Origin of the sequence: Pseudomonas sp. SWI7 (genome assembly GCF_006351945.1) — a bacterium.
In the GTDB taxonomy this organism is placed as follows: Bacteria; Pseudomonadota; Gammaproteobacteria; order Pseudomonadales; family Pseudomonadaceae; genus Aquipseudomonas; species Aquipseudomonas fulva.
Genome location: NZ_CP040930.1, coordinates 629,108 through 686,778, shown reverse-complemented (window position 1 = coordinate 686,778; position 57,671 = coordinate 629,108). Strand labels below are relative to the sequence as shown.

The 57,671-nt window shown below is 63.1% G+C and carries 49 protein-coding genes and 2 pseudogenes (2 of these 51 running past the window's edge); 28 read left to right on the top strand and 23 right to left on the bottom strand.

What is annotated here, in order from left to right:
* From nuoC to FH041_RS02995, 12 genes are all read left to right on the top strand, one after another.
* Positions 1-841, top strand: the 3' portion of a protein-coding gene (gene nuoC, locus FH041_RS03050) for an NADH-quinone oxidoreductase subunit C/D (RefSeq protein ID WP_023534867.1). It extends 941 nt beyond the left edge of the window; the window shows 841 of its 1,782 coding nt (coding positions 942-1,782); the start codon falls outside the window, past its left edge; it ends in the stop codon at positions 839-841.
* A 2-nt stretch (positions 842-843) separates the two neighbouring features.
* Positions 844-1,341 carry an NADH-quinone oxidoreductase subunit NuoE gene (gene nuoE / locus FH041_RS03045; RefSeq protein WP_027916252.1) on the top strand — a complete coding sequence of 166 codons (498 nt, stop codon included), beginning with the start codon at positions 844-846 and terminating at the stop codon, positions 1,339-1,341.
* Complete coding sequence (nuoF, locus tag FH041_RS03040) at positions 1,338-2,717, top strand: NADH-quinone oxidoreductase subunit NuoF (RefSeq protein WP_023534745.1); 1,380 nt, start codon at positions 1,338-1,340, stop codon at positions 2,715-2,717. Before nuoE ends, nuoF begins: the two co-directional genes overlap by 4 nt.
* A 133-nt stretch (positions 2,718-2,850) precedes the next feature.
* On the top strand, positions 2,851-5,565 hold the full coding sequence (gene nuoG, locus FH041_RS03035; protein ID WP_140174165.1) for an NADH-quinone oxidoreductase subunit NuoG: 2,715 nt from the start codon (positions 2,851-2,853) through the stop codon (positions 5,563-5,565).
* Complete coding sequence (nuoH, locus tag FH041_RS03030; RefSeq protein WP_027916254.1) at positions 5,562-6,569, top strand: NADH-quinone oxidoreductase subunit NuoH; 1,008 nt, start codon at positions 5,562-5,564, stop codon at positions 6,567-6,569. The genes nuoG and nuoH overlap by 4 nt, the downstream gene beginning before the upstream one ends.
* A gap of 11 nt (positions 6,570-6,580) precedes the next feature.
* Positions 6,581-7,129 (top strand): NADH-quinone oxidoreductase subunit NuoI, encoded by a 549-nt coding sequence (gene nuoI, locus FH041_RS03025; protein ID WP_023534793.1) that lies wholly within the window; start codon positions 6,581-6,583, stop codon positions 7,127-7,129.
* A 10-nt stretch (positions 7,130-7,139) separates the two neighbouring features.
* Complete coding sequence (gene nuoJ / locus FH041_RS03020; protein ID WP_023534783.1) at positions 7,140-7,640, top strand: NADH-quinone oxidoreductase subunit J; 501 nt, start codon at positions 7,140-7,142, stop codon at positions 7,638-7,640.
* Positions 7,641-7,643: 3 nt separating this feature from the next.
* Positions 7,644-7,952, top strand: a complete 309-nt coding sequence (gene nuoK / locus FH041_RS03015) for an NADH-quinone oxidoreductase subunit NuoK (RefSeq protein ID WP_003251446.1) — start codon at positions 7,644-7,646, stop codon at positions 7,950-7,952.
* Positions 7,949-9,802: an NADH-quinone oxidoreductase subunit L gene (gene nuoL, locus FH041_RS03010; RefSeq protein WP_027916255.1), complete on the top strand. Its 1,854-nt coding sequence runs from the start codon at positions 7,949-7,951 to the stop codon at positions 9,800-9,802. The genes nuoK and nuoL overlap by 4 nt, the downstream gene beginning before the upstream one ends.
* A 49-nt stretch (positions 9,803-9,851) precedes the next feature.
* A complete protein-coding gene (gene nuoM / locus FH041_RS03005; protein ID WP_023534786.1) occupies positions 9,852-11,384 on the top strand; it encodes an NADH-quinone oxidoreductase subunit M in 1,533 nt (510 codons plus the stop codon).
* Positions 11,385-11,391: 7 nt separating this feature from the next.
* Positions 11,392-12,861, top strand: a complete 1,470-nt coding sequence (gene nuoN, locus FH041_RS03000; protein ID WP_023534778.1) for an NADH-quinone oxidoreductase subunit NuoN — start codon at positions 11,392-11,394, stop codon at positions 12,859-12,861.
* A 217-nt stretch (positions 12,862-13,078) separates the two neighbouring features.
* Complete coding sequence (locus FH041_RS02995) at positions 13,079-15,151, top strand: TonB-dependent receptor domain-containing protein (protein ID WP_088523604.1); 2,073 nt, start codon at positions 13,079-13,081, stop codon at positions 15,149-15,151.
* A gap of 82 nt (positions 15,152-15,233) precedes the next feature.
* Here FH041_RS02995 and FH041_RS02990 read toward each other — a convergent pair whose 3' ends face one another.
* Positions 15,234-15,794 (bottom strand): NADPH-dependent FMN reductase, encoded by a 561-nt coding sequence (locus FH041_RS02990; RefSeq protein ID WP_023534853.1) that lies wholly within the window; start codon positions 15,792-15,794, stop codon positions 15,234-15,236.
* A 155-nt stretch (positions 15,795-15,949) separates the two neighbouring features.
* Here FH041_RS02990 and FH041_RS02985 point away from each other — a divergent pair, with 155 nt between their 5' ends.
* The gene (locus FH041_RS02985; protein WP_027916257.1) at positions 15,950-16,168 is read left to right on the top strand and encodes a hypothetical protein; all 219 of its coding nucleotides are present in this window, start codon (positions 15,950-15,952) and stop codon (positions 16,166-16,168) included.
* A gap of 84 nt (positions 16,169-16,252) precedes the next feature.
* Here the strand turns inward: FH041_RS02985 and dnaQ are convergent, their stop codons facing one another.
* The 3 genes from dnaQ to FH041_RS22630 form a co-directional block, all read right to left on the bottom strand.
* A complete protein-coding gene (dnaQ, locus tag FH041_RS02980) occupies positions 16,253-16,957 on the bottom strand; it encodes a DNA polymerase III subunit epsilon (RefSeq protein WP_371259685.1) in 705 nt (234 codons plus the stop codon).
* Between the two features lie 150 nt (positions 16,958-17,107).
* Positions 17,108-17,554 (bottom strand): ribonuclease HI, encoded by a 447-nt coding sequence (gene rnhA, locus FH041_RS02975; RefSeq protein WP_023534768.1) that lies wholly within the window; start codon positions 17,552-17,554, stop codon positions 17,108-17,110.
* Positions 17,555-17,567: 13 nt separating this feature from the next.
* The gene (locus FH041_RS22630) at positions 17,568-18,341 is read right to left on the bottom strand and encodes a class I SAM-dependent methyltransferase (RefSeq protein ID WP_088523605.1); all 774 of its coding nucleotides are present in this window, start codon (positions 18,339-18,341) and stop codon (positions 17,568-17,570) included.
* Between the two features lie 86 nt (positions 18,342-18,427).
* On the opposite strand from FH041_RS22630, the gene gloB reads away from it, so the two are divergent.
* The 7 genes from gloB (at position 18,428) to FH041_RS02930 (ending at position 28,234) form a co-directional block, all read left to right on the top strand.
* Positions 18,428-19,207, top strand: a complete 780-nt coding sequence (gene gloB / locus FH041_RS02960; protein ID WP_088523606.1) for a hydroxyacylglutathione hydrolase — start codon at positions 18,428-18,430, stop codon at positions 19,205-19,207.
* A gap of 100 nt (positions 19,208-19,307) precedes the next feature.
* The gene (locus FH041_RS02955) at positions 19,308-20,738 is read left to right on the top strand and encodes a lytic transglycosylase domain-containing protein (protein ID WP_027916261.1); all 1,431 of its coding nucleotides are present in this window, start codon (positions 19,308-19,310) and stop codon (positions 20,736-20,738) included.
* A 129-nt stretch (positions 20,739-20,867) separates the two neighbouring features.
* The gene (locus FH041_RS02950) at positions 20,868-22,697 is read left to right on the top strand and encodes an extracellular solute-binding protein (RefSeq protein ID WP_081783924.1); all 1,830 of its coding nucleotides are present in this window, start codon (positions 20,868-20,870) and stop codon (positions 22,695-22,697) included.
* A complete protein-coding gene (locus FH041_RS02945) occupies positions 22,694-24,529 on the top strand; it encodes an extracellular solute-binding protein (protein ID WP_028686578.1) in 1,836 nt (611 codons plus the stop codon). The genes FH041_RS02950 and FH041_RS02945 overlap by 4 nt, the downstream gene beginning before the upstream one ends.
* 1 nt (position 24,530) lies before the next feature.
* Positions 24,531-25,604, top strand: a complete 1,074-nt coding sequence (locus FH041_RS02940; protein ID WP_028686579.1) for a microcin C ABC transporter permease YejB — start codon at positions 24,531-24,533, stop codon at positions 25,602-25,604.
* A gap of 1 nt (position 25,605) precedes the next feature.
* Positions 25,606-26,625 (top strand): ABC transporter permease, encoded by a 1,020-nt coding sequence (locus FH041_RS02935; RefSeq protein ID WP_023534824.1) that lies wholly within the window; start codon positions 25,606-25,608, stop codon positions 26,623-26,625.
* Position 26,626: 1 nt separating this feature from the next.
* A complete protein-coding gene (locus tag FH041_RS02930) occupies positions 26,627-28,234 on the top strand; it encodes an ABC transporter ATP-binding protein (RefSeq protein WP_049695687.1) in 1,608 nt (535 codons plus the stop codon).
* 70 nt (positions 28,235-28,304) lie between these two features.
* Here FH041_RS02930 and FH041_RS02925 read toward each other — a convergent pair whose 3' ends face one another.
* Positions 28,305-28,736: a hypothetical protein gene (locus FH041_RS02925; RefSeq protein ID WP_027916266.1), complete on the bottom strand. Its 432-nt coding sequence runs from the start codon at positions 28,734-28,736 to the stop codon at positions 28,305-28,307.
* A gap of 87 nt (positions 28,737-28,823) precedes the next feature.
* Here FH041_RS02925 and FH041_RS02920 point away from each other — a divergent pair, with 87 nt between their 5' ends.
* Positions 28,824-29,204 carry a MerR family DNA-binding protein gene (locus tag FH041_RS02920; protein ID WP_027916267.1) on the top strand — a complete coding sequence of 127 codons (381 nt, stop codon included), beginning with the start codon at positions 28,824-28,826 and terminating at the stop codon, positions 29,202-29,204.
* On the opposite strand, the pseudogene FH041_RS23150 reads toward FH041_RS02920, so the two are convergent.
* Together FH041_RS23150 and FH041_RS23145 are read right to left on the bottom strand one after the other, a co-directional pair.
* Positions 29,185-29,616: pseudogene (locus tag FH041_RS23150) on the bottom strand (methyl-accepting chemotaxis protein); the annotation flags it as partial. The gene FH041_RS02920 and the pseudogene FH041_RS23150 sit on opposite strands and share 20 nt — an antisense overlap.
* Before the next feature lie 153 nt (positions 29,617-29,769).
* Positions 29,770-30,297 (bottom strand): annotated as a pseudogene (locus FH041_RS23145) (PAS domain S-box protein); the annotation flags it as partial.
* A 411-nt stretch (positions 30,298-30,708) separates the two neighbouring features.
* Between FH041_RS23145 and FH041_RS02910 the strand changes: the two are divergent.
* Entirely contained in the window at positions 30,709-33,636 is a 2,928-nt protein-coding gene (locus FH041_RS02910; RefSeq protein ID WP_059184148.1) for an aminotransferase, read from the top strand.
* Positions 33,637-33,794: 158 nt separating this feature from the next.
* On the opposite strand, the gene FH041_RS22880 is transcribed toward FH041_RS02910, so the two are convergent.
* Complete coding sequence (locus FH041_RS22880) at positions 33,795-33,992, bottom strand: hypothetical protein (protein ID WP_257225287.1); 198 nt, start codon at positions 33,990-33,992, stop codon at positions 33,795-33,797.
* A gap of 822 nt (positions 33,993-34,814) precedes the next feature.
* Between FH041_RS22880 and FH041_RS02900 the strand changes: the two genes are divergently transcribed.
* On the top strand, positions 34,815-35,720 hold the full coding sequence (locus tag FH041_RS02900; protein WP_027916270.1) for a LysR family transcriptional regulator: 906 nt from the start codon (positions 34,815-34,817) through the stop codon (positions 35,718-35,720).
* A 10-nt stretch (positions 35,721-35,730) separates the two neighbouring features.
* Here FH041_RS02900 and FH041_RS02895 read toward each other — a convergent pair whose 3' ends face one another.
* The 14 genes from FH041_RS02895 to FH041_RS02830 all read right to left on the bottom strand — a co-directional run bounded on the left by FH041_RS02895 (position 35,731) and on the right by FH041_RS02830 (position 49,738).
* Positions 35,731-36,426 (bottom strand): response regulator, encoded by a 696-nt coding sequence (locus FH041_RS02895; protein ID WP_088523622.1) that lies wholly within the window; start codon positions 36,424-36,426, stop codon positions 35,731-35,733.
* Positions 36,423-39,077 (bottom strand): sensor histidine kinase KdpD, encoded by a 2,655-nt coding sequence (locus FH041_RS02890; protein ID WP_140174164.1) that lies wholly within the window; start codon positions 39,075-39,077, stop codon positions 36,423-36,425. The genes FH041_RS02895 and FH041_RS02890 overlap by 4 nt, the downstream gene beginning before the upstream one ends.
* Positions 39,078-39,099: 22 nt before the next feature.
* Complete coding sequence (gene kdpC / locus FH041_RS02885) at positions 39,100-39,666, bottom strand: potassium-transporting ATPase subunit KdpC (protein WP_140174163.1); 567 nt, start codon at positions 39,664-39,666, stop codon at positions 39,100-39,102.
* Positions 39,667-39,676: 10 nt separating this feature from the next.
* A complete protein-coding gene (gene kdpB, locus FH041_RS02880) occupies positions 39,677-41,731 on the bottom strand; it encodes a potassium-transporting ATPase subunit KdpB (protein WP_104926370.1) in 2,055 nt (684 codons plus the stop codon).
* 9 nt (positions 41,732-41,740) lie between these two features.
* Positions 41,741-43,435 carry a potassium-transporting ATPase subunit KdpA gene (gene kdpA / locus FH041_RS02875; RefSeq protein ID WP_059183792.1) on the bottom strand — a complete coding sequence of 565 codons (1,695 nt, stop codon included), beginning with the start codon at positions 43,433-43,435 and terminating at the stop codon, positions 41,741-41,743.
* Positions 43,436-43,445: 10 nt separating this feature from the next.
* A complete protein-coding gene (gene kdpF, locus FH041_RS02870) occupies positions 43,446-43,535 on the bottom strand; it encodes a K(+)-transporting ATPase subunit F (protein WP_033695165.1) in 90 nt (29 codons plus the stop codon).
* A 134-nt stretch (positions 43,536-43,669) separates the two neighbouring features.
* A complete protein-coding gene (locus FH041_RS02865; RefSeq protein ID WP_027916276.1) occupies positions 43,670-44,719 on the bottom strand; it encodes an AI-2E family transporter in 1,050 nt (349 codons plus the stop codon).
* A gap of 11 nt (positions 44,720-44,730) precedes the next feature.
* Positions 44,731-45,525 carry a DUF4892 domain-containing protein gene (locus FH041_RS02860; RefSeq protein WP_140174162.1) on the bottom strand — a complete coding sequence of 265 codons (795 nt, stop codon included), beginning with the start codon at positions 45,523-45,525 and terminating at the stop codon, positions 44,731-44,733.
* A 109-nt stretch (positions 45,526-45,634) separates the two neighbouring features.
* Positions 45,635-46,489, bottom strand: a complete 855-nt coding sequence (locus tag FH041_RS02855; protein WP_027916278.1) for an alpha/beta hydrolase — start codon at positions 46,487-46,489, stop codon at positions 45,635-45,637.
* The gene (locus FH041_RS02850; protein WP_027916279.1) at positions 46,486-47,274 is read right to left on the bottom strand and encodes an alpha/beta fold hydrolase; all 789 of its coding nucleotides are present in this window, start codon (positions 47,272-47,274) and stop codon (positions 46,486-46,488) included. The genes FH041_RS02855 and FH041_RS02850 overlap by 4 nt, the downstream gene beginning before the upstream one ends.
* Before the next feature lie 91 nt (positions 47,275-47,365).
* Positions 47,366-47,752 carry a hypothetical protein gene (locus tag FH041_RS02845; protein ID WP_225806653.1) on the bottom strand — a complete coding sequence of 129 codons (387 nt, stop codon included), beginning with the start codon at positions 47,750-47,752 and terminating at the stop codon, positions 47,366-47,368.
* A 120-nt stretch (positions 47,753-47,872) separates the two neighbouring features.
* Positions 47,873-48,331: a phosphohistidine phosphatase SixA gene (sixA, locus tag FH041_RS02840; protein ID WP_027916281.1), complete on the bottom strand. Its 459-nt coding sequence runs from the start codon at positions 48,329-48,331 to the stop codon at positions 47,873-47,875.
* Positions 48,328-48,675 carry a DUF4389 domain-containing protein gene (locus FH041_RS02835; protein WP_027916282.1) on the bottom strand — a complete coding sequence of 116 codons (348 nt, stop codon included), beginning with the start codon at positions 48,673-48,675 and terminating at the stop codon, positions 48,328-48,330. The genes sixA and FH041_RS02835 overlap by 4 nt, the downstream gene beginning before the upstream one ends.
* 37 nt (positions 48,676-48,712) lie before the next feature.
* Positions 48,713-49,738 (bottom strand): NAD(P)H-dependent glycerol-3-phosphate dehydrogenase, encoded by a 1,026-nt coding sequence (locus FH041_RS02830; RefSeq protein ID WP_027916283.1) that lies wholly within the window; start codon positions 49,736-49,738, stop codon positions 48,713-48,715.
* Between the two features lie 201 nt (positions 49,739-49,939).
* Here FH041_RS02830 and FH041_RS02825 point away from each other — a divergent pair, with 201 nt between their 5' ends.
* From FH041_RS02825 to fabB, 5 genes are all read left to right on the top strand, one after another.
* On the top strand, positions 49,940-52,054 hold the full coding sequence (locus tag FH041_RS02825) for a TonB-dependent siderophore receptor (protein ID WP_140174161.1): 2,115 nt from the start codon (positions 49,940-49,942) through the stop codon (positions 52,052-52,054).
* A complete protein-coding gene (locus tag FH041_RS02820; RefSeq protein WP_028686591.1) occupies positions 52,054-52,944 on the top strand; it encodes an ABC transporter substrate-binding protein in 891 nt (296 codons plus the stop codon). The genes FH041_RS02825 and FH041_RS02820 overlap by 1 nt, the downstream gene beginning before the upstream one ends.
* Positions 52,941-54,872 carry an ATP-binding protein gene (locus tag FH041_RS02815; RefSeq protein ID WP_140174160.1) on the top strand — a complete coding sequence of 644 codons (1,932 nt, stop codon included), beginning with the start codon at positions 52,941-52,943 and terminating at the stop codon, positions 54,870-54,872. The genes FH041_RS02820 and FH041_RS02815 overlap by 4 nt, the downstream gene beginning before the upstream one ends.
* Before the next feature lie 207 nt (positions 54,873-55,079).
* Entirely contained in the window at positions 55,080-55,595 is a 516-nt protein-coding gene (fabA, locus tag FH041_RS02810; RefSeq protein WP_023533607.1) for a 3-hydroxyacyl-[acyl-carrier-protein] dehydratase FabA, read from the top strand.
* Between the two features lie 11 nt (positions 55,596-55,606).
* Entirely contained in the window at positions 55,607-56,827 is a 1,221-nt protein-coding gene (gene fabB / locus FH041_RS02805; protein WP_027916287.1) for a beta-ketoacyl-ACP synthase I, read from the top strand.
* Positions 56,828-56,923: 96 nt separating this feature from the next.
* Here the strand turns inward: fabB and FH041_RS02800 are convergent, their stop codons facing one another.
* Positions 56,924-57,671 carry the 3' portion of an amidohydrolase family protein gene (locus tag FH041_RS02800; RefSeq protein ID WP_028686593.1) on the bottom strand. 257 nt of this gene lie beyond the right edge of the window, so 748 of the gene's 1,005 nt are visible here — the last part of the coding sequence; the start codon falls outside the window, past its right edge; the stop codon is at positions 56,924-56,926.

Here is a 57,671-nt window from a genome sequence, read left to right as displayed (position 1 = left end):
GCTGTTCCTGGGCACCTACATCCAGGACGTGGGCGCCATGACCCCGGTGTTCTTCACCTTCACCGACCGCCAGCGCGCGTACACGGTGATCGAGGCGATCACCGGTTTCCGTCTGCACCCGGCCTGGTACCGTATCGGTGGCGTCGCCCACGACCTGCCGCGTGGCTGGGACAAACTGGTCAAGGATTTCGTCGAGTGGCTGCCCAAGCGCCTGGACGAATACACCAAGGCCGCGCTGCAGAACAGCATCCTCAAGGGCCGTACCATTGGCGTGGCCGCCTACAACACGCAAGAGGCACTGGCCTGGGGCACCACCGGTGCCGGCCTGCGCTCCACCGGTTGCGACTTCGACCTGCGCAAGGCCCGCCCCTACTCCGGCTACGAAAACTTCGAATTCGAAGTACCACTGGCCCACAACGGCGATGCCTACGATCGCTGCATGGTCCGCGTCGAGGAGATGCGCCAGAGTATCCGCATCATCGACCAGTGCCTGCGCAACATGCCCGAAGGCCCGTACAAGGCGGACCATCCGCTGACCACGCCGCCACCCAAAGAGCGCACCCTGCAGCACATCGAGACCCTGATCACCCACTTCCTGCAAGTGTCGTGGGGCCCGGTCATGCCGGCCAACGAGTCGTTCCAGATGATCGAGGCGACCAAGGGCATCAACAGTTACTACCTGACGAGCGACGGCGGCACCATGAGCTACCGCACCCGGATCCGCACCCCGAGCTACCCGCACCTGCAGCAGATCCCCTCGGTGATCAAAGGCAGCATGGTCGCCGACCTCATTGCGTACCTGGGCAGTATCGACTTCGTTATGGCTGACGTGGACCGCTAAGCATGAACAGCACGCTTATCCAGACAGACCGTTTCGCCCTGAGCGAAACCGAACGCTCGGCCATCGAGCATGAAATGCACCACTACGAGGACCCGCGTGCGGCGTCCATCGAAGCCCTGAAGATCGTGCAGAAAGCCCGTGGCTGGGTGCCGGACGGCGCCATCCACGCCATCGGCGAGGTGCTGGGCATCCCGGCCAGCGACGTCGAAGGCGTCGCCACCTTCTACAGCCAGATCTTCCGCCAGCCGGTGGGCCGCCACATTATCCGCGTGTGCGACAGCATGGTGTGCTACATCGGCGGCCACGAGTCGGTGGTCAGCCAGATCCAGAGCGAGCTGGGCATCGGCCTGGGTCAAACGACTGCCGATGGCCGCTTCACCCTGCTGCCGGTCTGCTGCCTTGGCAACTGCGACAAGGCCCCGGCGCTGATGATCGACGACGACACCTTTGGCGACGTGCAGCCTGCTGGCGTCTCCAAGCTGCTGGAGGGTTACGCATGACCATCACTTCCTTCGGCCCGGCCAACCGCATCGCGCGCTCGGCTGAAACCCATCCGCTGACCTGGCGCCTGCGTGAAGACGGCGAGCCGGTCTGGCTGGCCGAGTACGAATCGAAGAACGGCTACGCCGCTGCCCGCAAGGCGCTGGCGCAGATGTCGGCTGACGAGATCGTGCAAAGCGTCAAGGACTCCGGCCTCAAGGGCCGTGGTGGCGCGGGCTTCCCCACCGGGGTGAAGTGGGGCCTGATGCCCAAGGATGAGTCCATGAACATCCGTTACCTGTTGTGTAACGCCGATGAAATGGAGCCCAACACCTGGAAGGACCGCATGCTGATGGAGCAACAGCCCCATCTGCTGATCGAAGGCATGCTGATCAGCGCCCGCGCGCTGAAGGCCTACCGCGGCTACATCTTCTTGCGCGGCGAATACACCACGGCGGCAAAAAACCTCAACCGTGCCATCGATGAAGCCAAGGCCGCTGGCCTGCTGGGCAAGAACGTCCTGGGCAGCGGCTTCGATTTCGAGCTGTTCGTGCACACCGGTGCAGGCCGCTATATCTGCGGTGAAGAAACCGCGCTGATCAACTCGCTCGAAGGTCGCCGCGCCAACCCACGCTCCAAGCCGCCCTTCCCTGCCGCCGTGGGCGTGTGGGGCAAGCCGACCTGCGTGAACAACGTCGAGACCCTGTGCAACGTGCCGGCCATCGTCGCCAATGGCAACGACTGGTACAAGTCGCTGGCCCGCGAAGGCAGCGAAGACCATGGCACCAAGCTGATGGGCTTCTCCGGCAAGGTCAAGAACCCAGGCCTGTGGGAGCTGCCGTTTGGCGTCACCGCACGCGAACTGTTCGAGGACTACGCGGGCGGCATGCGCGACGGCTTCCGGCTCAAGTGCTGGCAGCCCGGCGGGGCCGGCACCGGTTTCCTGCTGCCCGAGCACCTGGACGCGCAAATGTACGCGGGCGGTATCGCCAAAGTCGGCACCCGCATGGGGACCGGCCTTGCCATGGCGGTGGACGACAGTGTCAGCATGGTCTCGCTGCTGCGCAACATGGAGGAGTTCTTCGCCCGTGAGTCGTGCGGCTGGTGCACACCGTGCCGTGACGGCCTGCCCTGGAGCGTGAAGATGCTGCGCGCCCTGGAGAACCGCCAGGGCCGCGCCGAAGACATCGAGACCCTGCTGGGGCTGGTCAACTTCCTCGGCCCAGGCCGTACCTTCTGCGCCCACGCACCCGGTGCGGTGGAGCCGCTTGGCAGTGCCATCAAGTACTTCCGCTCGGAGTTCGAGGCCGGTGTCGCACCGGTTGTCGCTGGCGAGGCGTTGCGCCCTGACCTGGCAAGACCGCTTCAGGCCGGGCCGACCGTAGTCGGCGCATAACACGATGTTCCTGCGGGTGGTCCGTGCCACTCGCCAGCTTGCCGACAGGCCCGACCCGATCGCGGCGTGTCGCAGGCTTACCGATTTCCATTAGCCACGCCTGCTCACGCGGGCCAACGAAGAACTTTGAACAATGGCCACTATCCACGTAGACGGCAAAGCGCTCGAAGTCAACGGTGCAGACAACCTGTTACAGGCCTGTCTGTCACTTGGCCTCGACATCCCTTATTTCTGCTGGCACCCGGCGCTTGGCAGCGTCGGTGCCTGCCGCCAATGTGCGGTCAAGCAGTACACCGACGAGAACGACACGCGCGGGCGTATCGTCATGTCCTGCATGACGCCTGCATCCGACGGTACCTGGATCTCCATCGACGATGACGAGTCCAAGGCGTTTCGCGCCAGCGTCGTCGAATGGCTGATGACCAACCACCCGCACGACTGCCCGGTGTGCGAGGAAGGCGGGCACTGCCACCTGCAAGACATGACAGTGATGACCGGCCACAACGAGCGCCGCTATCGCTTCACCAAGCGCACCCACCAGAACCAGGACCTCGGCCCGTTCATCGCCCATGAGATGAACCGCTGCATCGCCTGCTACCGCTGCGTGCGTTACTACAAGGACTACGCCGGTGGCACCGACCTGGGTGTCTATGGCGCCCATGACAACGTGTATTTCGGGCGCGTCGAAGACGGTGTGCTGGAAAGCGAGTTCTCGGGCAACCTGACCGAAGTCTGCCCAACCGGCGTGTTCACCGACAAAACCCACTCCGAGCGCTACAACCGCAAGTGGGACATGCAGTTTGCCCCGAGCATCTGCCACGGTTGCTCCAGTGGCTGCAACATCAGCCCAGGCGAGCGTTACGGTGAACTGCGCCGCATCGAGAACCGTTTCAACGGCTCGGTGAACCAGTACTTCCTGTGCGACCGAGGCCGCTTCGGCTATGGCTACGTCAACCGCACGGATCGTCCACGCCAGGCGCAACTGGCCGACGGCACCAAGTTAGGCCTGGACGCGGCCCTGGACAAAGCCGCCGACCTGCTGCGCGGCCGTACCATCGTCGGTATCGGTTCGCCACGCGCCAGCCTCGAAAGCAACTATGGCCTGCGCGAACTAGTCGGTGCCGAGTATTTCTACTGCGGGATGGAAGCCGGTGAGCTGACGCGCGTGCGTCTGGCGCTAGACGTGCTGAACAACAGCCCCCTGCCCGTTCCGACCCTGCGCGACATCGAAGACCATGATGCGGTATTCGTGCTGGGTGAAGACCTGACCCAGACCGCTGCCCGCGTCGCCCTGGCCGTGCGCCAGGCCACCAAGGGCAAGGCCGAGGCCATGGCCGAGGCGATGAAGGTTCAGCCGTGGCTCGACGCTGCCGTCAAGAACATCGGTCAGCATGCGCTGTACCCCCTGTTCATCGCCAGCCTGGCCGAGACCAAGCTCGACGACGTGGCCGAAGAATGCGTGCATGCAGCCCCGGCGGACCTGGCCCGTCTCGGTTTTGCCGTGGCCCATGCCATCGACCCAAGTGCGCCAGCCGTCGCCGGCCTGGACGACGAGGCCAAGGCGCTGGCCCAGCGCATCGCCGATGCCCTGATCGCGGCCAAGCGCCCGCTGGTCATTGCCGGCACCTCGCTGGCCGATGCTTCGCTGATCGAAGCAGCCGCCAACATCGCCAAGGCCCTGAAGCTGCGCGACAAACAAGGCTCCTTGAGCCTGGTGGTGCCTGAAGCCAACAGCCTTGGCCTGGCCATGCTGGGTGGCGAGTCGGTCGACGCCGCACTGGATGCGGTCATCGACGGCAAGGCCGACGCCATCGTGGTGCTGGAAAACGACCTCTACGCCCGCGTCCCTGCAGCCAAGGTGGATGCTGCCCTGGCAGCGGCCAAGGTGGTCATCGTTGCCGACCACTCCAGAACCCCGACGGTCGAGCGCGCTCACCTGGTACTGCCGGCCGCCTCCTTCGCCGAAGGCGACGGCACCCTGGTCAGCCAGGAAGGCCGTGCCCAGCGCTTCTTCCAGGTGTTCGACCCGCAGTACCTGGACAGCAGCATCCAGGTCCACGAAGGCTGGCGCTGGATGCACGCCCTGCGTGCCACCCTGCTGGCCAAGCCCGTGGACTGGACCCAACTGGACCACGTTACCCACGCCTGCGCCCAGGCGGCCCCGCAACTGGCTGGCATCGTCGATGCCGCGCCAAGCGCCGCCTTCCGCATCAAGGGCCTGAAGCTTGCCCGTGAGCCGCTGCGCTACTCCGGGCGCACCGCCATGCGCGCCAACATCAGCGTGCACGAGCCGCGTACCCCGCAAGATCGCGATACCGCGTTCGCCTTCTCCATGGAAGGGTATTCGGGCTCGGCCGAGCCACGCCAGCAGGTCCCGTTCGCCTGGTCGCCAGGTTGGAACTCGCCCCAGGCCTGGAACAAGTTTCAGGACGAGGTGGGTGGCCACTTGCGTGCCGGCGACCCAGGCGTGCGGCTGATCGAATCCAAAGGTGATGGCCTGGCCTGGTTCACCACGGTACCTGGCGCCTTCAACCCGGCCCGCGGCACCTGGACAGCGGTACCGTTCTTCCACCTGTTCGGCAGCGAAGAAAGCTCCTCGCGTGCCGCGCCGGTGCAAACGCGCATCCCGGCTGCCTACGTGGCCCTGGCCAAGTCCGAAGCCGATCGCCTGGGCGTCAACGAAGGTGCCCTGCTGGACCTGAACGTCGCGGGTGTGGCGCTGCGCCTGCCGCTGCGTATCAATGAAGCGCTGGGCGCTGGCCTGGTCGCGCTGCCCAAGGGCTTGGCCGGCATCCCGCCTGCCGTGTTCGGGGCATCCGTCGAAGGCCTGCAGGAGGCAGCACAATGAGCTGGTTCACCCCCGAAGTGATCGACGTGATCCTCACCGTGCTAAGGGCCATCGTGGTCCTGCTGGCGGTGGTGGTCTGCGGTGCGCTGCTCAGCTTCATCGAGCGGCGCCTGCTGGGCTGGTGGCAGGACCGTTACGGTCCGAACCGCGTTGGCCCGTTCGGCATGTTCCAGATCGCTGCCGACATGTTGAAGATGTTCTTCAAGGAAGACTGGAACCCGCCCTTCGTCGACCGCGTGATCTTTACCCTGGCACCCGTCGTGGCCATGAGCGCCCTGCTGATTGCCTTCGTGGTCATTCCGATCACCCCGACCTGGGGCGTGGCCGATCTGAACATCGGCCTGCTGTTCTTCTTCGCCATGGCAGGTCTGTCGGTCTATGCCGTCCTGTTCGCCGGCTGGTCCTCGAACAACAAGTACGCCTTGCTGGGCAGCTTGCGGGCCTCGGCCCAGACCGTGTCGTACGAAGTGTTCCTGGGCCTGGCGCTGATGGGCGTGGTGGTACAGGTCGGTTCGTTCAACATGCGCGACATCGTCGAGTACCAGGCGCAGAACCTGTGGTTCATCATTCCGCAGTTCTTCGGCTTCTGCACCTTCTTCATCGCTGGCGTGGCCGTGACTCACCGTCACCCCTTCGACCAGCCGGAAGCGGAACAGGAACTGGCCGACGGCTACCACATCGAGTATGCCGGCATGAAATGGGGCATGTTCTTCGTCGGTGAGTACATCGGCATCATCCTCATCTCGGCGCTGCTGGTCACCCTGTTCTTCGGCGGATGGCACGGCCCGTTCGGCATCCTGCCGCAACTGTCGTTCCTGTGGTTCGCCCTGAAGACCGCGTTCTTCATCATGCTGTTCATCCTGCTGCGCGCCTCCATTCCGCGCCCACGCTATGACCAGGTGATGGACTTCAGCTGGAAGTTCTGCCTGCCGCTGACCCTGATCAATTTGCTGGTGACCGCTGCGATCGTGCTTTACAACACGCCAGCCGTCGCGGCCCAGTGAGGATTTGACCCATGTTCAAGTATATCGGCGACATCGTTAAGGGCACCGGCACCCAGCTGCGCAGCCTGGCCATGGTGTTCTCCCACGGGTTTCGCAAGCGCGACACCCTGCAGTACCCCGAAGAACCCGTGTACCTGCCCCCACGCTACCGTGGCCGCATCGTCCTGACGCGCGACCCTGATGGCGAAGAGCGCTGCGTGGCCTGCAACCTGTGCGCGGTGGCCTGCCCGGTGGGCTGCATCTCGCTGCAGAAGGCAGAAACCGACGACGGCCGTTGGTACCCGGAGTTCTTCCGCATCAACTTCTCGCGCTGCATCTTCTGTGGCCTGTGCGAAGAAGCGTGCCCGACCACCGCAATCCAGCTGACTCCGGATTTCGAAATGGCCGAGTTCAAGCGTCAGGACCTGGTGTACGAGAAAGAAGATCTGCTGATCTCCGGCCCCGGCAAGAACCCTGACTACAACTTCTACCGTGTTGCGGGCATGGCGATCGCTGGCAAGCCGAAAGGCGCTGCGCAGAACGAAGCCGAGCCGATCAACGTGAAGAGCTTGCTCCCATAAGGACAGAAAGATGGAATTCGCTTTCTACTTCGCATCCGGGATCGCCGTGGTGTCCACCCTTCGGGTGGTGACCGGCACAAACCCTGTGCACGCCCTGCTCTACCTGATCATCTCGCTGATTTCCGTGGCGATGATCTTCTTTTCCCTGGGTGCGCCGTTCGCGGGCGCCCTGGAAGTGATCGCCTATGCCGGCGCCATCATGGTGCTGTTCGTCTTCGTGGTGATGATGCTCAACCTGGGGCCGGCTTCGGTTGCCCAGGAGCGCGGCTGGCTCAAGCCCGGCATCTGGGCAGGGCCGGTGATCCTTGGCGCCCTGTTGCTGGTGGAGCTGCTGTACGTGCTGTTCGTCGCACCCAGCGGCGCTGCCATCAGCGGTACCACCGTGGGCCCGAAAGCAGTGGGTGTGAGCCTGTTCGGCCCCTACCTGCTGGTGGTCGAACTGGCGTCGATGCTGCTGCTCGCGGCAGCGGTCACCGCCTTCCACCTGGGCCGCAATGAGGCGAAGGAGTAAATCATGGGTGCTATCCCTCTCGAACATGGCCTGGCCGTCGCCGGCATCCTGTTCTGCTTAGGTCTGGTTGGCCTGATGGTCCGCCGCAACATCCTCTTCGTACTCATGAGCCTGGAAGTCATGATGAACGCCTCTGCCCTGGCGTTCGTCGTCGCCGGTGCCCGTTGGGTCCAACCCGATGGCCAGGTGATGTTCATTCTGGTGATCAGCCTGGCAGCAGCCGAGGCCAGCATTGGCTTGGCCATCCTGCTGCAGCTGTATCGCCGCTTCCACACTCTCGACATCGATGCTGCCAGTGAGATGCGCGGATGAACCTTCTCTTCCTGACTTTCGTCTTCCCCCTTGTGGGCTTTGTGCTGCTGTCGTTCTCGCGCGGGAGGTTCTCGGAGAACCTGTCCGCCTTGATCGGCGTCGGTTCGGTTGGCCTGTCGGCGGCCACGGCCGCCTACGTGATCTGGCAATTCAACGTCGCCCCGCCTGAAGGCGGTGCGTACAGCCAGCTGCTGTGGCAGTGGATGTCGGTGGATGGTTTTGCGCCGAACTTCACCCTGTACCTCGATGGCCTGTCGGTCACCATGCTGGGCGTAGTGACAGGTGTGGGTTTCCTGATCCACTTGTTCGCGTCCTGGTACATGCGTGGCGAGACCGGCTACTCACGGTTCTTCTCGTACACCAACCTGTTCATCGCCAGCATGCTGTTCCTGATCCTGGGCGACAACCTGCTGTTCATCTACTTCGGCTGGGAAGGCGTAGGCCTGTGTTCCTACCTGTTGATCGGTTTCTACTACAGCAACCGCAACAATGGTAACGCAGCGCTCAAGGCCTTCATCGTCACCCGTATCGGCGACGTGTTCATGGCCATCGGCCTGTTCATCCTGTTCGCCCAGCTGGGCACGCTGAACGTCCAGGAACTGCTGGTGCTGGCACCGCAGAAATTCCAGGCCGGCGATACCTGGATGGTGTTGGCAACGCTGATGCTGCTCGGCGGCGCCGTGGGCAAATCCGCGCAGCTACCGCTGCAGACCTGGTTGGCGGACGCCATGGCCGGCCCGACCCCGGTGTCGGCGCTGATCCACGCGGCGACGATGGTAACGGCCGGTGTCTACCTGATTGCCCGTACCAATGGCCTGTTCCTGCTGGCGCCGGACATCCTGCACCTGGTGGGCGTGGTGGGTGGCGTTACCCTGGTGCTGGCGGGCTTCGCTGCACTGGTGCAAACCGACATCAAGCGTATCCTGGCCTACTCGACCATGAGCCAGATCGGCTACATGTTCCTGGCACTGGGCGTCGGCGCCTGGGATGCGGCGATCTTCCACTTGATGACCCACGCCTTCTTCAAGGCGCTGCTGTTCCTGGCTTCGGGCGCCGTCATCGTGGCCTGCCACCATGAGCAGAACATCTTCAAGATGGGCGGGCTGTGGAAGAAACTGCCGCTGGCCTACGCCAGCTTCGTGGTCGGTGGCGCTGCCCTGGCGGCCTTGCCGATCGTGACCGTAGGCTTCTACTCCAAGGACGAGATCCTGTGGGAAGCCTTTGCCAGCGGCAACTCCGGCCTGCTGTACGCCGGCCTGCTCGGCGCCTTCATGACCTCGCTGTACACCTTCCGCCTGATCTTCATCGCCTTCCACGGCGAAGCGAAGACCGAAGCCCACGCCGGCCACGGCATCAGCCATTGGCTGCCACTGGGCGTGCTGATCGTGCTGTCGACCTTCGTCGGCGCATGGATCACACCGCCGTTGGCTGACGTGCTGCCTCAAAGCGCAGGCCATGCCGGCGGTGAGGCCAAGCATGCTCTGGAGATCACCTCGGGCGCCATTGCCATTGCCGGTATCCTGCTCGCCGCCTTGCTGTTCCTGGGCAAGCGCAGCTTCGTCAGCGCGGTGGCCAACAGTGGCATCGGCCGCGTGCTGTCGGCCTGGTGGTTCGCGGCCTGGGGCTTCGACTGGATCTACGACAAGCTGTTCGTCAAGCCCTACCTGCTGATCAGCCACCTGCTGCGCAAAGACCCGGTTGACCGCGGTATCGGCCTGATCCCTCGTCTGGCTCGCGGTGGCCACGTGGCCATGACCAAGACCGAGACGGGCCAGCTGCGCTGGTATACCGCCTCCATCGCCATTGGCGCAGTGCTGGTACTCGGCGCTGTGGTAGTGGCCGCGGTATGACCATGAACCTTGCGAACCTTGCGACCCTGCAAAAGGAAACCAACCCGTCATGATTTTGCCTTGGCTGATCCTGATCCCCTTCATCGGCGGCTTCCTGTGCTGGCTGGGCGAGCGCTTCGGCGCTACCCTGCCGCGCTGGATCGCGCTGCTGACCATGTCCCTGTTGCTCGGCATCGGCCTGTGGCTGTGGGCTAACGGCGACTACACCCTTGCCCCGGCTCCGGGCGCCGAGCCTGCATGGGCCCTGGAATACAAAGTCCAGTGGATCCAGCGCTTCGGCATCAGCATCCACCTGGCCCTCGACGGCCTGTCGCTGCTGATGATCCTGCTCACAGGCCTGCTGGGCGTGCTGTCGGTGCTGTGCTCCTGGAAAGAGATCCAGCGCCACGTCGGCTTCTTCCACCTGAACCTGATGTGGATCCTGGGTGGTGTGGTCGGTGTGTTCCTGGCGCTGGACCTGTTCCTGTTCTTCTTCTTCTGGGAAATGATGCTGGTGCCGATGTACTTCCTCATCGCGCTCTGGGGTCATAGCTCGGCGGACGGCAAGAAGACGCGCATCTACGCGGCGACCAAGTTCTTCATCTTCACCCAGGCCAGCGGCCTGATCATGCTGGTGGCGATCCTGGGCCTGGTACTGGTCAACTACACCAACACCGGTGTGATCACGTTCAACTACAGCGACCTGCTCAAGGCCGACCTGCCGGCCGGTACCGAATACCTGCTGATGCTGGGCTTCTTCATTGCCTTTGCCGTGAAGCTGCCGGTGGTGCCGTTCCACTCCTGGTTGCCCGACGCCCACGCCCAGGCGCCGACCGCAGGTTCCGTGGACCTGGCGGGTATCCTGCTCAAGACCGCTGCTTATGGCCTGCTGCGCTTCGCCCTGCCGCTGTTCCCCAATGCATCGGCAGAGTTCGCGCCCATCGCCATGACCCTGGGCCTGATCGGCATCTTCTACGGGGCCTTCCTGGCCTTCGCCCAGACCGACATCAAGCGCCTGATCGCCTTCTCCAGCGTCTCTCACATGGGCTTCGTGCTGATCGGCATCTATTCCGGTAGCCAGCAAGCACTGCAAGGTGCGGTCATCCAGATGCTGGCTCACGGTCTGTCGGCTGCCGCGCTGTTCATCCTGTCCGGTCAGTTGTACGAGCGCCTGCACACCCGCGACATGCGCCAGATGGGCGGGCTGTGGCACCGCATCGCCTACCTGCCTGCCATCAGCCTGTTCTTCGCTGCCGCCTCCCTGGGGCTGCCAGGCACCGGCAACTTCGTGGGTGAGTTCCTGATCCTGATCGGCAGCTTCGTGCACGTGCCGTGGATCACCGTCATCGCCACTACCGGCCTGGTATTCGGCTCGGTCTACTCGCTGATCATGATTCACCGCGCCTACTTCGGCCCGAGCAAATCGGACACCGTACTGGCCGGCATGGACACCCGCGAGCTGGTCATGGTGCTGGGCCTGGCGGTACTGCTGGTGCTGCTGGGCGTGTATCCACAGCCGTTCCTCGACACCTCTGCCGCCACCATGAGTGGTGTGCAGCAGTGGCTCGGTTCCGCTTTCACTCAACTCGCTTCGGCCCGGTAAGAGCGCTATGGAATTCACCACTCAACACTTCATCGCATTGGCGCCGATGCTGATCACCACCATCACCACGGTGGTGGTGATGCTGGCGATCGCCTGGAAGCGCAATCACTCGCAGACGTTCCTGCTGTCCACCGTGGGGCTGAACCTGGCCCTGCTTTCGATCCTGCCAGCATTGAAGGTCGCGCCACTGGCGGTCACTTCGCTGATCACCATCGACAAGTTCGCCTGCCTTTACATGGCAATCATGTTGGTCGCGACCCTGGCATGCGTAACGCTCGCCCATGCCTACCTGGGCGAAGGCGCCAAGGGTTTCCCGGGCAACCGCGAAGAGCTGTACCTGCTGCTGCTGATGTCGGCACTGGGCGGGCTGGTGCTGGTCAGCGCCAACCACCTGGCGGGCCTGTTCATTGGCCTGGAGTTGCTGTCGGTACCGGTCTACGGCCTGGTAGCGTATGCGTTCTTCAACAAGCGCTCGCTTGAAGCCGGCATCAAGTACATGGTGCTGTCGGCAGCAGGTTCTGCCTTCCTGCTGTTCGGCATGGCGCTGCTGTACGCCGACGCCGGCAGCTTGACCTTCGACCAGTTGGGCAAGGCATTGGCTGCCACCAGCATGCCGAGCCTGCTGGCTCAACTGGGTCTGGGCATGATGTTGGTCGGCCTGGCGTTCAAACTGTCGCTGGTACCGTTCCACCTGTGGACGCCCGATGTGTACGAAGGTGCTCCGGCCCCGGTCGCCGCGTTCCTCGCCACGGCCAGCAAGGTTGCGGTGTTCGCGGTGGTCATCCGCCTGTTCATGCTCTCCCCTGCCGCCAGCAGCGGTGTGCTGAGCACGGTGCTTGCCATCATCGCCGTGGCGTCGATCCTGGTCGGTAACCTGCTGGCGCTGACCCAGAGCAACCTCAAGCGCCTGCTGGGTTACTCGTCCATCGCCCACTTCGGCTACCTGCTGATCGCGCTGGTGGCCAGCAAGGGCCTGGCGCTGGAGGCCATGGGCGTCTACCTGGTCACCTACGTGCTCACAAGCCTTGGGGCATTCGGTGTCATCACCTTGATGTCCTCGCCCTACGGTGGCCGCGATGCTGACGCGCTGTACGAGTACCGCGGTCTGTTCTGGCGTCGCCCCTACCTGACCGCCGTGCTGACCGTGATGATGCTGTCGCTGGCCGGTATCCCGCTCACCGCTGGTTTCATCGGCAAGTTCTACATCATTGCCACCGGTGTCGAGTCGCAGCTGTGGTGGTTGGTGGGCGCGCTGGTCATCGGTAGTGCCATCGGTGTGTACTACTACCTGCGTGTGATGGTCACCCTGTACCTGGTCGAGCCTAACCTGCGCCGTCACGACGCACCGTTGAAGTGGGAACAGCGCACCGGTGGCGTCATGCTGCTGGCTGTCGCCCTGCTCGTCTTCGTACTGGGTGTGTACCCGCAGCCGCTGCTGGACCTGGTGCAGCATGCAGGTTTGTACCTGATCGGCTAACCCGCCTGGCAATCCCAGACACCCCGCTTACGCGGGGTGTTTTTGTTTGTGCCTGGCAAATGCTGGACTCGCCCTCAGGCCTATCGGTCGCCCGATCTGGCGTGTGGGTGAAAGCGTTGGGGCAGTGTCAGCATTTTTACCCTGCTGTGGGTGATCTGGGCGCGGGTTCGTACGTCATACCGCTGTTGCCTCACTGCTGGTCGTCTGGAGCCCTACGATGCGTCGCGTTTTGTTGCTGTCCCCCCGCCTTGGCCTGCTTGGCGCCATCATTGCGAGCCCGCCTGCCTGGTCAGCAAGCCCGATCGAACTTGGCCAGGTGCTGATCACCGACCAGGCGCAAGGGGACCTGGAGGCCGCAGCGCAGTGCCTGCGCAGTGCCCCAGGTGGCACCAACCTGGTGGACATGCAAAAGGTGGGTCAAGGCCGTGTGGCCAGCAACCAGGATGTCCTTGCCTACCAGCCGGGGGTGTTCGCCCAGTCGGCGGGCAACGACGGCATCAAGTTGTCGATTCGCGGCTCCGGCCTCAACCGGGCCCCAGGCGCGCACGGCTCAGGGGTCTACACGCAGTTCGACGGCCTGCCGCTGACCGGCCCCGGGGGCACGCCCTACGAGCTGTTCGAGCCGTTGTGGCTCAACCGCGCCGAAGTGCTGCGCGGTGCCAACGGGTTTGATCAGGGATCGCTGGCGTTGGGCGGTGCCATCAATTACGTCACCCACACCGGCTACGATGCAGCGCCCCTGCACGTGCGCTATGAAGTCGGCAGCCGTGGCTATCAGCGCCGCCACATCAGCTCCGGCCAGGTACTCGGTAACCTTGACTACTACGTTGCGCTGACCGATGCGCACTACGACGGCTACCAGCAGCACAGCAGCGGCAGCGCCAAGGGCATCGCGGCCAACGTCGGCTATCGCTTCAACCCCAACCTTGAAACACGGCTGTACCTGCGCTACCGGGAAACGGAGAACGACCTGGCCGGACGTTTGACCAAAGACCAGATCAAGCATCACCCTACCTCGGCGAACCCTGCCTACCTGGCACGTGATGACAGCCGTCCGCAGCCGGGCAGTACCTGGGTTGGCAGCAAGACCACGTTCTACCTCGACGATGATGCCCGCGTCGAAGCCGGCCTGGTCTACCACGATTACCCCATGGACCTGCGCGAGGGCCCGATGCGCCTGAAGGTGGCTTACACCGACGTCAGTGGCACGCTGAACTATCAGCGGCGCGACACGGTGTTTGGCCGTGAGAGCAAGACGACCGTGGGCTGGCGCACCACCAAGCACCTGCCCAACAGCGGCGCCTCACAATTTGCGCGCAACGGCCAGGTGATCGGCACTCGGACACGTGACTTCACCTATCAAGGCTCCGATACCGTGTTGCATCTAGGTAATGACCTGGAGCTCATACCGAACCTGTGGCTGACAACCGGGCTGGCCGCTATCTATACGCGACGCGAGAGCGACGTGACCTACCCCGCCGAAGGCGGCAAGGTGTCGATGCATGATTGGGATTATGCGCCGCGCATCGGACTGCGCTACGACGCACGCCCGGACCTGCAGGTGTACGGCAACCTCAGCCGCTCGGTGGAACCGCCCCACCCATGGTCGCTGATCTGGAGCTCGCCAAGCGTGGGCGGCAAGCAGATTCAACCGATCGAAATGCAGAACCAGACAGCCACCACGCTGGAAGTAGGTGCGCGCGGCGAGTCGGCATTCGGGCGGTGGGACCTTGCCTGGTACTACGCCCAAGTACGCCACGAACTGCTCGCGGTCGAGGTGGTGCCGAACTTCACCTCGGAATTCAATGCCAGCGCCACGGTGCACCAGGGCGTGGAGGCCGGGCTGGACAGCACGCTCTGGGAGCAGTCAGGCCTGGGTCGCCTGAGCCTGCGTCAGGCCTACACCTTCAGTGACTTCCATTACCGCGACGACGAAAGGTTCGGCGACAACCGCCTGCCGGGCATCCCCATGCACTACTATCAGGCCGAGTTGCGCTTCGACTGGCCCAGCGGCTTCTACGCCGGGATCAACACGCAGATGGCGTCCAAGGTGCAAGTGGACTATGCCAACAGCTACCATGCAGACGATTACGCCACCCTCGGCGCCCGTCTCGGTTGGGACTCGCCGCAGCGTGACTGGCAGACCTGGCTGGATCTACGCAACCTGACCAACAAGCGCTACGCAGCGACCGTAACCCCAGGCTTCAATGACGCAGGGCGGGACATTGCCCGCTCCACTCCGGGCGAAGGCGCTGCGGTCTATGCGGGAGTGTCCTACACATTCCGCTGACTGCCACGATCGGGCAGCCCTTGGCTGACAAACATTGCGCGGGCCGACTGGCCCGCACAATGTGGTGCCGCTCAGGCCACGGTCATACAGAGCGATTCAGCTTCACCCAAGACGCGAACTTGTCGATGAAGCCTTGCAAAAACGGCCGGGTCTTGTCGTTGAGTTTGCCTGACTCGTCGAACAGGCTGGCAGCGCCGCCAATGTAGGCCTCCGGCATCTGCATGCATGGCATGTCCAGGAACACCAGGGACTGGCGCACTGAATGGTTGGCACCGAAGCCGCCGATCGCACCTGGCGACACACTCGCCACGGCTGCCGGCTTGCCGCCCCACGCGCTTTGCCCGTAAGGCCTTGAACCCACATCGATGGCATTCTTCAGGCAGCCTGGCATGGTCCGGTTGTACTCCGGCGTGACGAAGAGCACCGCATCGCTGCCCTTGATGTCGTTCCGAAAGCGTGTCCAGGCAGCTGGCGGGGCATCGGTTTCCAGGTCTTCGTTGTACAGGGGTAAGTCGCCGATCTCGACGATCTTCAGTGCCAGGCTCGACGGCGCCAGCTCAGACAGCGCGCGGGCCACCTTGCGGTTATAGGAATCCTTGCGCAGGCTACCGACGACGACGGCAACCGAATAGACCTGGGTCATGGCAATCTCCAACTTCATGTTTTCAGGGACGATGTAGTTATAGATGACCGTTTTGCGCTGCTTTGGTTTTTTTTCCCGGCCGCGAAAACTTCCCCTGCCCTTGGAAGGTCTACTGCTACAGACATTTCCTACGCAATTCAGAGGGTTCCACCCAAATGGCAGCAGTAATGGTCGGCCAATTCCATGCCCGCGACGCCGAAGGCCGTATCTATCCCGTGCACGAGTTTCAGGAATCTACCCTGCAACACGACGGCAGCACGACCGGCGCACCTATCACCACCTACCGCCTTGCCATCGGCGATCGCGTCAACTACCTGGGTGAAAATCGATTCGAGCTTGCCCGCACCGGTGTCGAAATCATCCGTATCCCATGACACGAAGAGGCACTGGCCTGTTACTGCTCGATGAGGGTGAGACCGCTTGCGGTCTTGATTGACCAGCAGCAGGCCGTCGCTTTTTCAGTCCGCTGACCGCTCAGCCAGTGCCTGCCAGAGCGATGGGCCGCCAGCGGACTTGGCAATCGCTGCAAGGCGTTCGGCATGAGCTTCGAGCTCATCCGGTGCGGCCAGAATGACCCGGCCGGGCGCGCGACCGCTGATGCGACGAATGTCAGCTCCTCCGCTACCCTGCCCGTTTTCGTCCGAATCGCTGCCATGCCCTGCCAACGAGAGGCTGGTCTGCCCCCCGGTCATTGCCAGGTAGACATCCGCCAGCAGCTCGGCGTCGAGCAACGCGCCGTGCAGTTCGCGCCCCGAGTTGTCGATATCGTAGCGTTTGCACAAGGCATCCAGGCTGTTGCGTTGCCCCGGATGACGCGCCCGCGCCAGCAACAAGGTGTCGAGAATGGTGCAGTGCTGGGACAGGTCAGCACGGTCCTGCTGGCCCAGCAGCGCGAACTCGTTGTTGATGAACCCGACGTCGAATGCCGCGTTGTGGATGACCAGCGTAGCGCCCTGGATGAACGCGAAGAACTCCTCGGCGACGTCGCCGAAGCGCGGCTTGCCAATCAGGAAGGCGTCAGTGATGCCGTGGACGTTGATCGCGCCCTCGTCACTTTCGCGGTCAGGCTGCAAGTAGACGTGGAAATGCCTGCCTGTCAGGCGCCTGCCGACCACCTCGACGCAGCCAATCTCGATGATGCGGTGCCCCTCGCTGACCGGCATACCCGTGGTTTCGGTATCGAGGATAACGAACCGCTTGTCTTGCTGTTGCTCCACTTGGGGGACTCCAACTTGCATCGTTTACAAAGGTGCGCAGTATAACAGCAGGGCGAGCGCTGAGCCCCCTTCGCACCTGGCATCGGGTTCAGCGCGTCATGCCCGGGCGCGCACTTCGTCCACGCCACGGTTGGCCAGCTGGTCCGCACGCTCGTTGCCGGGGTGGCCAATGTGGCCGCGGACCCATTTCCAGGTCACCTTGTGGCGGTTGACCTGTTCGTCGAGTAACTGCCACAGGTCGGCATTCTTCACAGGTTCCTTGGCCGCGGTTTTCCAGCCACGCTTTTTCCAGTTGACCATCCATTCGTTGATGCCTTTCATCACGTACTGCGAGTCAGTCGTCAGCACGACCTCGCATTCACGCTTGAGCGCCATCAGCCCCTGGATGGCGGCCATTAACTCCATGCGGTTGTTGGTGGTCTCGCGCTCGCCCCCCCACAACTCTTTTTCAACGCCTTTGAAAATCATCAGCACACCCCAGCCGCCGGGGCCAGGGTTGCCCTTGCAGGCACCATCGGTAAACATTTCGACGCTATCGCTCATGTACCACTCGTATTCACTGCTTATCGGGATCGGGGGTCGACGAGGTGCGGTTGACCTTGGCCAATGGCAACGGCAGCAACTTGCCCATCGGCTCGCGACGCTGGGGCCGCAGCGGCCGCAGGCCCACGACCATCTTGCGCGCCACCAGCACATAGACACCGCCGCCAGCGCTTTGCCACCCGCCCGCCATGCGCTCCCACCCTTCCAGGCGCTGCTGCCAGGCAGGCGAAGCAAGCGGCGGACGATAGCACCCGAAGCGGCGTTTCTCCAAGGCAAAGCCCAGCAGGTTGAGCCAGTCACCCAGTCGCGATGGCGAGATGCAGCGGGCCTTGCGCAAAGCGCCACGGCTAAACAGGTGACGCACCCCCCAACTGCTCCACGGATTGATTCCGACGATCAGCAGATGACCGCCTGGGCGCACGGCGCTGGCGGCCTCACGCAGCAGCCCGTGGGGCGACAGGCTGAAATCCAGCCCATGTTGCAACACCACCACATCGGCCGCGTGCTCGCTCAACGGCCAGGCCTGTTCCTCGCAGACGATCTCCACCCCCGGCAGCGGCGCGCCGAGGCGCACGTTGCGCTGGACCTTCGGCGCACTGGGTGGGGCGTCGGCGCAGGGGCCATAGTGCACCAGGTAGCCACCGAAGAAGCGCCCCAGCTCTTCCTCCAGCAGCTTCTGTTCTTCGTGCAGCATCAATTGGCCGAGCGGGCCCTGAAACCACTCACGGGCCAGGCTGATCAGCTTGATCCAGTCCGGGTCGGCCTGGGCAAAGGCTTGGTCGGTCATTGTGCAATTCCTCGAAAGGTTCTCCCACCGCGCCATCGCGGCTAAGATGCCTTCATGTGCCAAGCAAGGCGAATCGGATTCCCACCATGATACAGATCGAAGCGTTGCCCGCTTTCTCGGACAATTACATCTGGTTGTTACAGGATACTGCCAAACGCCGCTGCGCGGTGGTCGACCCTGGCGATGCCGGCCCGGTGGAACGGTGGCTTGCCGCGCATCCTGGTTGGCAGCTTACCGACATGCTCATCACTCACCATCACAACGACCATGTAGGCGGTGTGGCGCGGCTCAAGGCGTTGACGGGCGCGCAAGTACACGGCCCAGCCAACGAGGATATCCCTTGCAGGGATGTGGCACTGGACGATGGCGACCAGGTCACAGTGCTGGGTGAGGTCTATGAGGTGCTTGCCGTGCCGGGCCATACACTGGGGCACATCGCGTTCTTCAACGCTGGCGCGGCCACGCCTGTACTGTTCAGTGGCGATACCCTGTTCGCAGCCGGATGCGGACGCATGTTCGAGGGCACTGCCGAGCAGATGCAACCGGCCCTGGCCCGCCTGGCAGCCCTGCCAGCCGAGACCCAGGTCTACTGCGCACATGAATACACCTTGAGCAATTTGCGTTTTGCCAAGGCCGTGGAACCTGACAATGAAGATGTAGTGAAGCGCTTCGAAACGGTCTCCCGGCTGCGTGCGCAAAACTGCATCACACTGCCCTCCACCATTGGTCTGGAACGGCTGACAAACCCCTTCCTGCGCACCGCTGAAACATCTGTTAAACAAAAAGCAGACGAATGGAAGGGACATTCCAACACCTCGCATGTCGCTGTTTTTGCTGCCTTGAGGTCTTGGAAAGACAGCTTCTGATAACCCCAAGATATATCGCAAGTGGCGGTCAAAGGTTGACCCGGTCCGGAGCGGTTCCTAGAATCGCCGAAATTTTTTGCCCGGATACCTGTGCCCGCCGATGTCTTCCCGAAGCCGCAGAACCTCTCATTCCGTCGCGCTGACGCGCCTGGCCCAGGTCAGTGCGCTCGCTCTGGCCGCCACCTTGGTGGGCTGCCAGAGCACCCATCAGCTCGACGAAGCCGATAGCGTCCGTGCGCACAGCCAGCAAGCGCGAATCAAACCAAGGCCGGCGCCATTGCTGGTCAAGCCGGTCGAGCAAGCGCCTCGGGATGTCTGGGAACGCATGCGCCAGGGCTTCGTGCTCCAGGAGTACCGCGACGTCAACCCGCGCATCGATCAACAGCGCCTGTGGTTTGCCAGCAACCCCACGTTCATCGAAAGCGCCGGGGAGCGCGGCAGCCTCTACCTGCACTACATCGTCGAACGCCTCGAGGAGCGCGGCATGCCGCTGGAGCTGGCCCTGCTGCCGGCGATCGAGAGCGCCTACAACCCCATGGCGTACTCCCGCGCCAGTGCAGCCGGCATGTGGCAGTTCATGCCAGCCACCGGTCGACACTTCAACCTGCGCCAGACCAACTTCTATGACGGCCGTCGGGATGTCACCGCCTCGACCAACGCCGCGCTCGACTACCTGACCCGCCTGCACGACATGTTCAACGGCGACTGGCTGCTGGCACTGGCGGCCTACAATGCTGGCGAAGGCACGGTCAGCCGCGCGATGGAGCGCAACGAGAAGCTGGGCTTGCCCACCGACTACTGGAACCTGCCACTGCCTCAGGAAACCCGCGACTACGTGCCCAAGCTGCTGGCCTTGTCACAGGTGGTCTCCACACCTGAAGCCTACGGCGTGAACCTGACGCCGATCGCCAATGAGCCCTACTTCGAGGCCGTCGCGATCAACGACCGGCTCGACCTGACGCGGGTGGCCGCTTTCGCCGACATCGACGAAGACGAACTCATCCAGCTGAACCCAGCCTTCAAGAAGCGCATGACGGTCGATGGCCCGAAGCAGTTGCTGGTGCCCACGGCCAAGGCGCAGTTGCTCTCGGCCAGCCTCTCCAACCTCAACCCCGAGCAGTTGGTCACCCTGCAGCCACCCAAGGCCGCTTTCGCTCGCGCCGTGGCCGAAGCCCAGGCGCCCGTGGCCGCGCGCAGCTACAAGGTCAGGCGTGGTGACAACCTAGGGACCATCGCCAAGGCCAACCGTGTATCCATTGCGGACATCAAGCGCTGGAACCGCCTGTCGGGCAGCAGCCTGCGCGCCGGCCAGGTGCTAGCCTTGCGCGGCGGCAAAGCCTCCAGTGGCGCCGCTAACCGGGTCGCCAGCTCGGCAAAACGCACAACCCAATACAAGGTGCGCAAGGGCGATTCGCTGTATCTGGTGGCCAAACGCTTCAATGTCGAGATGACCCACCTCAAGCGCTGGAATCCGCGCAGTGGCCATGCGCTCAAACCCGGCCAGACCCTGACCGTCTACGTCGGCCACTGACCCCAGGCGGCAAGCGGACACCTGTGCGTGCGCGTACCTGTGTTTTCTTGCCGTTTGGCGCTTGCTGCGCCAGTGCAAACTGTTACTGTAGCCCGATCAAAGCCCAATGCCTTTGGATCGGATGCCGACTTGATACGTCCCCTCCTTCTTACACTCAGCCTGGCCTTGAGCTTTCCCGCAGTCGCAACCGTGAGCGAAAGCCACGGTTACGCGCAGTTCGGCACGCTCAAGTACCCGGCCTCGTTCACCCATTTCGACTGGGTCAACCCGCAAGCCCCCAAAGGTGGCACGTTGCGGGCGATGGCCTTCGGTACGTTCGACACGCTCAACCCCTATACCTTCAAGGGTACGAGCCCGGTGAGCACGCCCAACTTTCAACAGTATGGGGTCAATGAACTCAACGAGACCCTCATGGTGGGTACCGGCCAGTACGACCCCTCGGGCGATGAGCCGACCTCCAGTTACGGGTTGATTGCCCGCTCGGTCGAATACAGCCAGGACCGCAGCTGGGTAGTGTTCAACCTGCGCCCGCAAGCCCGCTGGCACGATGGCAAGCCCATCACGTCGGCAGACGTGGCCTTCTCCTTCCGCACACTGCTCAAGGAAGGTCATCCGCTTTACCGGACCAACCTGCAGGAAGTGCAGCGGGTGGACATTCTCGGGCCGCTGCGTATTCGCTTCGTGTTCAAGCGAGCCGGCAACCCGTTGTTGATCCTGCGCCTTGGGGAAATGCCCGTCCTGCCCCAGCATTACTGGCGTACGCGCGACTTCAAGGCCACTACCTTCGAACCCCCGCTGGGCAGTGGGCCTTACCGGGTGACCCAGGTACAGCCAGGCCGGCGCCTGGTGTTCGAGCGCGTCAAAAACTACTGGGGCAAAGACCTGGCGGTGAATCGAGGCAAGTACAACTTCGACCGTGTCGAGTACGAGTTCTACCGCGACTCCACCGTTGCCTTCGAAGCCTTCAAGGCAGGTGAGTTCGACATCTACATCGAGCATCAGGCCAAGAACTGGGCCAACGGCTACACGTTCCCCGCCGTGCGACGCGGCGAGGTGATCAAGGCGCAGATCCCCCACCGCATCCCTACCCAGACCCAGGGCCTGTTCATGAACAGCCGTCGCGCCACCTTCAGCGATCCACGGGTGCGCCAGGCACTGGGCTTGATGTTCGATTTCGAGTGGACCAACCGTGCCCTGTTCAGCAGCGCCTACCGGCGCTCGACCAGTTATTACCCCAATAGCGAGTTCGCGGCCGCTGGCCTGCCCCAAGGCAAGGAATGGTTGTTGCTGGCCCCGTTTCGCGACCAGCTCGCGGCCAAGCTGTTCACTGAACCCTACCAGGTCAGCCGTACGGACGGGCGCGGGATTGACCGGCAGACGTTGCGCAAGGCCCTGGCTTTGCTGGCTGAGGCCGGGTGGACACTCAAGGGCCAGCGTCTGGTCGACAGCAAGGGCCAACCGCTGCGCATGGAAGTGCTACTGGTAAACCCCAACCTGGAACGCATCCTGCAGCCGTATGTCGAAAACCTCTCCAGCATCGGTGTAGACGCGCGCTTGCGAACCGTGGACCGCGCTCAGTACAAACAGCGACTGGACCAGTTTGACTTCGACATGATTCTGATGACCCTGAACCAGACCCTGAGCCCGGGCCTCGAGCAATGGCTGTACTTCCATTCAAGCCAGGCGGCCATCAAGGGCAGCAAGAACTACGCCGGGGTCGACGACCCCGTGGTCGATCACCTGCTAGACACCTTGCTGGCGGCGCGCACTCGCGATGATCAGGTCGCAGCGGCGCGAGCGCTGGACCGCGTGCTCTCATGGCAGCACTACATGATTCCCAACTGGTACCTCGACAATCACCGCCTGGCCTACCGCAATCGGTTCGGCTTCGTCACCACGCCGCCCTATACCCTCGGGCTGAACAGCTGGTGGATCAAGACTTCGGAGAAAGCCCAATGACGCCCACGCATTCCTTGCGCCGGCTGGCTGGCAGCCTGTTGCTGGCCTGCCTGAGCCTTCCCTCGCTGGCAGCGCCGCAGCACGCACTCACGCTGTACGACGAGCCGCCCAAGTACCCGGCGGATTTCAAGCACTTCGACTACGTGAACCCGGACGCCCCCAAGGGCGGCACCTTCCGCCAGTCCAGCTTTGGCGGGTTCGACAGCCTCAACCCCTTCATCAACAAAGGGGTATCTGCCGAAAACATCAGCATCATCTACGACACCTTGATGCGCCAGAGCCTGGACGAGCCTTTCACCGAATACGGCCTGGTCGCTCGACAGATCGAGAAGGCGCCTGACAACAGCTGGGTGCGCTTCTACCTGCGCCCCGAGGCGCGGTTCCACGATGGCCATCCCATGCGTGCCGAAGACGTGGTGTTCACCTTCAATGCGCTGATGAAGGACGGTGCTCCCCTGTACCGCCAATACTATGCGGACGTGGCCGAGGTGGTCGCCGAAGACCCGCTCAAGGTCGTATTCAAGTTCAAGCACAAGGGCAACCGTGAACTGCCGCTGATCCTCGGCCAGTTGCCCGTGCTGCCCAAGCATTGGTACGCCCAGCGCGACTTCAACCGCGGCAATCTGGAAATCCCACTGGGCAGCGGCCCGTACAAGGTGGCCGAGGTCAAGGCCGGGCGTTCGGTCCGTTATGAGCGGGTCAAGGACTACTGGGCCAAGGACTTGCCCATCAACCGTGGCTTCTACAATTTCGACGCCATGACCTTCGACGCCTACCGCGACACCACGGTCGCGTTGGAGGCACTGAAGGCGGGCGCCTTCGATTATGCGCTGGAAGTCAGCGCCAAGAACTGGGCCACGGCCTACAACGTGCCTGCTGTGCGCGACGGCCGCCTGATCAAGGAGGAGCTGCCCAATGGCAACCCCACAGGCATGCAGGGCTTCATCTTCAACATTCGCCGGCCGGTATTCCAGGATATCCGCGTGCGCAAGGCGCTGAGCCTGCTGCTGGACTATGAATGGACCAACAAGCAGCTGTTCAACGGCGCCTACACACGCACCGGCAGTTACTTCGAGAACTCCGAGATGGCGGCCCGCGGCCTGCCCGGCCCTGGCGAACTTCAAATCCTCGAACCGGTACGCAGCCAGGTGCCAGAACAGGTCTTCACCCAGGCCTTCCACAACCCGGTCAGCGACGGCAGCGGCATGATCCGGGAGCAGCAGCGCCAAGCCTACAAGTTGCTGCAGGAGGCGGGCTGGAAAATCGTCGACGACAAGATGGTCGACACCAACGGCCAGCCGGTCAGCATCGAGTTCCTGCTCGCCCAGACCGAGTTCGAACGCATTTTGCTGCCGTTCAAGCGCAACCTCGCGGACCTGGGTATCGAACTCAACATCCGCCGGGTCGATGTGTCCCAGTACATCACCCGCCTGCGCTCGCGCGATTACGACATGATCGTGGGCGGCTACCCCCAGTCCAACTCTCCTGGCAACGAACAGAGGGAATTCTGGTCCAGCGCGGCCGCCGACAACCCCGGGAGCCGCAATTTCATCGGCCTGCGTGACCCCGCCATCGACCAACTGGTCGATGGCCTGATCAACGCCGAGTCGCGTCAGAGCCTGATCGACCACTGCCGTGCCCTGGACCGGGTATTGCTGTGGGGCTACTACGTGATCCCGAACTGGCACATCAAGACCTGGCGCGTGGCCTATTGGAACCACATCGGTCACCCCAAGGTTTCGCCCAAGTACGACATCGGCATCGACACCTGGTGGATCAAGCCCGGCTCAACGCCCAAGGCCACCCAGGCCACTGCTGGCGAGGCCAACTGACATGCTGGCCTATATCCTGCGGCGACTGCTGCTGATCATCCCTACACTGTTCGGCATCCTGATCATCAACTTCATCATCGTCCAGGCCGCACCTGGCGGGCCAGTGGAACAGATGATCGCCAAGCTCGAAGGCTTCGAAGGCGCCACCAGCCGGATCGCAGGTGGCGGTGCCGAGGTGTCGGTGGCCGGCTCCAACTACCGGGGTGCACAGGGCCTGGACCCTGCGCTGGTGGCGGAGATCGAGCGCATGTACGGCTTCGACAAATCGCCGCCCGAACGCCTGTGGATCATGATCAAGAACTACGCCCAGCTGGATTTTGGCGACAGTTTCTTCCGTGACGCCAAGGTCATCGACCTGATTCTGGAGAAGATGCCCGTATCGATCTCACTGGGGCTGTGGAGCACGCTGATCATGTACCTGATCTCGATCCCCCTGGGGATCGCCAAGGCGGTTCGCCACGGCAGTCACTTCGATGTGTGGACCAGCTCGGCGATCATCGTGGGCTATGCCATCCCGGCGTTCCTGTTCGCCATCTTGCTGATCGTCCTGTTCGCCGGCGGCAGCTATTTCGACTGGTTCCCACTGCGCGGCCTGACCTCCAACAACTTCGATGAGCTGAGCACCACAGGCAAGGTCCTCGATTATTTCTGGCACCTGGTGTTGCCGATCACGGCCTTGGTGATCGGCAACTTCGCCACCATGACGCTGCTGACCAAGAACAGCTTTCTCGACGAGATCAACAAGCAGTACGTGGTCACCGCCAAGGCCAAGGGCCTGAGCCGGTCGCGGGTGCTGTATGGCCACGTGTTCCGTAATGCCATGCTGCTGGTGATCGCCGGCTTTCCTTCGGCCTTCATCGGTATCTTCTTCACAGGCTCGCTGCTGATCGAGGTGATCTTCAGCCTCGACGGGCTGGGCCTGATGAGTTTCGAAGCGGCCATCAACCGCGATTACCCGGTAGTCTTCGGCACCCTGTTCATCTTCACCCTCCTGGGGCTGGTGGTGAAACTGATCGGCGACCTGACCTACACCCTGGTCGATCCACGTATCGACTTTGCCAGCCGGGAGCACTGACATGGCCTTGTCCCCCCTGAACCGTCGTCGCTTCGAGCGTTTCAAGGCCAACCGCCGTGGCTGGTGGTCGCTGTGGCTGTTCCTGATTCTGTTCGGGTTGAGCCTGGGCGCCGAGCTCATCGCCAATGACAAGCCCATTGCCGTGCATTACGACGGCCAGTGGTACTTCCCTGCCTTCAAGCGCTACCCGGAAACCACCTTTGGCGGTGAGTTCCCGCTGGAAGCCAACTACAAAAGCCCCTACGTGCGTGACCTGCTGGCCAAGAAAGACAGCTTCGTGCTGTGGGCGCCCATACCCTTCAGCTACCAGAGCATCAACTACGACCTGCGCGTGCCCGCCCCCGCCCCGCCCTCATCCGACAACTGGCTGGGCACCGATGATCAAGGGCGCGACGTGCTGGCACGGGTGATCTACGGGTTTCGCATTTCGGTACTGTTCGCCCTGACCCTGACCGTGCTCAGCTCGATCATCGGCGTGATCGCCGGTGCCTTGCAGGGTTTCTATGGTGGCTGGGTAGACCTGGCCGGGCAACGCTTCCTGGAAATCTGGTCCGGCCTGCCGGTGCTTTACCTGCTGATCATCCTGGCCAGCTTCGTGCAGCCCAATTTCTGGTGGTTGCTGGGCATCATGCTGTTGTTTTCCTGGATGAGCCTGGTGGACGTGGTCCGCGCCGAATTCCTGCGCGGACGCAACCTTGAGTACGTGCGCGCCGCGCGCGCACTGGGCATGCGCAACGGCGCGATCATGTACCGGCATATCCTGCCCAATGCCATGATCTCGACCATGACGTTCATGCCGTTCATTCTGACCGGCGCGATCGGCACGCTGACCGCGTTGGACTTCCTCGGCTTCGGCCTGCCTCCGGGCGCCCCGTCGCTCGGTGAGCTGGTTGCGCAGGGCAAATCCAACCTGCAGGCGCCGTGGCTTGGCATCAGCGCGTTCGCCGTGCTGGCCGTGATGCTGAGCCTGCTGGTATTCATCGGCGAGTCCGCCCGCGACGCCTTCGACCCGAGGAAGTGACATGAGCGAAGAAAACCTGATCGAAGTGCGCGACCTGGCCGTCGAGTTCGTGAGTGGCGAGCACACCAACCGGGTGGTCGACGGCATCAGCTTCGACATCCGCAAGGGTGAAACGCTGGCGCTCGTCGGAGAAAGCGGTTCGGGCAAGTCGGTGACTGCCCACTCGATCCTGCGCTTGCTGCCCTATCCCCTGGCGCGTCATCCCAGTGGCACCATCCGCTACCAAGGCAAGGACTTGCTGCAGCAGAACGAAAAGAGCATGCAGCGCATTCGCGGCGACCGCATCGCAATGATTTTCCAGGAGCCGATGACCTCGCTCAATCCGCTGCACTGCATCGAAAAGCAGATCAACGAGATCCTGCTCATCCACAAGGGGCTGACCGGCAAGCAGGCCACCGCTCGCACCCTTGAGTTGCTGGAGATGGTGGGTATCCCAGAGCCGCGCAAGCGCCTCAAGGCGCTACCCCACGAGCTCTCGGGCGGCCAACGCCAACGTGTGATGATCGCCATGGCGTTGGCCAACGAGCCAGAACTGCTGATTGCAGATGAACCGACCACCGCGCTGGACGTGACCGTACAGCTCAAGGTGCTCGACCTGCTCAAGGCGCTGCAGGCGCGCCTGGGCATGGCCCTGTTGTTGATCAGCCACGACCTGAATTTGGTACGGCGAATCGCGCACCGGGTGTGCGTGATGCAGCAGGGGCAGATCGTCGAACAAGCCGACTGCGCCACGCTTTTCGATGCCCCACAGCACCCGTATACGCAGATGCTGATCAACGCCGAGCCCAGCGGTTTGCCGGCTCACAACACACCCGGCTCGCCACTGCTGGCGGTGGACGACCTGAAAGTGTGGTTCCCGATCAAGAAAGGCTTGCTGCGCAGCACCGTCGACCACGTGAAAGCCGTGGACGGTATCAATTTCAGCCTGCCCCAGGGGCAGACCTTGGGCATTGTGGGCGAGTCGGGCTCAGGCAAGTCGACCCTGGGCCTGGCGATCCTGCGCTTGATCGGCAGCCAAGGCGGCATCCGCTTCCACGGCAAAGACCTGCAAGGGCTGAACCAGCAAGCCGTGCGTCCGCTGCGCCGGGAAATGCAGGTGGTATTCCAGGACCCGTTCGGCAGCCTCAGCCCCCGCATGAGCGTGGCCGAGATCGTGGGCGAAGGCCTGCGCATCCACCGTATCGGGACTGCCCAGGAACAGGAAGCAGCCATCATCGCAGCACTGCAGGAGGTCGGGCTGGACCCACAGACGCGCCATCGCTACCCCCATGAGTTCTCAGGCGGGCAGCGCCAGCGCATCGCGATCGCCAGGGCCCTGGTGCTCAAGCCGGCGCTGATCCTGCTGGACGAACCCACCTCCGCGCTGGACCGGACGGTGCAGCGCCAGGTGGTTGAGCTGCTGCGCAACCTGCAGCAAAAATACAACCTCACCTACTTGTTCATCAGTCACGACCTGGCGGTGGTCAAGGCCCTGAGCCATCAGCTGATGGTGATCAAGCAAGGTCATGTGGTCGAGCAAGGGGATGCTCAGGCCATCTTTCAGGACCCGCAGCACCCCTACACCCAGCAACTGCTGGAGGCGGCGTTCTTGCAGCCTGAGGGCCGCTGACACCCACGGCGCGTTAGTCATGTCCCGGCCCGACGCGCTCATCCACAGGGCGCATCGGGTTGGCACGCTGTCAGGCGGCGGCGGGCGTTCTACACAGCGTCTGGCGGCGCCCGGTGACGGGCATCAGTTGCAGGATCGCCCACACTACCTCCATCACCAAGATGCCCCAGATCAGCGCCGAGCCGCCGTGCATCAGCGCATACAGCTGCCAGCTACTGAACAGCACGCGACCGGCCGCATCATAACGACCGAACCGCACATGAGGATGACGTATGCGCAGCCACGCCCACACGCAGACGATCGAGCCCATGAGGTTGGCCATCAACAGGTGCATCGGCTCGAACACCGGCAGTTCACCGTGAAGCCCCAGGGAGGCGTGCATATCACCCAGCCAGCCGTGCAACCAGACAAATGTCCATGGGGTCGCGAAACCAATGGTCATCAGCAAATCGTAATAACCACTGATACGCACCAGCTTGCGGTAGTGGGGCTTGCTCCACATCGTCGAACACCTTGCTCAAGTAAAGAAGGCCCCAGGCTAAAGCCTGGGGTATGCTCCAGGGTCAAGCACCCCAAGAAGGAGATTGCCGTGCGAATTGGTCGACTTGCCGCCTGCTGCGAGGTCAGCCGCGATACCCTGCGGTTCTATGAGGCCAAGGGTTTGATCAAGGCCCAGCGCTCGGCCAACGGTTACCGGGACTATGCCGATGACACCGTACAGCTGGTCGCCTTCATCCGTACGGCGCAGCACCTTGGGTTCAGCCTCAGCGAAATTGGCAGTAACGTGCAGCAGTTGTGGAGCGCAACCGAGCCGGCACAAGCCGTTGAAGCACTGTTGCGCGATAAACTGGCGCTCATCGAGCAGCGCATGGCCGACCTGCAGGCACTGCGTGCATCCCTGCTACACCGCCTGGACCTGGCCTGCCCCCTGCGCCCGAACCTACAGGATGCTAACGCAGGTCCTTGCTGACCCGCTCGACAGCGCCGACCACACGCTTGGCACCTTCCTGGATACTGCTGATCACATGCCCCGCATGGTCAGCCAGCTGCAGGCCGTTGGCAGCCTCAGCACGGCTGCTTTGCACTTCGCCCACGGCCTGGGTCACCAACGCCTGATTTCGTGCCACCACCGCGTCGATTTCCGCCGTGGCTGCGCTGGTGCGACCGGCCAGTTTGCGTACTTCGTCGGCGACCACAGCAAAGCCACGCCCCTGATCACCTGCTCGCGCCGCCTCGATGGCCGCATTGAGCGCCAGCAGATTGGTTTGCGATGCAATGGCGCCAATGGTCTGGACGATGGCGCTGATCACCGTCGATTGCTGGCCGAGCGCGCTGATGGTATCGCCAGCCGACTGCAGTTGACGCGCGACCCCCTGCATGGACTGCCCCACTTCCTGCATGACCACGACCCCTTCACTGGCGCTGCCATCGGTTTGCAGCGACACTTCAAGCGCCACCTGCGCTGCTTGCTTGACTGCCTCTTCACGCTGCACCTGGTCGGTCACCAAGGAAGCGAACTTGACCACCCTCACCAGCTTGCCGCTGGCATCGCTGACCGGGTTATAGCTGGCCTCGAGCCAGACCTCATGCCCGTGGCGGTCCAGGCGCTTGAAACGCCCGGTCACGTAGCGACCTGCGTTGAGCGTGCGCCAAAAATTGCTATAGGCCTCGCCTTTGACCTCATCAGGGCTGCAGAACATGCGGTGATGGTGTCCCACCACTTCGTCCAGGCGGTAACCCAACGCCGTCAGGAAATTGGAGTTGGCGGACACCACCTTGCCCTCAAGGTCGAACTGGATGATGGCGCTGGAGCGCAACAGGGCCTCCAGCAGCGCCTGGCTTTCCTGCGCCGGAGCGGCCAGCCAGTTTCCGAGTGGCTGCCCTACCACCTCTTCGGGCGAAACGCCCAAGGCAGTGGCGAACGCCGAGCTGCATTCGAGGGCGCGACGTTGTGCATCAAGGCGCAGGAATGCGCCGCTTTCCAAGACGTCGAGGCGCTGGCGAAGCGCGGCCAGTTCGGTTTCGCGGGCGGCCAAGGTAGCTTTGAGTTGCCGATTGAACATAGGGGTCACCTGAGGGTGGGGTGCGTCAGCACCAGCGTCTTGTCACCACTTATGTGTGACAAATCAGTCAATACTTGTACATCCCCAAGGCACAGTCCAACGGAGTGCCTGGAGTCTGTTCGTCACGTCCCTGATGCCGTTTCGACTAGAAGATACGGTGGTCGTTCCTATAGAAGGGGTTAATAAGTGTGATTGAGCGAGGCCAGGACTCACCCTAGGATGCCATCATTAAGGCATCGTATTTCTTGTACAGGAAATTCTCGGTGTACATGATCGATGCGCGGGCCGTTGCTCCACGGCGTAGCCGCACTGCTTGTGGGGTTGTCAGAAAAACTGAAGACAATCGTCTTTCTTCATCGCTCAGAACGGGCATTAATGGCGTCAGTCCCCTTCATGACCCGGTACGACCCCATGCCTACACACCTTCATGATGCTACCACCGCCCTTCGCCACATCGCAGAACGTGTGAGCCTGCCTGCGCCCTGTCTGGCACCCTCCCAGGCGCTTGCAATGCTTTGGGAGCATTACGGCCTGCGGGGTGACATACAGCCGCTTGGCAGTCAGCAGGATCTGAATGTGCTCATGGATACTGGCCAGGCCCAGTTCGTGCTCAAGGCGTGTCACGCCAGCTATGCCGAGCCCGAGTTGCATGCCCAGCATGCTGCGCTGGGCGTGCTGCGGGACCGGGGCTTGCCGGTGCCTTCGGTGCTTGCCGCAAAGGATGGCGATACCCTGCTGACACTGCCTATCGATGGGCAGGTGCTGAGGGTCCGGGTTTTGGAGTACTTGCAAGGACAACCCCTGACCCGATGCGGATGGCTTCCCGCCCCCGTGATGAGGGCGATGGGCACGCTCTGCGCGCAGGTCGACAGGGCCCTGGCCGATTTTGACCACGAGGGTCTAGAGCGAACGCTGCAGTGGGACCCCAGGCATGCCCCGGCATTGATTGACCGCCTGCTATCACAGGTAGACGACCCCAGGCAACGCGAACGGCTGAGCGAGGCAGCACGCGCCGCGGCCTTGCGCCTGTCCCCCTTGATGGAGCAATTGCCCATCCAGGCCGTGCACCTGGACATCACCGATGACAATACCGTCTGGGCTCGCGATGCGCAGCGCGAGTGGCAACTGCAGGGGCTCATCGATTTCGGCGACTTGGTTCGCACCTGGCGCGTTGCCGACCTGTCGGTGACCTGCGCAGCCCTGCTGCATCATGCCGAAGGCGACCCCTTCAGGGTGCTCGCCGCAGTCAGTGCCTATCAGGCGGTCAATCCGCTGACCGAGGCAGAACTACGCGCGTTGTGGCCCTTGGTGCTCAACCGTGCAATTGTGCTGGTGCTCAGTAGTGCTCAACAGCAGGCCATCGACCCTGGTAACCAGTACATCCGCGATAACGCCGCCCACGAATGGCAGATTTTCGAGACTGCGCAGGCGACACCGCTGGCACTGATGGAAGTCGCCATTTTGCAGGCAGCTGGCTTGGCGTCTTGTGTACCCAGCTTCGATGATTGCGCACCGCTGCTCCCTACCGTGGCTGGCCGCCCTGTCGCCCGCCTGGACTTGGGTGTACTGAGCGTGCACTGCGACGCCGGCAACTGGGAAGTGCCAGGGTTTGACCAGCGTCTGCTGGCAGCCCAGTCAGCGCCAGCGTGCACGTTGCATGGGCAGTATCGCCTGTCTCAGACGCACATCGATCGTAGCGAAGAACCGGCAACCTGTGCGTTGGGCGTGGAGTTGAAACTGGAACCGGGCACGGTCGTGCAGGCGCCGCAGGACGGCACATGGCGGTCGGTGGGTGAACAGAGCGGATATCTGCGCACCCCCTCATGGAACCTGTGGATCGATGGCTTGGCCCACGCCCCCGTCGACGGCCAACGGTTGCAAAAAGGTGATGCATTGGGCAAAAGCGGCGAGAGGCTCAGCGTTCAGCTGTGCCTGGACAGCAGCCTGGAACCGCCATTCTTCGCGGTGCCCTCCCAGGCGCCAGCATGGCTGGCCCTGTGCCCTTCCCCTGCGGGCTTACTGGGTGTGGACTGCAACGCCGACGCCCTGCCAGATCCCCACACGTTGCTGGCTCGGCGCGAGGCCAGTTTTGCCCGGTCGCAAAAGCACTATTATGCCGACCCACCACAGATCGAGCGTGGCTGGCGCAACTACCTGATCGATCTGCACGGTCGCTCGTACCTGGACATGCTCAACAACGTGGCCGTCCTGGGGCACGGTCATCCGCGCATGGCGGCCGAGTCGGCCCGGCAGTGGTCGCTGCTCAACACCAATTCGCGTTTTCACTACGCCGCCGTCACCGAATTTTCCGAACGCCTGCTGGCCCTGGCGCCCGACGGTTTCGACCGCGTGTTCATGGTCAACAGCGGTACCGAAGCCAATGACCTGGCTATCCGCCTGGCATGGGCCTACAGCGGTGGCCGCGACATGCTCAGCGTGCTGGAGGCCTACCATGGCTGGTCGGTGGCGACGGATGCAATCTCCACGTCCATCGCCGACAACCCGCAGGCCCTGGAAACTCGCCCCGCCTGGGTGCACCCGGTAGAAGCCCCCAACACGTTCCGCGGCCGTTTCCGAGGCGCGGACAGCGCCGCTGACTACCTGCGCGACGTCGATGCTCGCCTGGCCGAACTCGATACGAACGGGCGCCAGCTGGCCGGGATCATCTGCGAGCCTGTGTATGGCAATGCCGGCGGCATCGCTTTACCGCCGGGCTACCTGCAAGCGGCCTATGCCAAGGTGCGTGCACGCGGCGGGGTGTGCATCGCCGACGAAGTGCAGGTGGGCTATGGCCGTCTAGGAGAGCATTTCTGGGGTTTCGAAGAGCAAGGCGTGGTGCCGGATATCATCACCATGGCCAAGGGTATGGGCAATGGCCAGCCGCTGGGGGTAGTGATCACTCGTCGCGACATCGCCGAGGCGCTGGAGGCTGAGGGGTACTTCTTCTCCTCTGCCGGCGGTAGCCCGGTCAGTTGCCGCATTGGCATGGCGGTGCTGGATGTGTTGCAGCAGGAGGGCCTGTGGGACAATGCCCGCGAAACCGGGCGCTATTTCAAGGCCCAGCTTCAAGCGCTGGTCGACAAGCACCCATTGGCAGGCGCGGCGCATGGTTCGGGCTTTTATCTGGGGCTGGAACTGGTGCGCGACCGGGATACGCTGGAACCTGCGACCGAGGAAACCCGGGTGCTGTGTGATCGCTTGCGCGAGCTGGGGATTTTCATGCAGCCGACGGGCGATTACCTGAACATCCTGAAGATCAAACCGCCGATGTGCACCACGCGGGCGAGTGTGGATTATTTTGTCGACTGCATTGATCGGGTGCTGTCGCAGGGGGTGTGAAGTTTCGGTGTTTGAGCAACCTCTTGAGACGACTGGGGTCGCTACACGACCCATCGCGGCCGGTCCGACGCCCCGGCGAGGCCGCTCCCACACGGGCTGTATATAGGGGCGAGAGCAATGCACGACGGGAAGTCCTTAGGCTCTGGTAACAAAACCAGTCATAGCAGACGCAAATACTTAAAATCAAATAATAGCAACCAACAGCACTGAGATTCATACATCAGCCAAACTATCATCTTGCTGTTGCTGTTGCTGTTGCTGTTGATCTTGATCTTGATCTTGATCTTGATCTTGATCTTGATCTTCGCGACTTCAGAAGGCCGAACGCAGGTCTTGCGGAGGGAGGTGACAGGCATGGATGCCTGTCAAGCGCTGGGCCCCAGGATGGGGCCTACAGCGCGGTCCTCCCGGGAGCAAGACCGGAGTGAGGGAACCCCGAAGCGCAGCGTAGGGGCCGTATGAATGGAGCGCAGCGTTTTTTGGTTACTTTTTGTCGCGTTTGACAAAAAGTGACTCGCCGTAAGGGCGAAAAGGTGATTAAGCGTCGCCATCGCAAATGGACTATGCTCTCTATCAACACCCACACCAACCCAATCAAACTTCAAACTTCAAACTTCAAACTTCAAACTTCAAACTTCAAACTTCAAACTTCAAAGCGTTGGCACATATATCGAGTTGGTATTCATTGGCGCGGGTGGCGCACAGTCACCCTTCCGCCCTTACGGCGGCTCACTTTTTGTCTTGTCAAAAAGTAAGCAAAAACCGCCTGCTCCTATCATCCGGCCCCTACGCTACGCTCCGGGGTCCCCTCGCTCCGGGCTTGCTCCCGGGAGGACCGCGCTGCAGGCCCCATCCTGGGGCCCAGCGCTTGACGGGCATCCATGCCCGTCACCTCCCTCCGCAAGCCCTGCGCTCGGCCTCCTGAAGTCGCGATCTGTGTTGCCTGGACTACCGTGCGCTTAGAAGCAAAAGCCAAAGCCAAAGCAACGGCAACGGCAACGGCAACGGCAACGGCAACGGCAACGGCAACGGCAACGGCAACGGCATCTTGGGCTAAAGCTCCAGCCCCATTTCAGGACGAATCTTATAGATGAACCCCGAAGACCCGTAAGGCGGTAGCAATCTCCCCGCCCCAGCATTACCCTCGACCCCCACCCCGCTCAGCATCAGGCACCCGCATGGCCTTCACCAGTGACTCCCTTACGATCTTCCTGGCCGTGCTGGAGGCCGGGTCCTTTTCCGCTGCAGCGCGCAAGCTAGGCCGGGTGCCATCCGCAATAAGCATGGCCATCGCGCAACTGGAGGCAGAACTGGACCTGCCGCTGTTCGACCGCACCACCCGCAAAGCCTTGCCCACCAGCGCAGCACTGGCGCTGGAGCCGCAAGCCAGGCAAGTGATCTGCCAGCTGAACCTGCTCGATGCCCAGGCCCTGCAACTGCACCAAGGCTTGGAAAAGCGCCTGACCCTCGCCATGGCACCCGAACTGCAAACCGGGCCCTGGAGCCAACCCCTACACGCCTTGGCGCAGGCCTTTCCCGGCCTGGAAGTGGAGGTGCGCTCGGCCAGCCAGCGCGAGGCCATCCGCTTGCTGCACGACGGCACCGTGCAACTGGCACTGGTCTTCGAACGCCCGGGTATCGATGAGCGCGAGTCGTTTCTCGAAGCCGGCAGTCAGCTACTGGTGGCCGTCGCCTCCCCGCGTCACCCTGCCGGCGTGCAGGGTGCCATGCCCCTGCCCGAAGAAGCCTTCGCCGAACAGCGGCAGATCATCGTCGCCTCCGGCAACCCCACCGGCTCTGACCCGCGCATGGTGCTGTCCCGACGCATCTGGCTGACCGACAGCTACCTGGCCACACTGGACCTGGTGCAATCAGGCCTTGGCTGGGCTTATTTGCCACAGCCCCTGGTAGAGCCGCTCATCGCGTCAGGCGCACTGGCAGAGGTGCGCATGGACAATATGGCCAGCCGCCTGCGCCTGTGGGTGGACATCATCTGGATCAAATCCAGACCCTTGGGCCTGGGCGCACGGCACTACCTGGACAGCGTCCGCACGCTGTTCGAGAAGGACCCGCCCAGAGCCTGAGCCAGGCCGGTCACTGCACCGGGGCGAGCAACCGGTACCCTACCCCTGCCTCGGTGGCAATGAAGCGCGGCGCCATTGGGTCGTCGCCAAGCTTTTGCCGCAGGTGCCCGACCACGATGCGCAAATAATGCGTGTCACCCACATGGGTTGGCCCCCAGATGTCCTTGAGCAGTTGCTGCTGAGTGATGACGCGCCCCGGATGGCTTGCAAGATGCGCCAACAGTGCATATTCCTTGCGGGTCAAGGTCACTTCGGCCTCATCCAGGGTCACGCGTCGCAAGGCAAGATCGACGGTCAGCGGCCCAATGCTGAGGCAGGCTGGGGCACCGCCCGTCTGCGGTATCTGCCTGAGCAGCGCACGAATACGTGCGAGAAACTCCTGAATGCCAAACGGCTTGGTCACATAGTCGTTGGCGCCGCTGTCCAAGGCGTCGACCTTCTGCGCTTCGCTGGCGCGTACCGACAAGACCACCACCGGCACCGTGCTCCACTGGCGCAGTTCGCGCAGCACCTGCTGCCCGTCCATGTCCGGCAGGCCCAGGTCCAGGACCACCAGGTCAGGCTTACCCAAGGCCGCCTGCGCCAGCCCCTGGGTGCCGTTCTCCGCTTCTAGGACTTTATAACCCTGGGAAGCCAGGCTGATGCGCAGGAATTTGCGGATCTGGGGCTCATCATCGATGACCAGCAAAGTGGCGGTCTGGCTCATGGCAGGTCGCTTCCGGTGTCCGGTTGGGTAGGCAGCGGCAAGCATAAAGTCATGCAGGTGCCAACGCCATCGATGCCCTCGCCAACCCTGACCTGACCGCCATGTGCCCCGATCATCCCCTGGCAGATCGCCAAGCCCAGGCCGGTGCCCTGACCACCGCGATCACCGCGGGCAGCGGTGTAGAACATGTCGAAGACCTTGTCCCGATCTGCCAGGGCAATGCCAGGGCCTTCATCGCTGACGGCGATGTGCAGTTGCTGGTCGCGCGCCGTCACTTCGACGCGCAGCCGCCCCTGAGCAGGCGAAAACCGCGCGGCATTCTCGAGCACGTTGACCAGGGCCTGCTCGATCAACGCGGCATGCACGAACAGCAGCGGCAAGTTGGCCGGCACCTGAGTTTCCAGGTTCAGGGGTGCCAGCACGGCGCGCAGTCGATGCAACGCGCTGCCCACGATGTCGGCAGGCGCTACCCAGTCCCGTGCCAGCTTGAGACTGCCGTGCCCCAGGCGGGTCATGTCCAGCAGGTTCTGAATATAGCGGTCCAGCCGCTCGGCTTCGTCGCGGGTGCCTTCGAGCAGCTCACGCCGGTCCGACTCGGCAAGGGCCTCGCCCAACGCCAGCAAACTGTCGATGCTGCCGCGCATGGACGTCAGCGGCGTGCGCAAGTCGTGGGATACGGAGGCCAGCAACGCACTGCGCAGTTGTTCGGTCTCACCGTGCAGACGCGCCGCCTCCAACTGCTCGGACAACTGCGCCCGCGCCAGGGCTTGGGCCACAGGCTGCGCCAAGCCACGAAGCAATCGCCGGTCGGGGCCACTGAGTGCCTGGCCTGGGCGCTCAGACACACCCATCAAGGCCAGAGGCTGGCTGTCCACGGTCAAGGGCCACCACCACCAACGCCCTTCGGGCAGGGTGTCGCTGCTGCGCCCGGCCGCCTGGTCGTGCTGCCAGGCCCACTGGGCCGCGGCGCGCTCGTTATCGGTGAAAGCAATGGGACCGCCGCTGGCTATGTGCAGTTGGCCATGCTCGTCGCGCTGCAGGATGCAGACCTGCCAGCCAAGCCGACCATCGAGGTGCTGGTGCGCAACCTCCAGCACCGCCTGACGGTCCGTGGCCCCGGTCAGGCGTCGAGACAGGTCCAACAACTGGATGGTTTGCGCCTGGGTTTCACGCAGGGCCTGCAACTGGCTGCGCTGGCGCGCGGCCAGGTTACCCGTGAGCGCGGCCATCAGCAGGAAGAACACCAGGGTCAGCACGTCCTCTTCGCGCTGGATACTCAGGGAAAAGTTGGGCGGAATGAACAGAAAATCGTACGCCAGGAATGAAAGCAGCGCACAGGCCAGGGCGGGGCCAAGGCTGGTGCGCACCGCCACCAGCAGGACCGCTGCCAGAAACACCAGGGAAATGTTGGGCAATGCCAGCACGCTGGCCACTGCCCAGGCCAGGCCCGCCGCCAGAGCGGTCGCTGCCAGCGCCAGCAGGTAATGTCGCCACACCCACGCATACCGGGCCGTTGGCTTGGGTGCCGAGCGCAGGACGTCGCGATCGAGCACATTGACCTCCAGACCCTGACTGGCCCGCAACAGCCGTGCAGCGACACCAGCGCCGAACAGGCGGCGGCGCCACCGGTCTCGGGACTGTCCGACCAGTACCACGCTGGCACGCCGCTCTCGGGCATGCTCGATCAGTGTACGGGCCACCTCCGCGGCGCGCAGCACGACCACGTCCCCACCCAGGCGCTCGGCCAGTTGCTGGGCGGCCTGTAACCGCTGGCGCCCGCTCTCGTCGCGCAGGCGACCGTTGTCCACGTGGACCAGGCTCCAGGGTAGGTGCCGGCGCTGCGCCACGCGGCTGGCATGACGCACCAAGCGCTCGGCCTGGTCATCGCCATCCACACCGACCAGCAAGCGCCCACGCAGCGCTGGCGCTGCAGCGCCGCCTTGGCGATAGCCCTGGGCCGCATCGGCATCGACCTGGGCGGCAGCGGCCTGCATGGCCAGTTCGCGCAGCGCGCTGAGGTTGCGCTGGGAAAAGAATGCGTCGATGGCTGCGCGCGCTTGCTCAGGCACATACACCTTGCCTTCGCGCAAGCGTTCGAGCAGGTCGCGCGGGGGCAAGTCCACCAGCAACAGGTCGAACGCTTCGTGCACCACCCAGTCCGGCACCGTTTCACGCACCAGGACACCGGTGATATCACGCACCTTGTCGTTGAGGCTCTCCAGGTGCTGGACATTGACCGTGGTGTAGACGTCGATGCCGGCGGCCAGCAGTTCCTGCACATCCTGCCAGCGCTTGGCGTGGCGGCTGCCCGGTGCGTTGCTGTGGGCCAACTCGTCCACCAGCACCAGGCTGCCCGGGGTACCGAGCACCCCATCCAGGTCCATTTCGTGCAAGGTCACGCCCCGGTAACGGGTGCGTAGCATCGGTCGCTGGCGCAAGCCTGCCAACAGGGCCTCGGTTTCGGCACGGCCATGGGTTTCGACCACGCCTACCAGTACCGGGCGGCCCATGCGCTGTTGGGCATGGGCGTGGGTGAGCATGGCAAAGGTCTTGCCGACACCGGGCGCGGCGCCAAGAAACACCTTCAGCCGGCCTCGCCCTGGCTGGGGGAAAGTCGCCAGCAGCGCATCGGCGCGGTCGGAGTCACTCATGGGATTTCCTTCACAGCAAGGGTCACAGGCCCTGGCCCGAACGGCTCGTCTTTTCCAGCGCCTGGTTAAGGGCCAGGACGTTGACCACCGCAGGGCCCACCAATGGGCGCAGCGTGGCGGCTTCGAGCAGACTCTGCAAGCGTTCGACGGGTAGATGCCGGGCGGCAGCTACCCGTGGCAATTGATACGCCACGGCCTGCGGCGGCAAGTGTGGATCCAGCCCACTGCCCGAGGTCGTGACCAAGGCCAAGGGGACCGGCCCTTGCCCTGCCTGGTACAACGCACCCGCCTGTGCCTGGACACGCTGCATCAACGCGGGATTGCCAGGGGCAAGGTTGCTCGCGCTGCTGGCCACGGTCGCGAAATCACCTGCCGAAGGACGGGAATGAAACCAACCGTCACCCTCGAAGCGCTGGGCGATCAAGGCAGAGCCGCGCACACGCCCCTGCTCGTCTTGCACCAGGCTGCCATTGGCCTGGTAGGGGAACGCCACCTGGGCAATACCCGTGACTGCCAAGGGGTACAGCGCACCTGTCAGAAAGGTCATCGACAGGAGCAGACTCAGGGCCGGGCGTAGGTATGCAGTCATGATGGCCTCCTCAGACCAGGTGCAAAGCGTTGAGCAACAGGTCGATGACCTTGATGCCGGCAAACGGTACGATGATGCCGCCCAGTCCGTAGATCAGCAGGTTGCGCCTGAGCAGCTGCGCAGCGCTGGCAGCCTTGATCTGCACCCCACGCAGGGCCAACGGAATGAGCACGACGATGATCAGTGCGTTGAACACGATGGCAGACAGGATGGCGCTCTGCGGGCTTGCCAGCTGCATGACGTTGAGCACGCCCAGCTGCGGGTAAATCACCGCAAACAAGGCTGGCAATATGGCGAAATACTTGGCCACGTCGTTGGCGATGGAAAAGGTGGTCAGCGCCCCACGGGTGACGAGCAGCGCCTTGCCAACGTGCACCACGTCCAGCAGCTTGGTCGGATCACTGTCCAGATCGACCATGTTGGCCGCCTCACGGGCAGCCTGGGTACCATCGTTCATGGCCATGCCCACATCCGCCTGGGCCAGGGCTGGCGCGTCGTTGGCACCATCGCCGCACATGGCCACCAGGCGCCCGTCTTGCTGCTCCTGGCGAATGCGCGCCAGTTTTTTCTCCGGTGTAGCCTCGGCCAGCACATCGTCCACGCCTGCTTCGGCCGCGATCGCGGCTGCCGTGAGCGGGTTGTCGCCAGTGACCATCACGGTCCTGATGCCCAGTTTGCGCAGTTCGGCAAAGCGTTCGCGAATGCCAGGCTTGACCACATCCTTGAGGTGAATCACGCCCAACAGGCGCTTGTCGACGCAGACCAGCAGCGGCGTACCGCCTGACTGGGCGATGCGCTCTACCTCACGGGCAAGGGCTGGCGGCATGTCCGCGCGCGGCATATCGACGAAGGCAAGGAGCGCATCGACGGCGCCTTTTCGATAACGATGTGCCCCCAGGTCGATACCAGACAGGCGTGTCTGGGCAGTGAAGGCCACCGGTTGGTAGTGCCCGGCCGGCGGTTCGACGAAATCATGAAGCTGATGCAGGTACTCGACGATCGACTTGCCCTCTGCCGTGTCGTCGGCCAGCGAAGCCAGCAAAGCCCCCTCCCCCAGCTCACGGGCCGTCACCCCGGGCGCAGCGTACAGTGCGCTGCAGCGGCGGTTACCGAAAGTGATGGTACCGGTCTTGTCCAGCATCAAGGTGTGCACATCGCCTGCGGCTTCCACGGCGCGCCCTGAACGGGCGATGACATTGAGGCGCACAAGGCGGTCCATGCCGGCGATGCCGATGGCCGAGAGCAGGCCGCCGATGGTGGTGGGAATGAGTGTGACGAGCAACGCGGCCAGGAAGATCAGCGGCAAGCTGCCCCCAGCGAAGTGAGCAAAGGGTTGCAGGGTCACCACCACGATCAGAAACACCAGGGTCAGGCCGATCAACAGCATGTCCAGGGCGATCTCGTTGGGCGTTTTTTGCCGGCGCGCGCCCTCGACCAGGGCGATCATGCGGTCCAGGGTAGAGTCACCGGGGTTGCTGGCGATGCGGATCAGCAGCCAGTCCGACACCAGACGGGTGTTGCCGGTCACCGCCGAACGATCGCCGCCTGACTCGCGAATGACGGGCGCGGATTCCCCGGTGATGGCTGCCTCGTTGACGGCAGCGATGCCTTCTATCACCTCGGCGTCGGCGGGGATCATCTCCCCAGCCTCCACCCGGACGACATCACCCTTGCGCAGGGACGCGGCCGGGACGTTGTCGAAGCTGCCATCCGGGTTGCGCCGCCTGGCCGAGAGCCCCTGGCTGCCGGCTTTGAGGCTGTCGGCACGGGCTTTACCCCGGCCTTCGGCCAGGGCCTCGGCGAAGTTGGCAAACAGCACGGTGAACCACAGCCAGGCGGCGATCTGCACCGCAACGCCTGGGGTGACGCCATTGGCTGGGGTCAGGCACAGCACGGTGGTCAGTACGGCCGTGATGGCCACCACCAGCATGACAGGTGAGCGCTTGAGCTGACGCGGATCGAGCTTGAGGAACGCCTGCAGCAATGCCGGCCGCCACAGCGCGGCCAGCCGCGTCTGGGCTGCTGCGTCTGGTTGGGCCTTGATCTCTGGAATGGGCATGTTCATGGTCATCTCTCAATAGGCCTGGCTCAAATGGTCGGCAATCGGCCCCAAGGCCAAGGTCGGCAGGAAGGTCAGCCCGCCTACCAGCAGGAGGGTCAGCAGCAGCAGGAAGGTGAACAGTGGCCCATGGGTGGGGAAGCTGTTGGGGCCTTGAGGTGCCTGTGGCTTGGCTGCCAGGCTCCCTGCCAGCGCCAGGATTGGCAGGATGTAACCAAAACGGCCGATCAGCATCGCCAGACCGATCATGAGGTTGTGAAACACCGTGTTGGCGCCAAAGCCTGCGAAGGCTGACCCGTTGTTGGCGGCCCCGGAGGTATAGGCATACAGCAACTGGCTGAAGCCATGGGCACCGGGGTTGCTGACCGCTGTGGCCGGCCCTGGCAGGCTGGCAGCGACGGCGGCCAGTACCAGCACGCCGACCGGCATCACCAACAAGGTCGCCACCAACAGCTGCACCTCACGGGCTTGAAGCTTCTTGCCCAGGTATTCCGGCGTGCGGCCGATCATCAGCCCGCAGAGAAACACCGCGATCAGCACGAACAGCAACATGCCGTACAGGCCCGCCCCGACGCCGCCGAAGATGACTTCGCCGACCATCATGTTGACCATGGCCACCATGCCGGTCAGTGGGTTGAGGCTGTCGTGCATGGCATTGACCGAACCGTTGGAAGCGGCCGTGGTGGTGACCGTCCACAACACCGATCCGGTGGTGCCAAAGCGACTTTCCTTGCCTTCCAGAGGGGCTGCCTGCTCTACCTCGCTGGCGTGCAGCGCTGGGTTGGGCTGATGTTCGGCCCACAAGGCCGAGGCGCCGCCGACCAGAAACAGTGCAAGCATGCAGGCCACAATGGCGCGGCTCTGGCGCAGGTCTTTCACGTAATGGCCGAACATGAACACCAGAGCCACGGGAATCAGGATGATCGCCGATACCTCGAACAGGTTGCTCCACGCTGTCGGGTTTTCAAACGGATGCGCCGAATTGACGCCGAAGAAGCCGCCGCCGTTGGTACCCAGCTGCTTGATCGCAATCTGGCTGGCTGCCGGGCCGAGCGGGATCAACTGCTCGGCCCCTTGCAACGTCAGGGCATGGGCATAGTCGCTGAAGGTCTGTGGCACGCCCTGCCAGACCAACAGCAGCGCCAGCAGCAAGGACATGGGCAAAAGCCCATAAAGCGTGGCCCGGGTCATGTCCACCCAGAAATTGCCCAGGGCCGCACTGCTGCGACGGGCGATACCACGGCACAGGGCTACCAGCACGGCCAGGCCCGTGGCAGCACTGACAAAGTTCTGCACGGTCAGGCCGAGCATCTGGTTCAGGTAGCTGATGGAGGCCTCGCCACTGTAGGCCTGCCAGTTGGTGTTGGTCACGAAACTGACCGCGGTGTTGAAGGCCAGCGACCACTCAAGACCGGGTAAGCGCTGCGGATTCAACGGCAGAAGGCCTTGGCCCAACAGCGCGCCGAACAGCAGGAGGAACCCAACCAAATTGAAGATCAGCAGCGCCAGGGCATAGTGGCGCCAGCCCTGTTGCTGCGATGGGCAAATCCCAGCCAGCCGGTAGCAGGCATTTTCGATCGGTCCCAGTAATGGCGTAAGCCACGTGCGCCGGCCCTCCATGACATTGAAGTAGAACCTTCCCAGCCAAGGGGCCGGTAGCAGGACTATGGCGAAGAAGGCCAGCAGCAAGGCGATATCGTAGGCATGCATGGGCGACCCCTTAACTGCGATCGGCGCGCAATAGCGCCGTCAGCAGGTACACCGCCATGGCCACCGCGATCAGCAGTGACATCCCTTCGAGCACGTTCATGAATGATTCCCCGTTGATGCGGCAGTGGCCGCTTTACGGGGATTTTCGGTCAGGCCAGCGTAAAGGCTCGAGATCGAAGCGGCAGGCCTGGCATAAAGAACACGTAAAGAAAGGTGTTCGGCCAGGCAGCAGGGCTAGGCAGTCGGGGTGGGCTGCACGTTGCGACTCCAGTCCAGCAGCAGGCTGTAGCCTATGGCCAATAACGTCGGGCCAATGAACAGGCCGATGAAGCCGAAGGCAATCAGGCCGCCGAACACGCCGAGCAACACGATCACCAGCGGTAGGTCTCCGCCACGGCTGATCAGGTAGGGCTTGAGCACGTTGTCCACGCCACTGATGACGAAGGTGCCCCAGATGCCCATGAAGATCGCCATGCCGTACTCACCCTTCCATACCAGCCAGCCGGTCACCGGCAGCCAGGCCAGCGGCGGGCCCATGGGGATCAGGCTGAGCATGAAGGTGACCAACCCAAGCACGATGGCACCCGGCACGCCTGCGATGAGAAAGCCGATCAAGGCGAGCAGGGCTTGCGCCGCCGCCGTACCGATCACACCGTTGACCACCCGTTGCACCGTGCCGGCTACCAGGTTCAGGTAATACTCGGCACGCTCGCCGGTCAGCCGGTGCAGCAGCCGCAGCACGAACGCCGAGAGCCGCGGCCCGTCGCGATAGAAGAAGAACACGAAGACCAGGCTCAGGGTGAGCTCCAGCACGCCACTGCCGATCTGCGCGCTGCGGGCCAGCAACCAGTTACCCACTTGCCCCAGGTAGGGTTTGACCGACGCCAGTAGCGCAGCACCCTGCTGGTCCAGCGACGACCACCAGCTGGCCATGCGTTCGCCTACCAACGGGATGTCGACCAGCCACACGGGCGCATCCGGCAGGCCATCGACCTGCACATCACGCACGAACAAGGTTGCATCACGAATGTGGTCGGCCAGGTTGAAGCCCAGCCAGACCAAGGGCAGCGCCACGATGAGGATCCAGGCGCTGGTCAGCAGCCCGGCGGCGAGGGTTTCGCGTCCACCCAGCACGCGGGTGAGAAAACGCATCAGGGGCCAGCTGGCGAATGCGAGGATGGCACCCCACAGCAGCGCCGAAATGAAGGGGGCCATGACCCACAGGCCGGCGCCCAGCAATGCCAGCAACAGGATCTGGATCAGCAAGCGGTCATTTTCAACCATGGTCTTGCCCGTCAACGAATCAGTTCGAGGTGCAGGCCATCGGTGGGCGAGTCGCCGACTTCCAGGCGAGCGCTGCGTACACCGGCCTTTATCAGCGCTTCACGCCAGGCCTCGGCCTGGGCGCCGCTGAGGGTGGCGCGCAAGGTGCTGTCCAGGTTGAGGCTGCGTGCAAGCAGGGTTGCCCAGGCCGGCTGCGGGTCGCTCAAATCAGGATAATCAAGCTTGCCGGTGTCACGCATCTCACGCAGCACGGTTGCAGCCGTGGGCAGCAGCTCACCCAACGGGTGGGCTGCGACGAACTCCTCCACATGCAGGTAGGCCCGCCGGTTGCCACGGGTCACGCTGTAGAGTGCGACCAACGTATCAGCCTGGTCGGCAGAGCGGCGTAGCAGGATGAACGCCTGGCGCTCATCGCCACCATTGAGCCGAGCATTGGCAAAGACTTCGTTGGCCCACAGGCTGGCCTCGCCACAATCGCGGCCTTGGCACCAGAACAACGGGTACCCGCCTTCTTGCTGCAAGCTCTCGCGCGCGCGCGTGAACGCCTCCCGCGCAGAGCGCTCAACCGGCAGTTCATAGGTCGTGGAGCTGACCTGGCCACGGCTCTCGACTTTATCCTCCACCCGCAGGCGGCCGCTGATCTTGCGCAGTGGCCCCAATGGGTAGACGCGCTCCTGCTCCACGGCCGGGCGCTGGTCGACAATCTTGGCGTCCACTGGCACGGGCAGGCCGCTGGCCCAGAGCGTAGAGCTGGCGAGCAGCGTACCGGCGGCCAGCAGGCAACGCCAGGCGACAGGCGCAGTCATAGGCAAACCACGCGGCGCCCGGCGTCAAGGTGAAGCATGTACATGTCTGGCAATTGCATGGTTGTCTCCCTGATCAACCCGCCAAGCCTCGACACTTGTCCGGTGCAAGTCAAGCAAAGCCAAAGAAGCGATTGAAACAGTCTGCTACAAGCGTTGCGCCCTGCTCATCGTTCAGGTGCAGGTGATGGCCACCGGGCAAGGTCACCTGTTCAAAGGGTAGCTGCTCAAGCAGCCCTTCGCGACGTGCCAGCATGCCCTGCGCTGCCACCACCAGGCAGCCGGGGCACTTGACGTGTCGCACGTAGGCCATTGCCTGGCCTTGCGTCAGGCGCACTGGCGAGGGCAAAGTCAAGCGGCTGTCGCTGCGCCAGCTGTACCCCCCGGCCACGGGCATCAGCCCACGCTGGGCCAGCAGCTCGGCCGCTTCGCGGCTCACCGCCACCATGCCCTTCATGCGTGCCTCCACGCCTTGGTCCTGCGTGCTGTACACCGACTTGCGCTTGGTATCGAGGCGCATCTGTGCACGCAGCGCCATCCCCAGGCGCTCGGGGGCGTCCTGCTCTTCGCCGGTGGGCGGGATGAGGCCATCGATAAGTGCCAGGTGGCTGACGCGCTCGGGCAGTGCGGCGGCCAGTTGCACGCTGATGATGGCGCCAAGCGAATGGCCCAGCAGCGCGAACTGCTCCCAGCCCAGTTGCTCGGCTGCGCGCACGATGTCGTAGGCGTAGTCGGCCAGCGCGTAGCCGGCACCCGGCGGGCGATGCTGCGAATGGCCATGACCGGCCATGTCCAAGGCCACTATGCGCAGGCCCTGAAGGCGAGGCGCGAGACGCGCGAAGCTGTTGGCGTTGTCCAGCCAGCCGTGCAACGCAATGACCGGCAGGCCGTCCTCGGGGCCGAACACGTGGCCGGCCAGTTCGATATGGCCAAGATTCAAGCGTATGTCTTCGACCTGCACGTTCATGCCTGCCCCCACCTATCGAACAGGCCCTTGATCAGGCTGGCGGTATCTTCCGGGTGCTCCAGCGGGAACATGTGGCCACCCGGAACGCTGTGGTATTCCCCCTTCGGTATGCCCCGCACCGCCAAGGCATGATGGCGGCGCACTACGGTACTGGCCTGGCCACGGACCATGGCCAGCGGCAGGCGCAACTGCCGGACAGGCGCAGGGTTCAGGTGGGGTACGTTGCGATAGATGCTGATTTCGGTAGCAGGATCGAAGCGCAGGGACAGCGTGTGCTGCTGCTCGTGCAAGCCATGTTCGACGTAGGCATCCAGGCAGTCGGGGTCGAAGTGGCGGAACAGTGATCGGCTGGCGAAATACGCGCGGGCACTGAGCCGATCTTCGAATTCGGCGCGCCGCCCTAGCGTCCGACCGGCTGGGGTAATGCGGTCGATCAAGCCCAGGTGCTTGGCGGCGCGCAGCAGCAACTGGTCTGCGCGGGTCAGCACGGGCGAGTCGAGCATGACCACGCCCCGGTAAAGTTCTGGTCGGCGCAGGGCGGCATGCAAATGCAGAACACCCCCCAGCGAATGCCCCACGCCCCAAACGGGGTCGGGCTGCTGCTCAAGATGGTACAACAGCTCGTCCACCAGGCTCTGCCAGTTGGCGTCCACCGGAAACCGCGGGTCATGGCCGTGCTGGGGCAGGCTCTGCACGTGGTAGTCCGGCGCCAGGGCGGCGAACAGCTTGCCGTAGGTGGCCGACGGAAACCCATTGGCATGGGCAAAGAATATCGGTTGCGGCATGGCGGGCTTCCGGGCGCAGAGAATGGCCCATTGTGGGTGTCCACCAGGGCTCAGGCAACGTTCGGAAAGGTCATCGGCAAGGGCGATCAGGTCATGCCGATCGATCAAAGCTGCCCAGCGAGCGTCGCAGGCACGCCTTGATGAAGACTTGATGGCTTTCCAGCGCCTCACGGGCCAGACGCTGGTCATCAGCGTCCAGCTCCAGCCTGCGCAATGCCAGGCAGCTGGTTTGCATCAGATGGGCCACGCGGGTGCAGGCTTGCTGCAAGGCGAGCAGCTCCTGCTCGGCCTGCTGACGTCGATTTTCCTCAAGCGCCGTGTCCGTCTGGATCTTGCGCATCAGATGGTAGAACTTGGCGTCGGCGACCTCCCGCAGCAAGCTGTGCTGGGCGTGATCCAGGGCGATGCCTTGCTCGACCTTCTCAGTGGTGGTTTGCAGGTCCAGCGAGCACAACAATTTCCACATTTCGCCCGTCATCGACCCAACCTTGTACATGTCCTTTGTGGCAAAGCTAGCAAACCGCAATCGATTGAAACAACTGACAAAAATGCCAGTTGCCTCCCTTGCAAACCCGCTTGGCAAAGCCACGGCAGGCAATCAGCGGGACGTGTGCAAGGCCCGTAGCGTCATCAGGCCTGCCAGGGGCCAATCACCCTCAAGTTCCGCCAGGCTGGCAGTGCCCATGGCGGCTGGCCGCTGCAGGTGACCGTGTTCGAGCAGCCCGACCAGGTGCCCGACCAGTGGCTGGTGGCTGACCAACAGCACGTGATCAAGGCCAAGGCGCTCGATCTGGCCGATCGCATATTGCACATCGCTCTCGGGGGTCAGCCACGGCACCGTGCTTACCGGCTCGCTCAACCCCAATGCCTCATGAACCAAGGCAGCGGTCTGCTGCGCCCGGACATAAGGGCTGGCAATGATCGCCTGCAAGGGCTTGCCTGCCAGGTGTGCGGCGCTGTGCAGCACCTGCTCGCGACCATGCGCGGTCAAGCGCCGCTCGGCATCGCGGGTGGCTCGCGGCTCGGCTTCGCCGTGGCGCAACACCCACAGGTTCACAGCTTGGGCTCTTGGTCAGGTTGGGCAGGCTCAGGCGCGCGCGCCACGTGGGGCGCCTCGCCGTCGGCCGGGCGTGGTGCTGGCCAATCGGCAAACGGCCAGGGTTTCTGATCCGTGTGGAAGGTGCCGAAACGTCCGATCTGTGCCAAGTACTGGCTCAGGCTATCGCCAAGGTCCATCACGCTGGCGCTGGGGGCGCCGTAGATCAGCCGATAGATCAACTGGATCACCACCAGGCCTGCGAGCACCAACTCGGCCAATTGCCAGACCACCAGGAAAACCAGCATCCAGACCACACGCAGGATGAGGGACTCGCGCTGGGCGTGTTCAGGGGTATCGTTCATGTGTCGCTCCTTGCCGTTTTGCCAGGGTTATCCGGGCTCAGTTGAAGCCGCTGGTGGAAATGAAATCGACATCGGTCTTCGGCTCGGCGCTCATCAGGTGCTCGATCACCTGGTTCAACGTGCGGCCCTCGAACAGGATGGCATGCAGGCCAGCGACCAGGGGCATGTACACCTGCGCCTGCTGGGCCTTGGCCTTGAGCACCTTGAGGGTATTGACGCCCTCTGCCACTTCCCCCAGCCGACTCACGGCCTCATCCAGGCTCAGCCCCTGGCCGAGCGCGTAGCCCACCTGGTAGTTGCGGCTCTTGGGCGAGGAACAGGTGACGATCAGGTCGCCCACGCCGGCCAGGCCCAGGAAAGTCATGGGGTTGGCACCCTGGCTGACCGCAAAGCGGGTCATCTCGGCCAGTGCCCGGGTGATCAGCATGCTCTTGGTGTTCTCGCCCATGCCCAGCGCCACGGCCATGCCAGCGATGATGGCGTAGACGTTCTTCAAGGCGCCGCCGAGTTCCACGCCAAAACGGTCACTGCTGGCATACACGCGGAAAGTCTTGCCATGCAGCACAGCCTGCACCTGCTGGCACAAAAGCTCGTCTTCACTGGCCACCACGGTGGCAGTCAGGGCGTGCTCGGCAATTTCCCGGGCAAGGTTGGGCCCGGAAAGCACACCTATGCGCGCCTGCGGGGCGATCTCCTCGACGATCTGGCTCATCAGTTTGAACGTCTGGGCCTCGATCCCTTTGGTGAGGCTGACCAGCCCCTTGCCACGCAACAGGTCGGCATGTGGCGCCAATACGCTGCGCAAGGCGCTGGAGGGCAAGGCCACGAAAATCAGGTCGCAGGCCTTAAGCGTGGCCAGCAGGTCACTGACCGGCTCCACCCCTTCGTGCAGCCCGATGCCCTTGAGGTAACGCGGGTTCTCGCGATGCTCGCGCATCGCCTGGGCCTGTGCCGGGTCGCGCATCCATTGGCGCACTGGCACACCGTTCTGTGCCAGCAGGTTGGCCACGGCCGTGCCGAAGCTGCCGCCGCCCAGAACTGCAACAGGTTGCTGATCAGTCATATCCAATCCGTTAACACCTAAAATAAATGGCGACCGGCGCATTATACGGGTCGCCTGCCCCGCGCCAAGGCCGGTCGGGCATCGCTCATCCAGGCCAGGTATGTACCCACCGGTCGGCGAGCATCAATACCGCCGCAGATCACTGGCAAAACGGCAAAGTTCATTTACCATGCCGGTTTACCCACGATACAAGGCCGCTCCGTGCTCCCTGGCTCGCCTCCCTACCCGGGGCTGTTGCTGTTGACCGCCCTGCTCGGTGCACCTGCCCTGGCAGATGACTTGTTCATCGACAACAGTGACCTGCCACAGGTTTTGACTGCAACACGCCTCAAACAATCCCCGGCTGCGGTGCCAGGGAGCATGACCGTGCTCGACAGCGCGTTGATCCGGGCCAGCGGCGCGCGTGACATTCCCGAACTGCTGAGGCTCGTGCCGGGCATGATGGTGGGCTACGGGGCGGGCAATCAACCGACCGTCAATTACCACGGCAGCAACGTCAACGAAGCACGTCGCATGCAGGTGCTGATCGACGGCCGCTCGGTGTACCGGGCAGGGCTGGCGACGGTGGACTGGAGCGATATCCCGCTGGCGCTGGAGGACATCGACCGGATCGAGGTGTTCAGGGGGCCGAACACGGTCAGCTATGGCGCCAATGCCCTGATGGCCGTGGTGAACATTCTCACTCGCAATCCTGCCGACAGCCACGGCACGCGTCTGAAAGTCACACGCGGGCAGAACGGCATCGACGACTTCTATGCCAGCCAGGGCTTTGGCTGGGACAACGGCGATATGCGTCTATCGCTGTCGGGCCAGCAGGATGACGGGTTCGACCATGACCAGTTCGGCCAGGACTACCGTGACAGCCGCCGCGCCACACGTTTGAACCTGAGCGCCAGCCATACCCTGACGGTGGACCAGACACTGGAATGGCAACTGGCCGCCAAGGAAGGCACCAACCAGCGGCCTTATACCTACCAGCCGGTATTCCCGTTCGTGACCCAGCGCGGCAAGGATGCCGACGTCAAGGCCATGGACTATGCAGGCTCGGTGCGTTGGAACATCGACTTTGCCGCTGAACACAGCCTGTATGTCCAGGGCTCGGCGCAGCATTTCGACCGCCAGCAGGTGTGGCGAGCCTGCGACGCGGCGCTGTCCTTCAGCCCCGAACTCACCCGCCTCTGGCAGATGAACCCCAATTACGCCGAGCGGGTAGCCCGTGGCGCGAACAACCCGCCACCTAGCAGCAACCCCCAGGAGCAGGCCCTGGTCGATGCGATCAAGGCACAGTGGAACAGTCAGGGCGGCAGTGACGTGGTGTGCGGCGATGTCGACCAGAGCACGCGCGAAACCCGCTATGACCTGGAAATACAGGACACCTACAGCCTGACCGACAGCCTGCGCCTGCTCAGCGGCATGAACTATCGCTATGATCGTGCCGACTCGCAGACCTACTTCAATGGCAGCGTCGACGACCAGACCTGGCGGCTTTTCGGGCAACTGGAATGGCGAGCCGACGAGCACTGGATCGTGCAGGGCGGCGCCATGTTCGAGGATTCGCGGCTCTCTGGCAGCTCGCTTACCCCACGGTTGGCGGTCAATTACCTGATCACCCCGCGCCATGGCCTGCGCGCCGTCTATTCCGAGGCGGTACGTTCGCCTGACATGTTCGAAAACAACGTCAACTGGAGCTACACCGTCAAGAACCTGATGCCCTACGCCTTTGGCCAGCAGCATGGCGAATACTTCGTCAAGACCCGCGGCCCTGGTGACCTGGAGCAGGAGCACATGCGCTCGCGTGAGCTGGGCTACAACGGTTATTTCAGCGACCTGGACCTGAGCATGGACCTGAAGGTGTTCTACGACGAGATCACTGGCATGATCAGCGAGCCGCTCAAGAACAACCAGTACATTGCCAGCAATGCGAACCGGGCGCGCTTCAGCGGCAGCGAGGCCCAGTTCGATTGGCGCCCTACCCTGCGCGACCGGCTGCGCTTGACCTTCGCCCATGTCGACGCCTGGGCCAGCAATCCTGCCGACCGCAACCTCAGCGCCAGCAACAGCGGCTCTGCCGGCTGGATGAGGGACTGGGGCCACGGCTGGTCCAGTGGCGCTTTCTACTACGGTGACGATGCCCTCAATCAGTACCGCTACGAGCGCCTGGACCTGCGCGTGGCCAAGCGCTGGCGCGTGTACGGGAGCAATCTGGAACTGGCAGCCCTGTGGCAGCAACGCCTGGATGATGAGCCCACCACCGCCGTGCAGAACCGCTATGACAGCCGGCAGCGGCTGAGCCTGAGCGCGGAGCTGGAGTTCTGATGGTTCGCTTGCTGCGCCTGTTGGTGCTATGGCTGTGGCCATTGGGGCAGTTGTCCGCCAGCGAGATCTTGCTGGTCGGCGCCCAGGACCAGCCAGGCATCCGCAGCTTCATCGCTGCCCTGGAAAGTCGACGCCCCAACGACCACGTGCATTTTCAGGCTGCCAGCGAGCTGCCTGCGCCGAGCCGGCTCGACCTGGACCTGCGCCTGGTGTTGCTGGACGACGAGGCATTACAGTGGCGCCTGTCGCAAACCGCCGGCCCACCGGCACTGGCCATGAGGGTCAGCCGGGTGCAGGTGGAACAGCGCCTGGGAAAGTCACGCCCCGGGTTTCTCACCTTGTTGTGGAGCGACCCGCCACTGGATCGGCAGTTGCGCCTGACCCGCTACCTGTTGCCGCAAGCCAGGCGCATCGGGGTGCTCTACGGTGAACACAGTGGGTTTCTGCTTGATGAGCTGCGCCGTGCCGCGCAACCGCTTGGCCTCGAGATCGTGGCACAGGCTTGGCCCGACCCACGTGACAGCCGCCCCCTGCAACACCTGCTGGGCAGCAGTGACGTGCTGCTCGGGCTTGATGATCCGGACCTGTACAATTCCAAGACAGCGAAAAACCTGTTGCTCAGCAGTTACGGCCGTCAAATGGCCCTGATTGGCCCCAATGCCGGATTCGTCCGTGCCGGCGCGCTGGCCAGCACCTACAGCGACCAGCAAGATTGGTTAAGCGTGCTCGACAGCCTGCTCGGGCAATCACCTGCGCGCTGGCCCCGCAGCCTCTACCCAGCCCATTTCGGGGTCAGCGGCAATCAGCAGGTGGCACGGGCGCTGGGCCTGGAGCCCATTGATCCCGACACCGCCGCCCAAGCCTTGGCTGATGGAGAGCGCACCCCATGACCAAGGGCCTGAACTGGGACATTCATACGCGCACGCAGATCATCAGCCTAGGCCCGGCGCTGCTGCTGACGCTGCTATTGATCAGCTTCTTCACGTTCGTGCGCATCCAGGATTTGCGTCAGGAGCTCAACCACACCGGCCAATTGATCGCCAACCAGCTCGCGCCCGCGTCCGAATACGGGGTCATCTCAGGCAACAACGAAGTGCTCGAAGGCCTGATGCGCGCCACGCTGAGCATTCCCCACGTGCGGTTCCTGGAGGTACAGGACAGTCGCAATCACATTCTGGTGTACGTCGAGCAGTCTGACGAAAGCACCAACCGTGCCCAGCAGGTGGAAGTGTTTCAAGCGCCGATTCGTCTGCAGCAGATACGACTCGAAAGCGACTTTTTGCAGGAAGGCCTGGCGGCTGCCCCGGCCATCGGCGATGACTACCTGGGCCGGGTCATCGTCGGCATGTCGGACGATGCGTTCAGCCAGCGTCAGCAGGAGATCGTGATCAAGGCCGCAGTGCTGGCGTTGTTCGCACTGCTGTTCACATTTTTGCTGGCTCGCCGTCTGGCCATGAGCCTGGCCAAGCCCATCAGCGACATGGGCCATGCCGTCAAGGCCATCCAGCAGGGTCACTACGACACGCCGGTTCCGGTGGTGGACGACAGCGAGCTAGGGCATCTGGCCCGGCACATCAATAACCTGGCGCATGCGCTCGAGCAGGCCAGCACCGAGCAGAAAAAAGCCATCGCCGAGCTGATCCAGGCACGCGAGGAAGCCGAGCAGGCCAACCGCGCCAAGTCTGATTTCCTGGCCATGATGAGCCACGAGCTGCGCACACCGCTAAACGGCGTATTGGGCATGCTGCAGTTGCTCGAAACCACCTCGATGAGCAGCGAGCAGGCCGACTACACCGCGGTGGCGAGCGAGTCGACGGGGCATCTGCTGCGGGTCATCAATGACATCCTCGATTTTTCGCGGATCGAACGGGCGGCCTTGCAGCTCGAACACATCGATTTCAACCTCGGCGAGCTCATCACCCACTGCGTCCAGTCGTTCCAGCATGCTGCACAGCAACAAGGTCTGGCGCTCGACTTGAGCCTGGCCGAGGACACCGCCCAGTTGCAGGTGAACGGCGATCCTACCCGGATCCGGCAGATTCTCCTGAACCTGATCGGTAATGCCCTGAAGTTCACCGAGCAGGGGCAGGTGCGGGTCGAAGCCCGTTGGCAGTTGATGGATGAGCAGCGCATCTGGCTGACATGCAGCGTGCAGGACACGGGCATCGGCATTGACAATGATCGTCTGGAGATGATGTTCGTCGCTTTCCAGCAGGCCGACAGCTCGATTTCTCGCCGCTACGGCGGCACCGGCCTGGGCCTGTCCATCGCGCGCACCCTGGCCGAGCGCATGGGCGGGCACCTGCACGGTCAGAGCCTTGAAGGCCATGGCTCGACCTTCACGCTGGAGATGCCACTGGCACTGCCAGCATCGGCGCGCCAGATCCGCCGCGCTGCGCCGCCCGGCCAGCTTGCCTGGACCGAACCCACCAGGGTACTGCTGGTCGAACACAATGCTGTCAACCAGAGCGTCACCGAGGCCATGTTGTGCAGCCTGGGCGTTGAGGTGAGCACGGCCGACGACGGCCAGCAGGCCGTGGAGCTGGTCAGGCTGCAACGTTTCGCCGCCGTTTTCATGGACTGTGGCCTGCCCTACATGGATGGTTACGAGGCCACGCGCCAGATGCGCCTGCTGACCCACGGTGCACACGTACCGATCATCGCCCTGACTGCCAATGCATTGCAGGGTGATCGCGAACGATGCCTTGCCGCAGGAATGGATGACTATCTGAGCAAACCCCTGCGCCGCAGTGAATTGCAGCAGGTGCTGGTGCGCTGGCTGCCAGGACAGGCAACCGCGACTGGCGATAAATGCTAAAGTGCGGCAGTCTTAAACACTGGACAGGACTCCTTTCGGACCTGAAAATAGACGTTTCAGTGCACACCTGTACTTCTTTCGACAGGTGCGCTGTGACTTTCACTACAACGCAATAGTCTACCTGTAGGCTGCCGCCCCGTTCGCGATGCGTGACGGGCTGGCCGGGAAGATTCATCCCCTGCCGCAGGGGGTTATTGAGGAGCTCGCATGACCAAACAACACGCCTTTACTCGGGAAGACCTGCTGCGCTGCAGTCGCGGTGAGCTGTTCGGCCCAGGTAATGCGCAACTGCCCGCGCCGAACATGCTGATGGTCGATCGCATCACCCACATCAGTGAAGAAGGCGGCAAGTACGGCAAAGGTGAATTGGTCGCCGAGCTGGACATCAATCCTGATCTTTGGTTTTTTGCCTGCCATTTCGAAGGCGACCCAGTGATGCCAGGCTGCCTGGGCCTCGATGCCATGTGGCAGCTGGTCGGCTTTTTCCTGGGCTGGCAAGGCCTGCCGGGCCGCGGTCGTGCACTGGGCTCCGGTGAAGTGAAGTTCTTCGGCCAGGTGCTGCCTACCGCCAAGAACGTCACCTACAACATTCACATCAAGCGCGTGCTCAAAGGCAAGCTGAACATGGCCATCGCCGATGGTTCGGTCAGCGTCGACGGCCGCGAGATCTACACCGCCGAAGGCCTGCGGGTCGGCGTGTTCACCTCCACTGACAACTTCTAAGGGTTATTCGCATGCGCCGCGTCGTTATCACTGGTCTGGGCATCGTGTCGTGCCTGGGCAATGACAAAGCTACCGTCACCGAAAACCTGCGCAACAGCCGTCCGGGTATCCGTTACAACCCGGAATACAAGGAAATGGGGCTGCGTAGCCAGGTTTCCGGCTCCATCGACCTCAACCTCGAAGAGCTGATCGACCGCAAGGTCTTCCGTTTCGTCGGGCATGCGGCTGCCTACGCCTACCTGGCGATGCAGGACGCCATCAAGGACTCGGGCCTGACCGATGAGCAGGTCTCCAGCCCACGTACCGGCCTGGTGGCCGGCTCCGGCGGTGCATCGACCCTGAACCAGATGGAAGCGCTGGATACTCTGCGCGAAAAAGGCGTCAAGCGTGTAGGCCCTTACCGGGTCACTCGCACCATGGGCAGCACCGTTTCGGCGTGCCTGGCGACGCCGTTCAAGATCAAGGGCATCAACTACTCGATCTCTTCCGCCTGCGCTACATCGGCTCACTGCATCGGCACCGCACTGGAGCAGATCCAGTGGGGCAAGCAGGACATCGTATTCGCCGGCGGCGGTGAAGAAGAGCACTGGAGCCAGTCGTTCCTGTTCGATGCCATGGGCGCCCTGTCGACCAAGCGCAACGAAACCCCGGAACTGGCCTCGCGTGCCTATGACGCGGACCGTGATGGCTTCGTCATCGCCGGCGGCGGTGGCATGGTGGTGGTCGAAGAGCTGGAACACGCTCTGGCCCGTGGCGCCAAGATCTACGCCGAGATCATCGGCTATGGCGCCACCTCCGACGGCTACGACATGGTCGCCCCAAGCGGCGAAGGCGCCATCCGCTGCATGCAGCAGGCGCTGTCGACCGTCGACACGCCGATCGACTACCTGAACACCCACGGCACCTCTACCCCAGTGGGCGACGTTGCCGAAATGAAGGGTGTGCGCGAAGTGTTCGGCGAAAATGCACCGAAGATCAGCTCAACCAAGAGCCTGTCCGGCCACTCGCTGGGGGCTGCCGGTGTACACGAGGCGATCTACTGCTTGCTGATGATGGAAAACAACTTCATCGCTGGCTCGGCCAACATCGACGAACTGGACCCGGCGGTCGCTGACCTGCCGATCCTGCGCAAGACCGAAGAAAATGCCAAGATCGATACGGTCATGAGCAACAGCTTCGGTTTCGGCGGCACCAATGCCACCCTGGTGCTCAAGCGCTGGGAAGGCAAGTGATTCGCTGACGCGCCAATAGAGAACGCCCCGACTGGTTCGGGGCGTTTTCATTTACGCGGGAAAACAGATCCGTTGGGCCCGACGCGACCTACGCTGTCATTTACCCTTGGGCAGCACAGCCAGAAAGTTGTCCTTGGCCACGCGTCTGGCTACATCTTCGGGCAAGGCATCCAGAAATGGCCTGAAACTGTCCATCTCCTCTCCCAGGCTATCGAAGCGGCCGACCACATCCGAGCCCAGCATGAACCGCGTTGGGTAGCGTTCAACGAGCGCCAGCCAGGCTTTGCGTGGGACGTCCTGCTCATCGAGCAGGTAGGGCTTGAGCACACTCCACGACAGGTCCACGTACAGGTTCGGGTAGTCCTCGAGTAATCGCGTCAGCACCGGCAGTAGAAAATCCATCTGTGTCTGATGCCGGTGAATTTCCATGCTGCTGCCGGCGTGTGCCCAGATGAAACGCGTATGCGGATGATTGCGCAGGGGCTCTTCGATCTCGGCCAGGTACAACGGGTTACGCTCGCGCTTGGAAGTGATGTTGGAATGCAACAGCACCGGCAGGTCGCGCTCGGCGGCCAGGTGGTAGACCCGTGTCATGGCTTCGTTGTTGGCACGCGGGGTTTCGCCGCTGGTCAACGCCGTCAGGTCATCGTGACGGGTGAATACCTCGCCAATACCCTGCCAGAGGCCTGGGTAAAGGTCGAGCATGCGTTCGATATGGCTCACGGCATTCTTGTCGACTGGATTGAAGCCGGTCAGGAAGGGATGGAATCGCTTGCGTTGTTCGTCCGACAATGGCTGCAGCGCCGCTGCTACATAGGTATCGGTGGCGCTGTACCAATAGGCG

Bases quoted from the DNA above. Each gene is read 5' to 3' on its own strand.
- nuoG (WP_140174165.1), top strand. From the start codon at position 2,851: ATGGCCACTATCCACGTAGACGGCAAAGCGCTCGAAGTCAACGGTGCA.
- FH041_RS02995 (WP_088523604.1), top strand. From the start codon at position 13,079: ATGCGTCGCGTTTTGTTGCTGTCCCCCCGCCTTGGCCTGCTTGGCGCC.
- nuoI (WP_023534793.1), top strand. From the start codon at position 6,581: ATGTTCAAGTATATCGGCGACATCGTTAAGGGCACCGGCACCCAGCTG.
- FH041_RS02850 (WP_027916279.1), bottom strand. From the start codon at position 47,274: ATGCCGCAACCGATATTCTTTGCCCATGCCAATGGGTTTCCGTCGGCC.
- gloB (WP_088523606.1), top strand. From the start codon at position 18,428: ATGATACAGATCGAAGCGTTGCCCGCTTTCTCGGACAATTACATCTGG.
- FH041_RS02865 (WP_027916276.1), bottom strand. From the start codon at position 44,719: ATGGTTGAAAATGACCGCTTGCTGATCCAGATCCTGTTGCTGGCATTG.
- FH041_RS02855 (WP_027916278.1), bottom strand. From the start codon at position 46,489: ATGAACGTGCAGGTCGAAGACATACGCTTGAATCTTGGCCATATCGAA.
- kdpB (WP_104926370.1), bottom strand. From the start codon at position 41,731: ATGAACATGCCCATTCCAGAGATCAAGGCCCAACCAGACGCAGCAGCC.
- kdpA (WP_059183792.1), bottom strand. From the start codon at position 43,435: ATGCATGCCTACGATATCGCCTTGCTGCTGGCCTTCTTCGCCATAGTC.
- FH041_RS02945 (WP_028686578.1), top strand. From the start codon at position 22,694: ATGACGCCCACGCATTCCTTGCGCCGGCTGGCTGGCAGCCTGTTGCTG.
- FH041_RS02830 (WP_027916283.1), bottom strand. From the start codon at position 49,738: ATGACTGATCAGCAACCTGTTGCAGTTCTGGGCGGCGGCAGCTTCGGC.
- FH041_RS02890 (WP_140174164.1), bottom strand. From the start codon at position 39,077: ATGAGTGACTCCGACCGCGCCGATGCGCTGCTGGCGACTTTCCCCCAG.
- nuoL (WP_027916255.1), top strand. From the start codon at position 7,949: ATGAACCTTCTCTTCCTGACTTTCGTCTTCCCCCTTGTGGGCTTTGTG.
- FH041_RS02990 (WP_023534853.1), bottom strand. From the start codon at position 15,794: ATGACCCAGGTCTATTCGGTTGCCGTCGTCGTCGGTAGCCTGCGCAAG.
- nuoE (WP_027916252.1), top strand. From the start codon at position 844: ATGAACAGCACGCTTATCCAGACAGACCGTTTCGCCCTGAGCGAAACC.
- nuoF (WP_023534745.1), top strand. From the start codon at position 1,338: ATGACCATCACTTCCTTCGGCCCGGCCAACCGCATCGCGCGCTCGGCT.
- nuoK (WP_003251446.1), top strand. From the start codon at position 7,644: ATGGGTGCTATCCCTCTCGAACATGGCCTGGCCGTCGCCGGCATCCTG.
- FH041_RS02820 (WP_028686591.1), top strand. From the start codon at position 52,054: ATGGTTCGCTTGCTGCGCCTGTTGGTGCTATGGCTGTGGCCATTGGGG.
- FH041_RS02900 (WP_027916270.1), top strand. From the start codon at position 34,815: ATGGCCTTCACCAGTGACTCCCTTACGATCTTCCTGGCCGTGCTGGAG.
- fabA (WP_023533607.1), top strand. From the start codon at position 55,080: ATGACCAAACAACACGCCTTTACTCGGGAAGACCTGCTGCGCTGCAGT.
- FH041_RS02910 (WP_059184148.1), top strand. From the start codon at position 30,709: ATGCCTACACACCTTCATGATGCTACCACCGCCCTTCGCCACATCGCA.
- rnhA (WP_023534768.1), bottom strand. From the start codon at position 17,554: ATGAGCGATAGCGTCGAAATGTTTACCGATGGTGCCTGCAAGGGCAAC.
- FH041_RS02815 (WP_140174160.1), top strand. From the start codon at position 52,941: ATGACCAAGGGCCTGAACTGGGACATTCATACGCGCACGCAGATCATC.
- FH041_RS22630 (WP_088523605.1), bottom strand. From the start codon at position 18,341: ATGACCGACCAAGCCTTTGCCCAGGCCGACCCGGACTGGATCAAGCTG.
- nuoJ (WP_023534783.1), top strand. From the start codon at position 7,140: ATGGAATTCGCTTTCTACTTCGCATCCGGGATCGCCGTGGTGTCCACC.
- FH041_RS02935 (WP_023534824.1), top strand. From the start codon at position 25,606: ATGGCCTTGTCCCCCCTGAACCGTCGTCGCTTCGAGCGTTTCAAGGCC.
- kdpF (WP_033695165.1), bottom strand. From the start codon at position 43,535: ATGAACGTGCTCGAAGGGATGTCACTGCTGATCGCGGTGGCCATGGCG.
- nuoN (WP_023534778.1), top strand. From the start codon at position 11,392: ATGGAATTCACCACTCAACACTTCATCGCATTGGCGCCGATGCTGATC.
- nuoM (WP_023534786.1), top strand. From the start codon at position 9,852: ATGATTTTGCCTTGGCTGATCCTGATCCCCTTCATCGGCGGCTTCCTG.
- FH041_RS02835 (WP_027916282.1), bottom strand. From the start codon at position 48,675: ATGAACGATACCCCTGAACACGCCCAGCGCGAGTCCCTCATCCTGCGT.
- nuoH (WP_027916254.1), top strand. From the start codon at position 5,562: ATGAGCTGGTTCACCCCCGAAGTGATCGACGTGATCCTCACCGTGCTA.
- FH041_RS02985 (WP_027916257.1), top strand. From the start codon at position 15,950: ATGGCAGCAGTAATGGTCGGCCAATTCCATGCCCGCGACGCCGAAGGC.
- FH041_RS02860 (WP_140174162.1), bottom strand. From the start codon at position 45,525: ATGACTGCGCCTGTCGCCTGGCGTTGCCTGCTGGCCGCCGGTACGCTG.
- FH041_RS02955 (WP_027916261.1), top strand. From the start codon at position 19,308: ATGTCTTCCCGAAGCCGCAGAACCTCTCATTCCGTCGCGCTGACGCGC.
- FH041_RS02925 (WP_027916266.1), bottom strand. From the start codon at position 28,736: ATGTGGAGCAAGCCCCACTACCGCAAGCTGGTGCGTATCAGTGGTTAT.
- FH041_RS22880 (WP_257225287.1), bottom strand. From the start codon at position 33,992: ATGCCTGTCACCTCCCTCCGCAAGACCTGCGTTCGGCCTTCTGAAGTC.
- FH041_RS02845 (WP_225806653.1), bottom strand. From the start codon at position 47,752: ATGACGGGCGAAATGTGGAAATTGTTGTGCTCGCTGGACCTGCAAACC.
- FH041_RS02895 (WP_088523622.1), bottom strand. From the start codon at position 36,426: ATGAGCCAGACCGCCACTTTGCTGGTCATCGATGATGAGCCCCAGATC.
- FH041_RS02930 (WP_049695687.1), top strand. From the start codon at position 26,627: ATGAGCGAAGAAAACCTGATCGAAGTGCGCGACCTGGCCGTCGAGTTC.
- dnaQ (WP_371259685.1), bottom strand. From the start codon at position 16,957: ATGCCGGTCAGCGAGGGGCACCGCATCATCGAGATTGGCTGCGTCGAG.
- kdpC (WP_140174163.1), bottom strand. From the start codon at position 39,666: ATGACTGCATACCTACGCCCGGCCCTGAGTCTGCTCCTGTCGATGACC.
- fabB (WP_027916287.1), top strand. From the start codon at position 55,607: ATGCGCCGCGTCGTTATCACTGGTCTGGGCATCGTGTCGTGCCTGGGC.
- FH041_RS02940 (WP_028686579.1), top strand. From the start codon at position 24,531: ATGCTGGCCTATATCCTGCGGCGACTGCTGCTGATCATCCCTACACTG.